This is a genomic window from Luteibacter sp. NPDC031894 (assembly GCF_050273135.1).
Taxonomy (GTDB): Bacteria; Pseudomonadota; Gammaproteobacteria; order Xanthomonadales; family Rhodanobacteraceae; genus Luteibacter.
This window is the reverse complement of record NZ_JBNNMV010000008.1, coordinates 57672-110333: the sequence shown is the minus strand read 5'-3', so window position 1 is coordinate 110333 and position 52662 is coordinate 57672. Positions and strand designations below refer to the sequence as shown.

General features: G+C 66.2%; 45 protein-coding genes, 1 tRNA gene, 1 pseudogene and 1 riboswitch (1 of these 48 cut by a window edge). Of the genes and pseudogenes, 30 read left to right on the top strand and 17 right to left on the bottom strand.

Annotated features, from left to right (window positions below; genetic code table 11):
* Positions 1 to 83: 83 nt before the first annotated feature.
* Positions 84 to 1007 (top strand): annotated as a pseudogene (locus ACQKIE_RS17615) (glutamate--cysteine ligase); the annotation flags it as partial.
* An 87-nt stretch (positions 1008 to 1094) separates the two neighbouring features.
* Here the strand turns inward: ACQKIE_RS17615 and ACQKIE_RS17610 are convergent.
* Positions 1095 to 2522, bottom strand: a complete 1428-nt coding sequence (locus ACQKIE_RS17610) for an OmpP1/FadL family transporter (RefSeq protein WP_427461538.1) — start codon at positions 2520 to 2522, stop codon at positions 1095 to 1097.
* Between the two features lie 238 nt (positions 2523 to 2760).
* Between ACQKIE_RS17610 and ACQKIE_RS17605 the strand changes: the two genes are divergently transcribed.
* Together ACQKIE_RS17605 and ACQKIE_RS17600 are read left to right on the top strand one after the other, a co-directional pair.
* The gene (locus tag ACQKIE_RS17605; RefSeq protein ID WP_427461536.1) at positions 2761 to 3063 is read left to right on the top strand and encodes a YcgL domain-containing protein; all 303 of its coding nucleotides are present in this window, start codon (positions 2761 to 2763) and stop codon (positions 3061 to 3063) included.
* Between the two features lie 99 nt (positions 3064 to 3162).
* A complete protein-coding gene (locus ACQKIE_RS17600; protein ID WP_427461534.1) occupies positions 3163 to 6591 on the top strand; it encodes an ankyrin repeat domain-containing protein in 3429 nt (1142 codons plus the stop codon).
* A gap of 19 nt (positions 6592 to 6610) precedes the next feature.
* On the opposite strand, the gene ACQKIE_RS17595 is transcribed toward ACQKIE_RS17600, so the two are convergent.
* Positions 6611 to 7198, bottom strand: a complete 588-nt coding sequence (locus tag ACQKIE_RS17595; protein ID WP_427461532.1) for an ACP phosphodiesterase — start codon at positions 7196 to 7198, stop codon at positions 6611 to 6613.
* A gap of 48 nt (positions 7199 to 7246) precedes the next feature.
* Here ACQKIE_RS17595 and ACQKIE_RS17590 point away from each other — a divergent pair, with 48 nt between their 5' ends.
* From ACQKIE_RS17590 to ACQKIE_RS17575, 4 genes are all read left to right on the top strand, one after another.
* On the top strand, positions 7247 to 7945 hold the full coding sequence (locus tag ACQKIE_RS17590; protein WP_427461530.1) for an alpha/beta hydrolase: 699 nt from the start codon (positions 7247 to 7249) through the stop codon (positions 7943 to 7945).
* Positions 7942 to 9054 carry a cell division protein ZapE gene (zapE, locus tag ACQKIE_RS17585; RefSeq protein WP_427461528.1) on the top strand — a complete coding sequence of 371 codons (1113 nt, stop codon included), beginning with the start codon at positions 7942 to 7944 and terminating at the stop codon, positions 9052 to 9054. Before ACQKIE_RS17590 ends, zapE begins: the two co-directional genes overlap by 4 nt.
* A 90-nt stretch (positions 9055 to 9144) precedes the next feature.
* Entirely contained in the window at positions 9145 to 9594 is a 450-nt protein-coding gene (locus ACQKIE_RS17580) for a hypothetical protein (RefSeq protein ID WP_427461526.1), read from the top strand.
* Between the two features lie 8 nt (positions 9595 to 9602).
* Positions 9603 to 10370 (top strand): N-acetylmuramoyl-L-alanine amidase, encoded by a 768-nt coding sequence (locus ACQKIE_RS17575; protein ID WP_427461524.1) that lies wholly within the window; start codon positions 9603 to 9605, stop codon positions 10368 to 10370.
* Here the strand turns inward: ACQKIE_RS17575 and ltaE are convergent.
* A complete protein-coding gene (gene ltaE / locus ACQKIE_RS17570) occupies positions 10364 to 11377 on the bottom strand; it encodes a low-specificity L-threonine aldolase (protein WP_427461522.1) in 1014 nt (337 codons plus the stop codon). The two genes, ACQKIE_RS17575 and ltaE, sit on opposite strands and share 7 nt — an antisense overlap.
* Positions 11378 to 11456: 79 nt before the next feature.
* Between ltaE and ACQKIE_RS17565 the strand changes: the two genes are divergently transcribed.
* Positions 11457 to 11978: a gluconokinase gene (locus tag ACQKIE_RS17565; protein WP_427461520.1), complete on the top strand. Its 522-nt coding sequence runs from the start codon at positions 11457 to 11459 to the stop codon at positions 11976 to 11978.
* 112 nt (positions 11979 to 12090) lie between these two features.
* Positions 12091 to 13299, top strand: coding sequence for an MFS transporter (locus ACQKIE_RS17560; protein ID WP_427461518.1), 1209 nt, complete (start codon positions 12091 to 12093; stop codon positions 13297 to 13299).
* Positions 13300 to 13318: 19 nt separating this feature from the next.
* Here the strand turns inward: ACQKIE_RS17560 and ACQKIE_RS17555 are convergent, their stop codons facing one another.
* From ACQKIE_RS17555 to ACQKIE_RS17545, 3 genes are all read right to left on the bottom strand, one after another.
* Positions 13319 to 15772 carry a glucose/quinate/shikimate family membrane-bound PQQ-dependent dehydrogenase gene (locus ACQKIE_RS17555; RefSeq protein WP_427461516.1) on the bottom strand — a complete coding sequence of 818 codons (2454 nt, stop codon included), beginning with the start codon at positions 15770 to 15772 and terminating at the stop codon, positions 13319 to 13321.
* A gap of 106 nt (positions 15773 to 15878) precedes the next feature.
* Entirely contained in the window at positions 15879 to 17561 is a 1683-nt protein-coding gene (locus tag ACQKIE_RS17550) for a methyl-accepting chemotaxis protein (RefSeq protein ID WP_427461513.1), read from the bottom strand.
* Positions 17562 to 17646: 85 nt separating this feature from the next.
* Positions 17647 to 20196 (bottom strand): family 78 glycoside hydrolase catalytic domain, encoded by a 2550-nt coding sequence (locus tag ACQKIE_RS17545; protein WP_427461511.1) that lies wholly within the window; start codon positions 20194 to 20196, stop codon positions 17647 to 17649.
* A gap of 115 nt (positions 20197 to 20311) precedes the next feature.
* Here ACQKIE_RS17545 and ACQKIE_RS17540 point away from each other — a divergent pair, with 115 nt between their 5' ends.
* A complete protein-coding gene (locus ACQKIE_RS17540; protein ID WP_427461509.1) occupies positions 20312 to 20740 on the top strand; it encodes a DUF2501 domain-containing protein in 429 nt (142 codons plus the stop codon).
* A gap of 78 nt (positions 20741 to 20818) precedes the next feature.
* Complete coding sequence (locus tag ACQKIE_RS17535; RefSeq protein ID WP_427461507.1) at positions 20819 to 21733, top strand: SDR family oxidoreductase; 915 nt, start codon at positions 20819 to 20821, stop codon at positions 21731 to 21733.
* Positions 21734 to 21736: 3 nt separating this feature from the next.
* Here the strand turns inward: ACQKIE_RS17535 and ACQKIE_RS17530 are convergent, their stop codons facing one another.
* Positions 21737 to 23362, bottom strand: coding sequence for a response regulator (locus tag ACQKIE_RS17530; protein WP_427461505.1), 1626 nt, complete (start codon positions 23360 to 23362; stop codon positions 21737 to 21739).
* Positions 23363 to 23519: 157 nt separating this feature from the next.
* A riboswitch (cobalamin riboswitch) is annotated at positions 23520 to 23729 on the top strand.
* Positions 23730 to 23886: 157 nt separating this feature from the next.
* Between ACQKIE_RS17530 and ACQKIE_RS17525 the strand changes: the two genes are divergently transcribed.
* The 7 genes from ACQKIE_RS17525 (at position 23887) to ACQKIE_RS17495 (ending at position 30973) form a co-directional block, all read left to right on the top strand.
* Complete coding sequence (locus ACQKIE_RS17525; protein WP_427461503.1) at positions 23887 to 26382, top strand: ribonucleoside-diphosphate reductase subunit alpha; 2496 nt, start codon at positions 23887 to 23889, stop codon at positions 26380 to 26382.
* Between the two features lie 40 nt (positions 26383 to 26422).
* Positions 26423 to 27451 (top strand): ribonucleotide-diphosphate reductase subunit beta, encoded by a 1029-nt coding sequence (locus ACQKIE_RS17520; protein ID WP_427461501.1) that lies wholly within the window; start codon positions 26423 to 26425, stop codon positions 27449 to 27451.
* Positions 27452 to 27474: 23 nt separating this feature from the next.
* Positions 27475 to 27885 (top strand): acyl-CoA thioesterase, encoded by a 411-nt coding sequence (locus ACQKIE_RS17515; RefSeq protein ID WP_427461499.1) that lies wholly within the window; start codon positions 27475 to 27477, stop codon positions 27883 to 27885.
* Positions 27886 to 27932: 47 nt separating this feature from the next.
* The gene (locus ACQKIE_RS17510) at positions 27933 to 28376 is read left to right on the top strand and encodes a MerR family transcriptional regulator (RefSeq protein ID WP_427461496.1); all 444 of its coding nucleotides are present in this window, start codon (positions 27933 to 27935) and stop codon (positions 28374 to 28376) included.
* Positions 28373 to 29365 (top strand): aldo/keto reductase, encoded by a 993-nt coding sequence (locus ACQKIE_RS17505; RefSeq protein ID WP_427461494.1) that lies wholly within the window; start codon positions 28373 to 28375, stop codon positions 29363 to 29365. Before ACQKIE_RS17510 ends, ACQKIE_RS17505 begins: the two co-directional genes overlap by 4 nt.
* A 55-nt stretch (positions 29366 to 29420) precedes the next feature.
* A complete protein-coding gene (gene queF / locus ACQKIE_RS17500) occupies positions 29421 to 30248 on the top strand; it encodes an NADPH-dependent 7-cyano-7-deazaguanine reductase QueF (RefSeq protein WP_427461492.1) in 828 nt (275 codons plus the stop codon).
* A 128-nt stretch (positions 30249 to 30376) separates the two neighbouring features.
* Entirely contained in the window at positions 30377 to 30973 is a 597-nt protein-coding gene (locus ACQKIE_RS17495; RefSeq protein ID WP_427461490.1) for a hypothetical protein, read from the top strand.
* 71 nt (positions 30974 to 31044) lie between these two features.
* Here ACQKIE_RS17495 and ACQKIE_RS17490 read toward each other — a convergent pair whose 3' ends face one another.
* The gene (locus ACQKIE_RS17490) at positions 31045 to 31821 is read right to left on the bottom strand and encodes an isocitrate lyase/PEP mutase family protein (protein WP_427461488.1); all 777 of its coding nucleotides are present in this window, start codon (positions 31819 to 31821) and stop codon (positions 31045 to 31047) included.
* A 238-nt stretch (positions 31822 to 32059) separates the two neighbouring features.
* Between ACQKIE_RS17490 and ACQKIE_RS17485 the strand changes: the two genes are divergently transcribed.
* The 7 genes from ACQKIE_RS17485 to ACQKIE_RS17455 all read left to right on the top strand — a co-directional run bounded on the left by ACQKIE_RS17485 (position 32060) and on the right by ACQKIE_RS17455 (position 36900).
* Positions 32060 to 32278 (top strand): CsbD family protein, encoded by a 219-nt coding sequence (locus ACQKIE_RS17485; RefSeq protein WP_427461486.1) that lies wholly within the window; start codon positions 32060 to 32062, stop codon positions 32276 to 32278.
* Positions 32279 to 32312: 34 nt separating this feature from the next.
* Positions 32313 to 32486 carry a DUF1328 domain-containing protein gene (locus ACQKIE_RS17480; RefSeq protein ID WP_167028689.1) on the top strand — a complete coding sequence of 58 codons (174 nt, stop codon included), beginning with the start codon at positions 32313 to 32315 and terminating at the stop codon, positions 32484 to 32486.
* A 125-nt stretch (positions 32487 to 32611) separates the two neighbouring features.
* The gene (locus ACQKIE_RS17475) at positions 32612 to 33649 is read left to right on the top strand and encodes a D-cysteine desulfhydrase family protein (RefSeq protein WP_427461484.1); all 1038 of its coding nucleotides are present in this window, start codon (positions 32612 to 32614) and stop codon (positions 33647 to 33649) included.
* 135 nt (positions 33650 to 33784) lie between these two features.
* Positions 33785 to 34888 (top strand): sensor histidine kinase, encoded by a 1104-nt coding sequence (locus tag ACQKIE_RS17470; RefSeq protein WP_427461482.1) that lies wholly within the window; start codon positions 33785 to 33787, stop codon positions 34886 to 34888.
* The gene (locus ACQKIE_RS17465; RefSeq protein ID WP_427461480.1) at positions 34885 to 35631 is read left to right on the top strand and encodes a LytR/AlgR family response regulator transcription factor; all 747 of its coding nucleotides are present in this window, start codon (positions 34885 to 34887) and stop codon (positions 35629 to 35631) included. Before ACQKIE_RS17470 ends, ACQKIE_RS17465 begins: the two co-directional genes overlap by 4 nt.
* Positions 35632 to 35728: 97 nt before the next feature.
* Complete coding sequence (locus tag ACQKIE_RS17460; protein ID WP_427461478.1) at positions 35729 to 36715, top strand: hypothetical protein; 987 nt, start codon at positions 35729 to 35731, stop codon at positions 36713 to 36715.
* Positions 36712 to 36900: a hypothetical protein gene (locus tag ACQKIE_RS17455; RefSeq protein WP_427461476.1), complete on the top strand. Its 189-nt coding sequence runs from the start codon at positions 36712 to 36714 to the stop codon at positions 36898 to 36900. Before ACQKIE_RS17460 ends, ACQKIE_RS17455 begins: the two co-directional genes overlap by 4 nt.
* A 39-nt stretch (positions 36901 to 36939) precedes the next feature.
* On the opposite strand, the gene ACQKIE_RS17450 is transcribed toward ACQKIE_RS17455, so the two are convergent.
* The 4 genes from ACQKIE_RS17450 to ACQKIE_RS17435 all read right to left on the bottom strand — a co-directional run bounded on the left by ACQKIE_RS17450 (position 36940) and on the right by ACQKIE_RS17435 (position 40801).
* Positions 36940 to 37722 carry a hypothetical protein gene (locus tag ACQKIE_RS17450; RefSeq protein ID WP_427461474.1) on the bottom strand — a complete coding sequence of 261 codons (783 nt, stop codon included), beginning with the start codon at positions 37720 to 37722 and terminating at the stop codon, positions 36940 to 36942.
* Between the two features lie 29 nt (positions 37723 to 37751).
* A tRNA-Arg gene (locus tag ACQKIE_RS17445) sits at positions 37752 to 37828 on the bottom strand.
* A gap of 55 nt (positions 37829 to 37883) precedes the next feature.
* A complete protein-coding gene (locus tag ACQKIE_RS17440; RefSeq protein WP_427461472.1) occupies positions 37884 to 38789 on the bottom strand; it encodes a LytTR family DNA-binding domain-containing protein in 906 nt (301 codons plus the stop codon).
* Between the two features lie 107 nt (positions 38790 to 38896).
* Positions 38897 to 40801 (bottom strand): M61 family metallopeptidase, encoded by a 1905-nt coding sequence (locus ACQKIE_RS17435; RefSeq protein ID WP_427461470.1) that lies wholly within the window; start codon positions 40799 to 40801, stop codon positions 38897 to 38899.
* Positions 40802 to 41112: 311 nt separating this feature from the next.
* On the opposite strand from ACQKIE_RS17435, the gene ACQKIE_RS17430 reads away from it, so the two are divergent.
* The gene (locus ACQKIE_RS17430; protein WP_427461468.1) at positions 41113 to 41784 is read left to right on the top strand and encodes an outer membrane protein; all 672 of its coding nucleotides are present in this window, start codon (positions 41113 to 41115) and stop codon (positions 41782 to 41784) included.
* Positions 41785 to 41830: 46 nt separating this feature from the next.
* Here the strand turns inward: ACQKIE_RS17430 and ACQKIE_RS17425 are convergent, their stop codons facing one another.
* Positions 41831 to 42535, bottom strand: a complete 705-nt coding sequence (locus ACQKIE_RS17425) for a glutathione binding-like protein (RefSeq protein ID WP_427461466.1) — start codon at positions 42533 to 42535, stop codon at positions 41831 to 41833.
* A gap of 111 nt (positions 42536 to 42646) precedes the next feature.
* On the bottom strand, positions 42647 to 43153 hold the full coding sequence (locus ACQKIE_RS17420; RefSeq protein ID WP_427461464.1) for a hypothetical protein: 507 nt from the start codon (positions 43151 to 43153) through the stop codon (positions 42647 to 42649).
* Between the two features lie 211 nt (positions 43154 to 43364).
* Between ACQKIE_RS17420 and ACQKIE_RS17415 the strand changes: the two genes are divergently transcribed.
* Both ACQKIE_RS17415 and ACQKIE_RS17410 read left to right on the top strand, forming a co-directional pair.
* A complete protein-coding gene (locus ACQKIE_RS17415; RefSeq protein WP_427461462.1) occupies positions 43365 to 43997 on the top strand; it encodes an outer membrane protein in 633 nt (210 codons plus the stop codon).
* Between the two features lie 239 nt (positions 43998 to 44236).
* The gene (locus ACQKIE_RS17410) at positions 44237 to 44881 is read left to right on the top strand and encodes an outer membrane protein (protein WP_427461460.1); all 645 of its coding nucleotides are present in this window, start codon (positions 44237 to 44239) and stop codon (positions 44879 to 44881) included.
* Between the two features lie 84 nt (positions 44882 to 44965).
* On the opposite strand, the gene ACQKIE_RS17405 is transcribed toward ACQKIE_RS17410, so the two are convergent.
* From ACQKIE_RS17405 to ACQKIE_RS17395, 3 genes are all read right to left on the bottom strand, one after another.
* Positions 44966 to 46732, bottom strand: coding sequence for a hypothetical protein (locus ACQKIE_RS17405; RefSeq protein ID WP_427461459.1), 1767 nt, complete (start codon positions 46730 to 46732; stop codon positions 44966 to 44968).
* A 682-nt stretch (positions 46733 to 47414) separates the two neighbouring features.
* A complete protein-coding gene (locus ACQKIE_RS17400; protein ID WP_427461457.1) occupies positions 47415 to 48935 on the bottom strand; it encodes an amino acid permease in 1521 nt (506 codons plus the stop codon).
* 93 nt (positions 48936 to 49028) lie between these two features.
* Entirely contained in the window at positions 49029 to 50066 is a 1038-nt protein-coding gene (locus tag ACQKIE_RS17395) for a glycerophosphodiester phosphodiesterase (protein WP_427461455.1), read from the bottom strand.
* A 180-nt stretch (positions 50067 to 50246) separates the two neighbouring features.
* Here ACQKIE_RS17395 and ACQKIE_RS17390 point away from each other — a divergent pair, with 180 nt between their 5' ends.
* A complete protein-coding gene (locus ACQKIE_RS17390) occupies positions 50247 to 52238 on the top strand; it encodes a bifunctional 2',3'-cyclic-nucleotide 2'-phosphodiesterase/3'-nucleotidase (protein ID WP_427461453.1) in 1992 nt (663 codons plus the stop codon).
* A 335-nt stretch (positions 52239 to 52573) separates the two neighbouring features.
* Positions 52574 to 52662, top strand: the start of a protein-coding gene (locus ACQKIE_RS17385) for a homoserine dehydrogenase (protein ID WP_427461451.1). 1060 nt of this gene lie beyond the right edge of the window; the window shows 89 of its 1149 coding nt (coding positions 1-89); the start codon lies at positions 52574 to 52576; the stop codon falls past the right edge of the window.

The following is a 52662-nucleotide window of genomic DNA, read 5'->3' as shown; positions in this document are numbered from 1 at the left end:
CTGTACACTTTGGCGTTTTTAGCCGCCGCTAAGCCTGTCATGAACACTGCACCCCGTCCCGGAAACCGTATAGGTATAGTATCCCTAGGCTGCCCAAGGGCCGCTACAAGATCATGCGCGACTACATGCCCAAGGTCGGCTCGCTGGGCCTGGACATGATGAAGCGCACGTGCACCGTCCAGGTAAACCTCGATTACTCGAGCGAAGCCGACATGGTGAAGAAGTTCCGGGTCGGCCTCGCGCTACAGCCGATCGCCACCGCCCTGTTCGCCAACTCGCCGTTCACCGAAGGCCAGCCGAACGGCTACAAATCCTACCGTTCGCATGTGTGGACGGATACCGATCCGAACCGCACCGGCATGCTCGACTTCGTGTTCGAAGACGATTTTGGCTACGAGCGCTACGTCGACTACATCCTCGACGTGCCGATGTACTTCAGCTACCGCGACGGCAAGTACGTCGATCTCGCGGGGCAGGACTTCAAGAAGTTCATGCGCGGCGAGCTCGACGCGTTGCCCGGCGTCAGCGCCACCATGACGGACTGGGCGGACCACCTCACGACCGCCTTTCCCGAAGTGCGCCTGAAGCAGTACCTCGAAATGCGCGGGGCCGATACCAGCACCTGGAATTCGCTGTGCGCGCTGCCGGCGTTCTGGGTCGGCCTGCTTTATGACGACATCGCCCTGGACGCGGCATGGGACCTCGTCAAGGACTTCAGCAGGGCCGAGCGCCACGCCTTGCGCGATGGCGTGCCCAAGGAAGCACTGGACCTTCGCTTCCGCGGCCACTCGGTGCGCGAGCTGTCGCTGGAAGCATTGAAGATCGCCGACGCGGGCCTGAAGCGCCGCAACCGCCAAGGCAACCGTGGCGCGGACGAGTCGATCTACCTCGAGCCGCTGATGGAAATCGCGATCTCGGGAAAGACGCAGGCGGATGTGAAACTGGAGCTGTTCCATGGGAAGTGGAACGGCAGCGTGGATCCGGTGTTCCGCGAATACGCGTACTGACAAGGTCCCATCGAAAAGCGCGACAGGAAAAAAAAACCTCCCCGTTGCCGGGGAGGTTTTTTTCTTATCGGCCGATCGAGGGAACGATCAGAACTGGTACTTGGCCGACACGCTCAGCAGGTTGCCCTTGTCGTCGTTCGAACCGACGAGGCGGTCGCCCGTGCCGCTGGTGACGCCTGCGATGTGCGCGTTGTTCACGAAGATGTGCGCATAGCCGGCATTGATCTCGAAGCGATCGGTGGCCTTGTAGCCGACACCGAAAGCGACCCACTTGCGGGTGGAGTCCGGCACGCGCGGCGAGCGCGTGTCGTCGTACGTCGGCGTGGTGTCGATGGCGACACCGCCACGCAGGGTGAACTTGTCGCTGACGTAGTACTCGCCGCCCACCGAGGCGAACCAGGTGTTGCGCCAGCTGTAGTCTTCGCTGGTCGGCGGCTGGTTCGGGTTCGAGTAGTTGACGGTGAGATCCTGGAAGGAGTCCCACTTGGTCCACGACAGGTCGAAACCGAGGCCGAACTTCTCGTCCTGGTGCCAGAAGCTGGCGGTGGCGACGGACGGCGTGGTGAAACCGGCGCGGCCGTTGGTGTGGGTGAACGGCGGCTGGCCGCTACCCAGCAGCGCACCGACCGTCGGGTTCGACAGGACCGCCGTCACGTTGGTCGGCATGGTGAAGTTGCCGGTGCCTTCCAGCGTGTGCTTGATCTTGCTGCGATAGCTGAGGGCGATGCGGTCGTTCGGGGTCAACTTCCACAGACCACCGACCTGCCAGCCGTAGGCCCAGTCGTCGCCTTTGATCTTGGCGGTGCCGTCACTGCCCGGGGGCACTACGGCGCTGTACTGGGCGGCGAGCGCGGCAGCCGTGGCGGGCGGCAGCTGGCCGGCGGCCGCGGCGCGCTGGATCAGGCCCAGGCCAACCGTGTTGTAGTTGATCGCGCTGGTCAGTTCCGCGCTGGTCTTCTGCGCGATGGCGCTGACGCCGACGGCGAAATCATCGGTCACGTCGAACGAGGCGGACAGGGTCGCGTCGAACGACTTGAAGTCCGACTTGATGCCGTTGTAGCGGCCCTTCCAGTCGGAGTCGTATTCGGTCTTGAAGCCGAACGGCGCGGTCAGGCCGAGGCCGACGTGCCAGCGGTCGCCGACCTTCGAGGCGAAGTACAGCGCCGGGACCGGCATCGTGGTGCCTGCATCGCCGCCGTTGCCGCCGCTGATGGGGCGACCCTGGGCGTCGGTGGCCGTGCCGTGGAACTTGGTGGCGAAGTTGATGCCGGTGACGTCGGCCTGGAACACGTTGCCCTGGAGCATCGTCATCGCGGCCGGGTTGTTCACGATCACCGAGGCATCGTCGCCCGCCGCGGTGGAGCCCGCGAACGCACGGCCGAGGGCCTTGGCGCTGTTTTCCTTCAGCTGGAAGGCGCTTGCCTGGGCAGCCTGGGGAGCCACCAGTGCGCCGGCGATGGCCAACGAAAGGGCGGCGATGGCAAGCGGGCGGGTGTGGAGGTTCAGCTTCTGCATGCGGGGTCGGCTCCTGCTTTTTGTTCTGCTCGGGGGCGATGGAAACACGCGCTGAAAAGCGGAAACTTACCCGATTTCATACGCGCGTTTAACATTCTGGACGTGCACTCTGGACGAGTTGACGGCCGTTTTGCAAGTCCCGCTGCAACAAAGGTGAAACGGGTCACAGGCACGTGGCCCCGTTGCGGCCACGCATTTGCTACCGTGTATGACCCCGCCGCCCGCGAGACCTGCCGTCATGCACTGCTTCGTCTACGCCAGTCAGCGCCGGCCGGACACCTACGTCTGGCTTACCCGTCGAGAGGGCTTCGACCTGCTTCCCGAGCCGCTCGTGCTCCTGCTCGGCGAACTGAACTTCGTGCTGGAAGTGGAACTCACGCCACAGCGCAGGCTGCCGCACGACGACACCGAACGCGTGCTGGCCAACCTCACTGCGCAGGGCTGGCACATGCAGACGCCGCCCAACGAAACGCTGAGCGTGTGCAACCAGCCGAACCACAATCGCGAAATCGATCCGGACCAGACCCTGGTTCGCGCCTGATCGCGGTCGATCCGCCGAATCCGCGCATGCGCGTCCTGTGCAAGCCGGGTTAACGCCACGTTACCGCGCGGTCGTGGACCGCTCCGTATACTCGCGCGCATGGCCCATTCCAAACGTCGTCGACCGCCGCTGATCAAGGCGCTGCCCTGGTTCCTCCCCGCTCTCGCAGCCGTCGCCTGCGCAGGCCTGACCGCCTCGCCGCTGGCCCTCATCCCGTTGCTGCTGGCGAACGCGCTGGCGATGGGTGCGGTCTGCCATGCCATTGGTTTCGACCCCGAGCCGAGTTACCTGCGCACGGTGCTTCGCCGCGGTGCCGCGCACGTCGTGATGTTCACCGCCTATACCTTCGTCGTCTTCGTCCTGGTGGCCTGGCCGCTGCTCAAGTTGACCCAGGCACCCAGCCTCGGCGCGGCGTTGTTGCTCGCCGCGACGCTGGTGGTGGCCCTGGCCGCGCTGTGGCGCGTATGGCCGGCCTTCGGTCTGGTCTTCGTATGGGACGACGCGTATCCCGAGCAGAGCGGCGACGGGTCGTGGATCTTCACGGCGATGGCGCGGTCGATTTCCTTCGGCCGTCACCTCTCCGCCGAGGAGCGCTTCTTCTCGCACTTCCTCCCCGCCTCGCTCGGATTGCTCGTCCTCGCGTTCTCCGCCGTGGCGCTCTCCGGGCTGTACGGCGTCCTGCCCGCGGAGACGCGTATCGCCGCCCTCGGCGTCTATGCACTCGTGCTGCTGCCGCTGGGCTGCATGGTCATCGCCAACCGCACCCTGCGCGCCCTGCTCTGCGACCGCCGTGGACACATCCGCACCGCGCGCGCCGAGCCGCGGCGCGAAACGTCGACGATCGCGGATGAGCCCGTCCGCGCACCGATTCCCGTGCTCGACAGCGCGGAAAGCCAGCCGGGCGTGCGCGAGCGTGCCCTACTGGCCGCGGCGCGCGAAGGAGACATCGCCCGGGCCGTCGCCCTGGTCGAGGCTGGCGCGCATCCCGACACGACGGCCGATCCGGGCGAGCGCGACCAGCGGCCGGTGCTGACCCTCGCCGCGCTTTCGCCCGACACGCGCCTGCTGCGCGCGCTGATCGGCAAGGGGGCCCAGGTGAATCGCGCCCATAACGGCATCACCGCCCTGCTCGCGGCCAGCCGCGACAGTTGGCACGGCCGCCCCGAAGCCGTCCTCACCCTGCTCACCAACGGCGCGAATGCCGCCGGCGCGGATGGCGAGGGGAACACGCCGCTGCACGGTGCCGTGCTCAGCGCCGAGCCCACCGTGGCCGCCATGCTGCTGGACGCCGGCGCGCCGGTGGATGCCGTGAACCATGCCGGCGAAACGCCCCTGGTGATCGCCTGCCGCGCGGCCAACTGGACCCTCGCCCGCTTCCTCCTCGACCACGGCGCGAAGCCCGCGCCGGTGGGCAGCGAACCCGCGCTCGTGGCGGCCGCCGGCATCCCCGACGACGACTGCGAAGGCGTGAAAGTGTTGCTGCGCTACAAGGCTCCGGTGAATGCGACGGACGCCAACGGTCGCACGGCGTTGCTCGCCGCCGCGGCCGAGGGCCACGAGCAGATCGCCCGCGTCCTGTTGCAGGCGCATGCCAATCCGAACCTCGCCGACCGGAACGGCACGACCGCGCTGATGGAAGCCGCGCGCGCCGGCGCGCACGGCATCGTGCAGCTGCTGGCCGAGGCCAACGCGGATGCATCGCCGCGCGATGGCCACGGGCGCGACGCACTTACCCTCGCCTGCCAATCGCCGCGCGCGCAGGCAGCGACGGTGCGCGCTTTGCTCACGCTCGGCGCCCAGCCCAAAGAACCCGCCGCGGATGGCCGCAGCGCGCTCGACCATGCCGCCGCCACCGGTCGCTGGGACTTCGTGGCCCTGCTCGATCCGGAGACACCGCTGCCGACGTCGCTCAGCGAATCGGTGGTTCCAGAGGCGGGTGCGGATTCGCCGATGCACCTCTACGACGCGCTGCGCTTCGGCCATTGGGCCGTCGCGTCGACCTTCGCGGGCAAGGTCCAGGAATGGCCGGCGCACGAACTGGCGGCGTTGTACGTCGACCTGGCTGGCGCCGGGTTCGATGCCGCGCGTGCGTGGCTGCTCGACCACGGCCTTGCGGCGGACGCACGGCTCGCGCCTCCCGCCGGCGATGACGGCGCGCTCGGCAAGCGCCTGTTCGACGCGCTGCTCCCGCAGTTGCCGCAGTCCGCCGATGCCTTGCTCCAACTCATGCGCGCCGGCGCGAGCCCTGCCGGCGCGGGCTTGCTCGGTCATGCCATCTGCCGTCTCGAAGACACGGACGAACGGCTCACCCTCGCCATGCTCGAGGCGGGTGCGGATCCCTTCGGCGCCGACGCGCGCGGCCGCACACCGGTGCATATGGCCGCCGCCACGGGCCGGGTGGCGCTGCTCGCCGCCTTGCTCGCACGCGGGATGGACCCGAACGTACGCGATGCCGGTGGCCGCACCCCCCTGCATGCCGCCCTGGAACAGGGTGGCGACAGCCTGCCGCTGGTCCGCCTCCTGGTCGCGCACGGCGCGGATCCGGAAGCCGCGGACGTCAACGGTGAAACGCCGTTCGGCCTCGGCATCGGTCATGGCGACGTGGAGCGCTGGCTGAGCTGGTCGACGTGGCCGCTGCCTCGGCGCGCTCTGCGGCCGGACGATCTTCCCGCCGCCGCCGCGTCGGGCGACCTGCACGCCGTCGAGCGTCTCCTCGAACTCGGTTTCGCCGTGGATGCGCGCGACCACCAGGGTGCGACCGGGCTATTGCGCGCGGCCGGAGCCGGTCGCCGCGACGTCGCGGAGCGCCTGCTGGCGGCAGGGGCCGACCCGACGACCACGGCCGCGTCCGGCGTCACGCCGCTGGCCGCTGCGGTGACCGCGCGCCGCGACACCGTGGTGGCCTTGCTCATCGAGCACGGCGTCGCCATCGACCAGCGCCTTCCGGGTGACGCGACCGCCCTCATGATCGCGGCGACCCTCGGGTATCCCGACGTCGTCGACATGCTGCTCGCCGCCGGTGCCGATGCCGCCGCGGAAGACGCGCATGGCCACACGGCGCTGCATGCCGCCGCGCAATTCTGCTTCGGTGGCAACGACAGCCTGCGCGCCCGGCGCCTGCTCGACGCCCTGATCGGCAAGGGCGTCGACGTCAACAAGGCGGACAAGGACGGCGTGACGCCATTGCTCATCCTGCTCGGCGCGCACATGCGTCCCGGCGCCGATGCCGATGCGACACATCTCGGTGCGCTCGTGCCGGTGCTCCTGGATGCGGGGGCGAAACTCGAGCACGCCGATCACCGTGGCGTAAGCGCGCTACACGCGTGCGCGATGCATGCCCTGCTTCCGCCTGCGCGCGTCCTGTTGCAGCGTGGTGCAAGTCGCAACGCGGCCGATGCCTTCGGGCGCACGGCGGGAGACGTGGCCCGACACCTCGGCTACGTGGATATCGCGCATGAGCTCGGCGTACGCGTGGGAGCGATTCCCAGCGTGCGACAGACCCTGCGGCAGCCGGCGCAGCCGGACTGACGTCCGGCCTCGCGCGCGATCAATCGCGGCGAGGACGCCAGGCCGACGCGAACGCGCGCAGCTCGGGAAAGAACGCCGCGAAGGTGTCCTCGAGCTCCGCCGACTGCGCAAGCAGCACGGGAACGCCGTCCGCTATGGGATTGGTCCGTGACAAGCGTTGTGACAGGCCGGCGAAAGCGCCGGCCACGCGATCGATCTTCGCGTATCCCGCGGGCAGTTCGTGACGGTCCATGTAGGAGAGGAAGCGCTTGAGTCCCTCGGGCAGGATCGCCTCGGCCGCGTGCAGCTCGGCCCGGTAGCGGTCCGAAAAGTCCGCGAGCGGGTCATCGCTCCAGCTGCCGAAATCCCTGGCTAGCAGGTGATCGAACCAGACATCGAGCAGGATGCCGGCGTAACGCCGGAAGTGTGCGGGCATGCGCTCGCGGGCGGCGCGAACTTCGGGATGGCTGTCCGTGAACGTGTCGATCGCACGGTGCAGGTAGATGCCGTCGCGGACCCGCTGCGGAAGCGCCGGATCGGGGCTGCCATGGACGAAATCGCCCATCGCGCCACCGAGGCGCAGTCCCGCGTCGTCACCCGCGAGCAGGGCGTGCGCAAGCACGTTCATCGCCTGGCCTTCCCGCGAGGGAGACGGCCAACGGGTATCATGGCGGACATGAGCGACCTTCTACCTGCAGCGCCGGACCACTTTCCGGCCGAGAACATGAGCTTCGCGCTCGCCGGCCCCGCGGGCAAGCTCGAATGCGAAGCCAAGCCTGCTTCCCCCGAGATCGCGCGCGACGGCGTCGCCGTTGTCTGCCATCCCCTTTCGACGGATGGGGGCAGCATGCATAACAAGGTGGTGACGATGGTCGAGCGCTCCCTGCGCGAATCCGGCATGGACACCGTCATCTTCAATTTTCGCAGCGTGGGCCGCTCGGAAGGCGACTTCGACAGCGGCACCGGCGAGAGCGATGACCTCGCGACCGTCGTGGACTGGGTGCGCAGGACGCGACCGGGTGCGCGCCTGTGGCTTGCCGGCTTCTCCTTCGGCAGTTACGTGACACTGCGCAACGCCGTGCGCCTCGGCGCCGATGCGTTGATCAGCATCGCGCCGCCCGCCGCCGGACGTGGCTGGGATTTTTCCGAGGTCGATCTGCCCGCGTGCCCATGGCTCGTGGTGATGGGCGACGCGGACGAGATCGTGGACCCCCAGGCTGTCTATGACTGGGTGGACAGCCTTCCCGAGGGTAGCCGTCCGCACCTGGTGAAGATGGAAGAGACCAGCCATTTCTTCCACCGGCGCCTCATGGACCTGCGCGGCGTCATCAAGAATGCCGTGAAGGAATGGCTGCCCGGGCCACGACACGCATGACCTGCACGGAAGCGACGCCCGGCGAGCGCTACCGGGACGGCATCGCGGGCCACCGCTGGGAATCCGATCCGGCCCAGCTGCCGGTCATCGCTGAATTCGACCGGCTGCACGCCGCGCTATGCACGGCGGAGCCCTCCAGCGGCGGCCTCTTCGGCCGCTTGCGCACCATGCTCGGGAATGAGCCGCGCAAGAGCGTGCCGGGCCTCTACCTCTGGGGTAGCGTCGGCCGCGGCAAGACCTTCCTCATGGACCTCTTCGTGTCGAGCCTGTCGCCGGGTCTCGCCCTGCGCCGGCATTTCCACCGCTTCATGCTGGAAGTGCATGCGACGCTGCGCGAACTGGGCGATCGGCAGAATCCGCTCGACGAAGTCGCCGAACGCTTGGCCGCGAAGTGTCGCGTGCTGTGCCTGGACGAGTTCCTGGTCAACGACATCGGCGACGCGATGATCCTCGCCAATCTCCTCGAAGGGCTCTTCGCGCGCGGCGTCAGCCTCGTCACCACCTCGAACACCGCGCCCTCGGGCCTGTACAAGGACGGCTTGCAGCGAGCGCGTTTCCTGCCCGCGATCGCCGCCATCGAGCGGCATTGCGTGGTCCACGAGATGGTCTCGCCTCGCGACTGGCGCCTTCGCGCGCTGAGCCAGGCGCCCGTCTACCTCGTCCCTCCCGGGCCGGAGGCCGAGCGCTCGCTCGCCCGCATCTTCACGGGGCAGGCCCAGGGCGCGATCGTCGAGGACGGCACGATCCACCTGCAGGGCCGCGACGTGCCGGTGCGCAAGCGCGCGGACAACATCGTCTGGTTCGACTTCGCGGCGTTGTGCGAAGGCCCTCGGGCCGTCGCCGATTACATCGAACTGGCCAATACCTACCCGATGGTGGTCATGTCCAACGTGCCCCAGTTCACCGTCTATACCGAAAACGAGGCCAAGCGTTTCGTCCTGCTGGTGGACGAGTTCTACGACAGGCACGTGAAACTCGTGGTGTCGGCCGCGGCACCGATCACTGAGTTGTACGACGGCACGAAGGTCCGCGCTGAATTCGGTCGCACCGAATCGCGCCTCATCGAAATGCAGAGCGAAGACTACCTTGGCCGTGACCATAAACCCTGAGCCCGTGTGGACGGAACCGGCTGTTCCGTCGCATCCTTCAACCTTCATGCTTCATGGGCGGTTCTCCCGCGCCAATTGACGAGGTACGCCATGGAACAATGCGAGCTGGTCCCCGGTCGAGGCATTCGTCGCAATCGCGACAACACCGACATTTTTTTCGGCATGCCTCGCATGAAATTGCGTGAGGCGCTCGACTACGAGAAGCCGACCGGCGACACCATGTGGGACGACGAAGACGAATACAGCAACGGCGACGGCGACGAATGGCTGCGCCTGCGCTTCCTCGACGAAAAGCTCTGCGACATCGAAGTCCTGGGCGGCCACCTCGCCCACGAAGGGATCGAGCTCCTCGCCACCGACATGCCGACGCTGCGCGCCGCGCTCAAGCAAGGGGGCATGGCGCTGGAAAAAACCGAGTGGCTTTCCGAAGGGCACGACTGCATCGACCTGCAGATCGTCGTGGCATCCCGCGAGGACGCCGGCGATGTCGGCGAAGAGATCGCCTGGGTGATCACCAGCAGCGATTTCCGGGTCGAATGACGCGGCCGATGGCCATCGTGCGCCGGCTGGGCGTCGTGGCCACCGTGGTGGCGCTCGCGGCGCTCGCCGGCTGCGCCACCACGACGCGCGTGCCGCCGCAACGCAGCCCCCTCGCGCACTGGACACCTTCGCCGAACTACAACGCGCGCAAGGCCCAGCTCATCGTGCTGCACCACACCTCCATCGGCAACGCGCAGGAATCGCTGCGCGTACTGAGCACGCGCAACAGCGAAGGCCAGGTCAGCGCCCACTACCTCGTGGAAGCCAACGGCCGCATCGACCAGCTCGTGGACGATGGCGATCGCGCATGGCATGCCGGCGCCGCCAGCTGGGCCGGCATGACCGACCTCAATTCCTCGTCGATCGGCATCGAAATCGACAACGACGGCGAGTCCCCCTTTACCCAGCCGCAGATCCAGGCCCTGGTCAACCTGCTGGCGGACCTCACGTCGCGCCTCGGCATCCCGCGCCAGGCCGTCGTCGGCCACGGCGATATCGCGCCGGGGCGCAAGAACGACCCCAGCGCGCTGTTTCCGTGGGCCACGCTGGCCAGCTATGGGTTTGGGTTATGGCCGGACGCGGTTCTCATTCCCGCGCCACCGGGTTTCGACAGCCTCGCCGCCCTGCGCCTCGTCGGTTACGACCTGTCCAATCCTCGCGCGGCCATCGCCGCGTTCCACCGGCATTACCGAGGCATGGAAGGCGACACGCTCGACACGAGCGATGCCGCCATCCTCTACTCGCTGCAACGCAAGCTCATGGCACCGCGTCAGTAGGCGAACGAGGCGAAGGCGGCGATCGTCCGTTCGATCGCCACGTCGTCCACGTCCAGGTGCGTCACCATGCGAATGGACGGCAGGTAACCGATGCTCAGGCGTACGCCATGCGCCGTCATGTGCGTGGCGAGGTCCTTGAGCCGGGCCGCCGGCACGTCGACGAAGACCATGTTCGTGTGGTGCGCCTTGACCTCGAGACCCTGAACCTTGCGCAGGCCCTCTGCGAGTCGTGCCGCCCGGGCATGGTCGTCCGCGAGGCGCGCCACGTGATGATCCAGCGCGTGCATCGCCGCCGCGGCGAGCATGCCGGCCTGGCGCCAGCCGCCGCCCGCCACCTTGCGCCAGCGCCGCGCACGCTCGACGAGCGCGGCGTCGCCCAGCAACACGGAGCCCACGGGGGCGCCCAATCCCTTCGAGAGGCACACCGACACGCTGTCGAACGGTGCCGCCACGTCGCGGGCCGGACGTCCATACGCGACGGCGGCGTTGTACAGTCGGGCGCCATCGAGGTGGAAGCCAAGCGTGCGGCGCGTCGCCAGCTTGCGCGCCTCGTCCAGGTAGTCGAACGGGAGCGGACGACCGTGCCAGGTATTTTCCAGTGCAAGCAGGCGCGTGCGCGCGAAATGCGGGTCGACCGGCTTGATCGCCGCCTCGACCTTGTCCAGGGGAAGCGTGCCATCGTCGTCCTGCGTGATCGGCTGCGGCTGGATCGAGCCCAGCACGGCGGCGCCGCCGCCTTCGAAACGATAGGTGTGCGCATCCGCGCCGACGATGTACTCGTCGCCGCGTTCGCAATGACTCATCAGCGCCAGCAGGTTGCTCTGCGTTCCCGTCGGCACGAACAGCGCCGCGGCGAAACCCAGATCGGCGGCAAGACGCTCCTGCAGCGCGTTGACGGTCGGATCCTCGCCATACACGTCGTCCCCGACGGGCGCGCGCAGCATCGCCTCGCGCATGGCATCGGTGGGTTGGGTCACGGTATCGCTGCGAAGGTCGATGGTTTCCATGGGGTCGTCGCGTCCTGGGTGGGGAATATCCGCCGATGGTAAACGATGCCGTTCACGGTCCCGTGGCCCGAGACACGGCATGATTCCCCGCATGATCACCATCGTCATGGGCGTGTCCGGTAGCGGGAAGAGCACGATAGGGCAGGACCTCGCCACCCGGCTCGGACAGCCATTCGTGGACGGCGACGACCTTCATCCGCAGGCCAACCGCGACAAGATGGCCCGAGGCATGCCGCTCGACGACAGCGACCGGCAGCCATGGCTGGATGCCATCGTGGGCGCGATGGACGCGCATCGCGCCGTCGGTCAGTCGCTCGTCGTCGCCTGCTCCGCGCTGAAGAAGCACTATCGCGATTTCCTGCGATCGGGACATGACGACGTGCGTTTCGTATACCTCCGGGCCCCACGCGCACTGCTCGCCGAGCGACTCGGCCACCGGGCAGGCCATTTCTTCGACCCGGCGCTGCTCGACAGCCAGCTCGCGACGCTCGAGGAGCCCGGAGAGGACGAGGCATTGCGGGTGGACGTTGGTCCGCCGCCGGCCGACGTGGTGGAGTGCATCATCCGTGCGGAGTGCAAGGATTCGCCCGCAACGCCGTAATGCCCGCGAAGTAGCTGCCTGGTGGGAGCAAACGCAGGCTCAGGGGACGGCAGTGGCCGTCACTCCCGCCCCGTGTTCTCATATACCTTCCCCGAGCCCCAGGAACACCCCCATGCAAGCCCCTGTCGACGCGGCGCTGGACAGCCGTCGCGCGGACACGACCGTTTTCGGCGTGATCTTCGCGATCAGCTTCTGCCATCTCCTCAACGACATGATGCAGTCGCTGCTACCAGCCATCTACCCGGGCCTCAAGGCGGACTTCCAGCTCGACTTCGGCCAGATCGGCCTCATCACGCTGACCTACCAGATCACCGCGTCGATCCTGCAGCCGCTCGTGGGGCTCTACGCCGACCGGCGGCCCACGCCGCTGGCCCTGCCCGCCGGCACGCTGTTCTCGCTGGCCGGCCTGCTCGTGCTCTCGAAGGCGCATGCCTATCCGGTGTTGTTGCTCGGCGCGGCCCTGCTCGGCATGGGCTCGTCCGTGTTCCATCCCGAGTCATCGCGCGTGGCTCGTATGGCATCGGGCGGACGGCACGGCCTGGCGCAGTCGCTGTTCCAGGTGGGCGGCAACGCGGGGCAGGCACTCGGGCCGCTTGCCGCCGCTCTGGTGGTGGTTCGCTGGGGCCAGTCGAGCCTGGCCTTCTTCGCGCTCCTCGCCCTGCTCTCGTGCGCCGTGCTCTGGAACGTCAGCCAGTGGTATCGCCACCATGGTCTGCCGCGCCTGAAGACCGGCAACTCGGCGCAGCATGACGCCGCGCCCGCCAGCGGCGAAGCGCGGCGTGGCATCGCCGTACTGCTCGCGCTGATCTTCTCGAAGTACGTCTACCTCGCCAGCCTGACGAGCTACTTCACCTTCTACCTGATCCATCGCTTCGATGTGTCGGTGGAAAGCGCGCAGTACTACCTGTTCGCCTTCCTCGGCGCCGTCGCGGTCGGCACGATCCTCGGCGGGCCGTTGGGCGACCGATTCGGCCGCAAGCACGTCATCTGGTTCTCGATCCTCGGCGCCCTGCCCTTCACGCTGCTGCTGCCGCACGCGAACCTGTTCTGGACGGCGCCGCTGGTCATCGTCATCGGCCTGGTCCTTGCGTCCGCGTTCCCTGCGATCGTGGTCTTCGCGCAGGAGCTGGTGCCCGGGAAGGTGGGCATGATCTCCGGGCTCTTCTTCGGTTTCTCGTTCGGCATGGGTGGCCTCGGCGCCGCGGTGCTCGGTGAGCTGGCCGATCACATCGGCATCGAGGCGGTGTATCGCATCTGCGCGTTCCTGCCGGCGATCGGCTTGCTGGCGGCGCTGTTGCCCGACGCGAAGAAGCGTCGCTGACGAGGCCGCCGGAAAGGCCTTATTTGGGCAGGGCGTACGCGATGACCCAGTCGCCCATCGTCGTCCCCAGCGAGCCGTGGCCGCCGGCGGTCACGAGCACGTACTGCCTGCCGGTCTTGTCCGCATACGTCATCGGCGTCGCCTGTCCGCCCGCGGGAAGGCGCGCTTCCCATAGCTTGCGTCCTGTCCGCACGTCATAGCCACGGATGTAGTCGTCGAGCGTGCCGGAAAGGAAGGTGACGCCACCGGCGGTGGTGACCATGCCGCCGAGGCTCGGCACGCCGAGCGGCATCGGGATCGGCAACGGCGCGCTGTCCACGATCGTGCCGTTCTTATGCCGCCACATCATCTTGCCGCTGCGCAGGTCGACGCCCGCCACGTAACCCCACGGCGGTGCCTGGCACGGGATGCCGAGCGGCGAGAGGAAGGCCTTCAGTTCGATGCCGTAGGGGATTCCCTTGGCTCGCTTCACGCCCTCCGTTTCGCTCTTCGCCGGCCCCAATCCCATCGTCGCGAGCTTCTCCTTCGGAATGAGTCGCGACTGGAAGGCCATATAGCTCGGGTTGATCAGCATGAGCTGGCGCGCGGGATCGACGGACACGCCGCCCCAGTCGAAGACGCCGAAGTTGCCGGGGAACACGAGCGAACCCTGCTCGGACGGCGGCGTGAACATGCCGTCGTAGCGCAACGCGCGGAAGCGGACGCGACACCACAGCTGGTCGAGTGGCGTCGTGCCCCACATGTCCTTCTCGCGCAGATCGGCGGGTGCGAAATTGAGATCGGACAGCGGCTGCGTCGGCGCGGTGTGGTCGCCTGGCACCGCACCCTGCGGGCGTGGCACCTCCCGAATGGGAATGATCGGCGTGCCGTCGCGCCGGTCGAGCACGTAGACGCTGCCCTGCTTGGTCGAAGCGAGCAGTGCCGGCTTCATGCCGTCCGCCGTTTGCAGGTCCATCAGTGTCGGCTGGCCGCCGATGTCCATGTCCCACAAATCATGATGGGTGAACTGGTAGTTCCACTTGACCTTGCCTGTCGCAACGTCGAGGGCGACGATGCCGGCGCCGTATTTCTCGGAGGTCGGCGTGCGGCCCGCGGCGTACTGGTCGGGCGTCTGGTTGCCCATGGGCAGGTACACCATGCCGAGATTCTCGTCGACGCTGAAGAGCGACCAGACATTCGGCGAATTCCGCGTATAGGTGGCACCGGGCGCGATCGGTTCCGTGGCATCGGGATTGCCCGGATCCCAGTTCCAGACGAGGTGGCCGTCGTGGACGTCGAACGCGCGCACGACGCCGGAGGGTTCGTTCGTGGATTCGTTGTCGGTGACATGGCCGCTGATGATGACCAGGTCCTTCGTGACCGCCGGCGGCGACGTCGAGTAGTAGCCGCCGGGCGTGAACGGGCCGATGTTGGCGCGCAGGTCGACCGTGCCCTGCTGGCCGAAGTCGGCGCAGGGGCGCCCCGTGTCGGCGTCGAGGGCAATCAGGCGTGCGTCGGCGGTGGGCAGGAAGAGACGGCGCGGGCACGTCGCCGATGCGGACGCCATCGGCAAGGGCGCGGTGGATGCCGGCGCGGGTAGCCCCGTCGTGGTGGCCGGCGCGGGAATCACCGCCGCCGCGTACTTCGCATCGTCGTGATACGACACGCCGCGACAGGTCATGTGCTCCCAGTGCTTGAAACCCACCGGGCTCTGGATCTTCGGATCGAACGTCCAGCGGGTCTGTCCCGTCGCCGCGTCCACGGCGAGTACCCGGCTGTGCGGCGTGCACAGGTAGATCGTGTCGCCGATCTTCAGCGGCGTGTTCTCGTTGGTCGTCTCGGTGGGATCGTCGGGACCCGGCAAGTCGCCGGTCTGGATCTTCCAGGCCACTTGCAGTTGGTGGACGTTATCGGGCGTGATCTGCTTCAGCGGCGAGTAGCGTTGCCCGTAGGACGAGCCGCCGTAGTCGGTCCAGTCGGCGTCCGCGCGCCACGCGCGATCGCCTTGCGGTCCGGCCACATCCGCCATGGGAAGTTCGCCCCGGAGATCGGGCTCGGGATGCAGCGCGCCGGCGATGCCAACCACGGCGACGACCAGCAGCGACACGAACAGGAAGCCACCGCCGGTACGACGCGAGGTTTCGTAGGTGCTATCGCGGTTGAGTCCGCGTCGCGGCCACGGCAGCAACAGCCAGAGCCCGAGCGCGAACCACAGGTCGAGGCGCGGCAGGAGTTGCCACCAGTCGAGGCGCACTTCCCAGAGCGACCAGGCGGCACTGCCGATCAGCAGCAGGCCGAAGAGAGGCACCGCCACGCGCATGCGGAAAAACAGCAACGCGGCCACGATGAGCGTGACCGCGCCGGCGACGAGGTAGTAGACGGAGCCGCCGAGGTTGACGAGCCGGATGCCGCCGAAGAGCGTCGCGGCACCGACGAGGGCGAAGACGAACGCCGTGACCAACGTCGCCGGGTGATGTCTCCTTGCGCGTTCCACGATGCCCTCACCGGTGAGCCACGGGTGTCCCCGTACTCACCTAGGGTGGCCGCGCTATCGTGAAGTCGCGGTGGACGTAGCCACGTCGCTGCCCAACGAAGGTGGCTTACGCAAATTCGGCCCAAGCCTTGGCGTCGGCGCCTTCGCCGGCGCGCTGGCCGAACTTCAGGTCGTGGGCGCCACGATCCGCCTGCGGGGGCCGCTCGCGCGCCTCGACATCGTCGTCCACGGTGAAGAACGCCACCTGCTCGCGCAGCGACTTCGCCTGGTCCTGCATCGATTTGGCGGCCGCGGCGGCCTCCTCCACGAGGGCCGCGTTCTCCTGGGTGACCTGGTCGATCTGTGCGATCGCGAGGTTGACCTGGTCCACGCCGGAAGACTGCTCGGCGCTCGCCGCGGCGATCTCCGCCACGATGTCCGTCACCTTCTTCACGCTGTCGACGATGTCGCGCAGCGCGAGCGACGACTGTTCCACCAGGGCGGTGCCCGCTTCGACGCGTTCGCCGCTCTCGCCGATGAGGCTCTTGATCTCGCGCGACGCCGCGCCGCTCGATTGTGCGAGGCGCCGCACTTCCGCGGCCACCACCGCGAAGCCGCGGCCCTGTTCGCCGGCACGCGCCGCCTCCACCGCCGCGTTGAGCGCCAGCAGGTTGGTCTGGAACGCGATGTCGTCGATCAGACCGACGATATCGCCGATGCGACGGCTGGAGTCGCCGATCTGGCGCATGGCGTCCATCGCGTCGGCAACCACCTTGCCACCCTTCTCCGCTTCGCCGCGCGCATGGCGCGACAGGCGATCCGCGGCGAGGGCGTTGTCGGCGTTCTGCCGGACCGTCGCCGTCATCTCCTCCATCGACGCCGCGGTCTCTTCCAGGCTGGAGGCCTGTTCCTGCGTGCGCTGGGAGAGATCGTCGTTACCACGGGCGATCTCCCCCGACGTCGTGGACACCACATGCGCGCCTTCCTGCACCTCGGTGACGATCGAGGCGAGCGTGCCGCGCATGCGCTCGAGCGCACCCAGCAGGCTCTCCGGCGCGTACGAGGCCGAGGCATCGACGCGGAGGTCGCCACCGGCGATGCGCCCGGCAATCTCCACGGCATCGCGCGGCTCGCCGCCGACGGTCGCGCGGATGCTGCTCATCGAGAACCACACGATGAAGAGCGCGAGCAACGCGATGAGGCCCGACTTCAAGAGGTTGCTCTTGAGCTGCGCCTCGAAGTTGGCGTCGATGTCCTCGAAGTACGCGCCGGAAACGAAATGCAGGTCCCACGGCTTGTACCAGGTGGAGTAGCTGATCTTGTCCCTCAGCTCCTTCGTCTTGGGCATGATCTGCGTGTAGCGGGTCATGCCGTGCCCGTCCTTGCTGTCTGCGGCCAACATGGCTTCGTAATGATGGAAGCCCTTGCCGTCGGCGTCGTTGCGAATGTCCTTGCCGATCTCGGCATGGCGCAGTGGATGCATGCGCATCGTCAGCGACGAATCGAACGCGAACACGTAGCCCGAGCCATCGGCCCAGCGCATCGCCTCGATGTCCTGGAGCGCCTCGGCCTTGGCCTTGGCCTCGCTCATCTCGCCCTTTTCCGCACGCACGCGGAAGGATTCGGCGATCGCCGCCGCTCCCGTCACGTGCTGCGCGAGCGTGTCTTCCAGACGGTGCATCTGCACGCTCCGGCTTTCCATGCCCGCCATCACCGTCTGCGCCAGCAGGCCCAGCACGACCACCGTCATCACCATCCACACGCGCGTGTTGAGTCGCGTGCGTCCGAACCAGTTCATTACCGCCGACATTGCCATCACCCTCGGTGTTACCCCGTGTGGCTGTAGCGGCAGGAAGGAGCAAGACTTTACGAGCGGCGCAATAACTAAGTGAATGCTAAGGAAAGGAGAGGCGATGCCTGCCGGAACCCAGGGTGCGGGCGGGCGAGCCGTGAACGACCAGCACCGCCTCGGCGCCTACCGGCACCTGGACCTCGACGTCGAGTCCACCCGCCACCTTTCGCCACGCCACCGAGGCTTCGCCGTAAGGGGTCGCCACGGCGGCCGAGGCATGATCGAGGAAAGCGGTAAGGCCCGGACGCACCTCGAAGCGACGCCAGCCCGGCTCGATCGGCCGCAGGCCGGCGACATCGCCGTAGAGCCAATCGTCCACGGTGCCCAGGAAGTAATGACCGCGGGAGCGCGAGGCCAGCTTCCAGTGTTCCCAAAGGCTGGTGGCGCCGTTGGCGCGCCAGAAGCCCCAGCTGGGGAAGGTGTCCTGGGTAGCGATGGCCCAGGCTTCATCCGCGTGGCCCGTGGCGGTGAGCACCGGCAGGATGACCTTCGTGGCCAGCGCTCCCGTGTCCAGGTGATCGCCCCGGGCCTTCGCGTCGGCAGCCACGCCGGCGGCCACGGTCGTGACCAGGTCGTCCGGTACCAGTCCGAACGCGAGCGCCAGCAGGTTGTGCGCCTGCCGGTAGCCCTTGTCGCCCTCCCCGCGGTAGCGGGCGGCCGCGCGGTCGAGGAAGCGGGCGTTGAAGGCGTCCTTCACCCGGGATGCCTGCGCGTCGAACCAGGCCGCTCGCGCGTTGCTGCCCACGAGCCGCAGCATGTCGGCGGTCCTGCGCTGCATGCCGTAGAGGTACGCGGTCGCGGCGACACGCTTGTCCTCGGGCGCGTTCTCGCCGGCGGGATCGGTCTCGGGGCTGACCCAGTCACCCAGTTCGGTCTCCGCGATCCCACCGGGGGAACGCGCGTCTTCCATCGCCACATAACGGTCGATGCCTGCGATGTGCTCCGCGATGGGCTGGCTGTCGCCGGTGGCCATCCATAGCGACCAGGGAATGAAGACGTACGCCGCATGCCACGTGGGCGCGCGGACTTTGCCCCAGCCCGGATTGGGCGCGATCAGCAAAGGCGCGCCCTCGGCCGTGCGCGTGTCGGCAATGTCACGCAACCACTTGGTGAACAGGCGGCCCGCGTCGAAGTTGCGCAGGAACATGTCCGCACCGAGCATGCCGTCGCCCGTCCAGCCGTTTTTCTCGTACATCGGCGTGTCGGTGGGAATGCCATGGAGGTTGTTGAGCATGGTGTCCACGGCGGCGCGGTGAATCCAGTTGAGCAACGCGTTGGCGCTGTCGAAGCGCCCAGTGACGGCCACGTCGGTATGGACCACCTGGGCGGTGATTGCGTCCAGCGATGGCTTGCCTCCCGGCCAGCCGTCCACCTGCACGTAACGAAACCCCTTGTACGAGAAGCGCGGATGCCAGCGCAGGCGCTCCCCGGCAAGGATCAGCCGGTCGGTCTGGAAACCGTCCTTGAAGTAGTGGTGTTCGTCGCGCGCGTCGACGGTGCCGTCCGGCAGCAGCTTCTCGCCGTAACGGGCGTCGATCGCGGTTCCCGCGGGACCGCTCACCGCGAACGCCGCCCACCCGGCGATCACGCGAGGAAACGCGAAGACGTAGATGCCGGGCTTTGGCTCGGTCACGGCCGAGGCCGCGAGTGTTTCCACCACGCGTATCGGCTGCTCGGTCTGCGCCACGAGCTTGCCACGCGGCGCGGGGAGCTCGGTCGCCGCCTTCCAGTCGCGGGGTCGGGAGAGGCGAGCGTCGTATGTCTCGCCGCCATACAGGTCGTCGCGTCGCGTGGGACCGTCCGCCACCTGCCAACTCGCGTCGCTGGCGATGTCCTGCGTGCGTCCGTTGGCATAGCGAATGCGAAGCAGCGAACGCATGCGCGGTCTTCCGTGCCACGGCGCGCTTTCCCAATGCCATACGTTCCGATTGGTCAGCCCATAGAAGCCTCGTCCCAGTTCGACGGACAGCACATGCTCGCCGGGGGCGAGCGTCACCTCGGTCGCCACAACCTCCACGCGCTTGTCGTAGTCGGTGAACCCCGGCGACAACACCGCGTCGCTCACCGGCCTGCCGTCCAGCGAGACGTCGGCATAGCCGCCGGCCGCGACGTAGAGCATGGCGCGGTCCACATCGCCGTCGACGCGGAACGACTTGCGCAGCAGTGGCGCGGGAAGGCTGTCGTCGCCCTTGCCGATCCAGCGCGCGGCGTGCCATCCGGCGTCATCGAGTGCGGTATCGAATGTCGACGACGCGCTGGTCGCGCCGTCGGACGTCGTAACGTCCACGTGCCAGTCGTATCGTTCGCCTGGCACCAATGGAGGGCCGCCGTACGCGATGTCGAAGGAGCGCGCACTGGCCATCGTTCCGCTGTCCCACACCGTACGCCCCTGTCGCGAGACGTGGATCCGATAGCCCGTCTGCACGGTGCCATTCGCATCGCTGTGCACGATCCACGCGAAGCGCGGCCTGGCCACGTCGACATAGGTGGGCGTGTCGGCATGTTCGACGCGGAGGGAATCGAGGGTGATCGCCGCGCTGGCGATCGGCGCGACGCACAGCAGTGCGCAGGCGAAGATGAGACGCAGGAACAAGGGAGCGGCCTTTGCTTCGGACGAGACGAATCCGAGGATAGCGCGGGCCGCTTCTTACATCGCCCTAACACCCGAGGGTTTATGTCTTCCCCACCTCGATACCCGGAGCCTTGTCATGAAGACCTTCCTCGCCGGCCTCGCGCTGGCCGCCGCCGTGACCGCCACGCCGGCTTCCGCCGTGCAGTTCGACAGCCTCAAGGGCCTCATGGGCGGCGGCGGTAGTTCGCTGACGTCCGGAACGGCGGGCAACGCGGCCGGCATCCTGCAGTACTGCATGAGTAACAACTACCTCGGAGGCGACGCCGCCGGAGTGAAGGACGGCCTGCTCGGTAGCCTGGGTGCCAAGTCGCGTAGCGCGGGTACCCAGGATCCCGGCTATCAGGACGGCGCGAAGGGCCTCCTGACATCCAGCAGCGGAAAGACCCTGGACATCTCCGGCGCCGGTGCGGCGGGCGGTAACGGCGACATCAAGGCCCAGCTCACGCGGAAAGTGTGCGACGCCGTGCTGAAGCAGGGCAAGAAGATGATCGGCATGGGCCCATGACGTGACATGGCGTGGACGGGACATGGACGTCCCGCTCCGTAAACAGGAAGGCCTCTCCCCCACGCGAGAACCTTCCCCATGGCCAACGCCACCGCAAGCAGCAAAGACCCCTACGCCATGCGCGATCCGCGCACCCAGTACCCGCAGCCTGAGTTCGCCAAGCAGCCGCAGCCCGCGCCGGGCCTGGCGAAGGACATGGTGCCGAAGCCGGATCACGGCGAGACAAGCTATCGCGGCAACGCCCGCCTCCAGGGTCGGAAAGCGCTCGTGACGGGTGGCGATTCCGGCATCGGCCGTGCCGCCGCCATCGCCTTCGCCCGCGAGGGTGCGGACGTGGTCATCAATTACCTTCCCTCGGAACAGAAGGATGCCGACGAGGTCATCGCCTTGCTGACGGACGAGGGCTGCAAGATCACGGGCATCCCCGGCGACCTGAAGGACGAGTCGTTCTGCAAGGAGCTCGTCGCGAAGGCGGTGGAGGAACTGGGCGGACTCGACATCCTGGCCAACATCGCGGGGCGCCAGCAGTTCGCGAAGTCGATCGAGGAACTGGACAGCGAATCGTTCGAAGCCACCTTCCGCACGAACGTCTTCGCGCTGTTCTGGCTGACGAAGGAAGCAATGCCGCACATGCCTCCGGGCGCGGCCATCATCAACACGGCGTCGATCCAGGCCTACGAGCCGTCCAACATCCTGCTCGACTACGCGCCGACCAAGGCGGCGACCGTGGCCTTCACCAAGGCGCTGGCGAAGCAGGCGGCCGAAAAAGGCATCCGCGTGAACGCGGTGGCGCCGGGTCCGGTCTGGACGCCGCTGCAACCGAGCGGCGGCCAGCCGCAGGAGAAGGTGGTCGAATTCGGCAAGAACGTCCCGCTGGGCCGGCCGGGCCAGCCCGTGGAGTGCGCGCCCGTCTACGTGCTGCTGGCGAGCCAGGAGGCGAGCTTCATCACCGGCGAAACGTACGGCGTCACCGGCGGGCACATGCTGCCCTGATCCTCAGCGCCGGGCCAGTCGCGCGATCGCCTCCATGAGGTCCGCCACGCCATACGGCTTGACGAGGATCGCCGTGCGCTCGTCGCGCCGCACCCCGTTCGCCGTATGGTCGCCGGTGGCGTAGAGCACCGGCAGGTTCGGCTGCGTTTCGCGCAGCTTCGCCGCGACCTCCACGCCGTTCATGCCGGGCAGGCCAACATCCGCCAAGAGCACGTCGACTGGCTGCGAGGCGTGTATCCGCAGCGCCTCGTTGCCGTCGCCGGCCTCCAGCGCCACATGCCCACGGCTTTCCAGCATCTCCGCGATGGACATGCGGATCAGCGCATCGTCTTCCACGACGAGCACGCGAAGCGGCGGGCGAGCCGGAGTCGCGGCCGCCGACGTGGCGGGTGTGGCCGACGTGGCAGCCTTCCGCGCCTTGTCGGCGAGCACGAAGCGCACGCGGCGGGCGAGCTGGTCCCGGGTGTATGGCTTGCTCAGCAGTTCCACGCCCTCGTCCAGGCGGCCGCCGTGGACGATGGCGTTCTCGGTATAGCCAGAGGTGAACAACACCGCGATGCCGGGCTGCCGCTCGCTGGCCTTCCGCGCGAGTTCCGGGCTGCGCAGGGGCCCCGGCATGACCACGTCGGTAAACAACAGGTCGATGGCGATGCCGCTTTCGATGATGGACAGCGCGCTTTCCGCATCGCGCGCCTTCAGCACGCGGTAACCGAGGTCACCGAGCATGGCGACCACGGTATCGCGCACGGCGTCGTCGTCCTCCACTACAAGGACGGTCTCGTCGCCACCACGCAGGTCTTCTTCCTCGATGTCCACCACACGGTCCTCGCCCTGGGTCGAACGCGGCAGGTAAATCTTAACCGTGGTGCCGTGTCCCTGTTCGCTGTAAATCTTAACGTGGCCGCCCGACTGCTTTACGAAGCCATAGACCATCGACAGGCCAAGGCCGGTGCCCTGCCCTTCGGGCTTGGTGGTGAAGAACGGCTCGAAGACCTGGTCGATGATGTCCGGCGCGATCCCGCTGCCCGTGTCCGTAACCGCGATCATCACATACTGGCCCGCGCGAAGGTCGCCGTGCGCGGAAGCGTACGTGGTATCCAGCAGCGCGTTGCCCGCTTCGATGGTGAGCCGGCCGCGCCCCTCCATGGCGTCACGCGCATTGATCGCGAGGTTCAGCAGCGCGTTCTCGACGTTGCCGGGATCGACCAGCGTATTCCAAAGGCCACCGGCGATCACCGTCTCCACCTCGATCTCCTCGCCCAGCGCGCGGCGCAGGAGGTCGTCCATGTCGCGGACGAAGCGGCCGATGTTCACCACCTTGGGCGCCAGGGGCTGGCGGCGGCCGAAAGCCAGCAGTTGCGCGGCCAGTTTGGAGCCACGGGCCACGCCGGCCATCGCGTTGGCGAGGCGGCGTTCCGCCCGGGGGTTGCCGGCGACGTCGGAGGCCAGCAGCTGGAGGTTTCCGCTGATGACCTGCAGGAGGTTGTTGAAGTCGTGTGCGACGCCGCCGGTAAGCTTCCCGATGGCGTCCATCTTCTGCGCCTGGCGCAGCTGTTCCTGGGTAAGGCCGGCGGCTAGTTCGCCGCTTTCGTCGCCGTTCTCGGCAGGGTGCACGGTGGAGGGTGGCATCGGCCTCTGGGTGGTATTTGTCCGGTGGGCGCAGATTCTATCGTTGGAGCCTCGTTGTCTTTGTGTAGATGATCTTCACACGATTGCTACAAGCCGCGCGCTGTCGAGATTCGCCCGGCGATCACTAGATGTGGTGTTGACCTGCCTGCCTGAGGCCTATATCGTGTGTCTCGCTGGTGTCCGGAGAGGCGCGACTGCCCGTCGGACTTAATAGGGAATCCGGTGCGAATCCGGAACTGCCCCGCAGCGGTAAGTGGAAACGATCCCGTTCAATGCACTGGTCCTCCGCGACTGGGAAGCGACGGGTAGGCAAGGCCTCACGGCCCCGTCCACGAGTCCGAAGACCTGCCAGCAATCGGTGCCTGATCGGTGCCGATTGCAGTGACGGCTTCCGCGGGGAAGCGCGTCGCGGATCGGTGCCGCCCTTGGCGAGCTCCGTCCCGGCCCTTTCCGTGCAGGCGTCGCCACTTCGAGCCCCGTCCGAGGGAACGGGAGTTTGGACCTGGCCCTGGGGCACGCCACACATGACCACGATGGATACCGCCGCGCGCGAGCGCACCGAGACGGCCGAAGCCGCCGCCATTCCTGTTTCCGCCGGCTATCGCCAGGACGCCCCGCCGCCCGCCTTTGCCCTGACGCCACCACACAATCCCGGGCAGATGCGCGTGACCAAGCGCAATGGCGGACAGGAAGCCGTCGATGTGAACAAGATCGTGCGCGCGGTGACGCGCAGCGCCGACGGCCTCCATGCCGTCGACCCGATGCGCGTGGCGCTGAAGACGATCGGCGGGCTCTACGACGGCGCCACCACGCAGGAACTCGACCAGCTCTCGATCCGCACGGCCGCGGCCCTCACCGCCGAGGAGCCGGAGTACGGTCAGCTTGCCGCGCGCCTGCTTTCCGCCTTCATCGACAAGGAAGTGGCCGGCCAGGAAATCCAGTCGTTCTCGCAGTCGGTGGCCACGGGCTTCGAGCTGGGGATCCTCAACGAGCGCTTGCGTGACTTCGTGCAGGTCAATGCGCGCAAGCTCAACGACGCGATCGACCTGGGCGCGTCACGCCGCTTCGAATACTTCGGTCTGCGCACGGTCTACGACCGGTACCTCCTGCGCCACCCGACGAAGCGTTTCGTCATCGAGACACCCCAGTACTTCTTCATGCGTATCGCCTGCGCCCTCGGCGGCAACGATGTGGCCGAGACGCTGGAGCTCTACCGCATGCTGTCGTCGCTCGAGTACCTCGCCAGCTCGCCGACGCTGTTCAACGCCGGCACGGCGCATGAGCAGCTTTCCTCCTGCTTCCTGCTCGACTCGCCGCAGGACGCCCTGGAATCCATCTACGCCAAGTATGGCGACGTGGCGCAGCTGTCGAAGTTCGCGGGCGGCATCGGCCTCGCCTATTCGCGCATCCGTTCGCGCGGGTCGCTCATCAAGGGCACCAATGGCCATTCCAATGGTCTGGTGCCGTGGTTGAAGACGCTCGACGCCTCGGTCGCCGCCGTCAACCAGGGCGGCAAGCGCAAGGGCGCCGCCTGTGTGTACCTCGAGTCGTGGCACGCCGACATCGAGGAGTTCCTCGAACTGCGCGAGAACACCGGCGACGATGCGCGCCGCACGCACAACCTCAACCTCGCCAATTGGGTGCCGGACCTCTTCATGCGGCGCGTGGAGGCCGATGGTGACTGGTCGCTGTTCGACCCGAAGATCGTGCCGCACTTCGTCGACACGTGGGGCGCCGCGTTCGACGCCGCCTACGAGACGGCCGAGGCGGCCGGGCTCGCGGCGAAGACGATCAAGGCCCGCGAACTCTATGCACGCATGCTGCGTTCGCTGGCGCAGACGGGCAATGGCTGGATGACGTTCAAGGACCGCTCCAACGCCACGAGCAACCAGACCGCGTTGCCGCAGAACGTCATCCACCTGTCGAACCTCTGCACCGAGATCCTCGAGGTGACCAACGAGAACGAGACCGCGGTGTGCAACCTCGGCTCGATCAACCTCGCCCGCCATGTCGTGGACGGACGTTTCGACTACGACAAACTCGCCACGACGGTCCGCACCGCCGTGCGCCAGCTCAACCGCGTCATCGACCTGAACTTCTATCCCATCGCCACGGCGAAGACGGCGAACATGAAATGGCGCCCCGTCGGGCTTGGCGTGATGGGCTTGCAGGACGTTTTCTTCAAGCTTCGCCTGCCGTTCGATTCGGATGAGGCAAGGAATCTCTCCACGCGCATCGCCGAAGAGATCTACTTCCACGCGCTGTCGATGTCCAACGAGATTGCCGGACGCGATGGCGCCCATCCGGGCTTCGACGAGAGTCGCGCGGCGAACGGCGAGCTCCAGTTCGATTACTGGCCCGCCGCCACCCCCACGGGCAGGGAGGCTCGCTGGGCCGAACTACGCGAAAAGATCAAGGCAAAGGGCCTGCGCAATTCACTGCTGATCGCCATCGCGCCCACGGCCACCATCGCGTCCATCGCCGGCTGCTACGAATGCATCGAGCCGCAGGTGTCGAACCTCTTCAAGCGCGAGACGCTCTCCGGCGACTTCCTCGTCGTCAACCGGTACCTGGTGGAAGAGCTGAAGACGCTCGGGCTCTGGACCGCGGAGGTTCGCGACCAGATCAAGCTGGCGGAGGGTTCGGTCCAGGGCATAGGCGCGATTCCCGAGCAGCTGCGCGCCGTATACAGGACGACCTGGGAACTGCCGCAGAAGGCACTCATCGACCTGGCCGCCGCCCGTGGCGCGTACATCGACCAGAGCCAGTCGCTCAACCTGTTCATGGAAAATCCGAATATCGGGCAACTTTCCTCCATGTACATGTACGCGTGGAAGTCCGGCATCAAGACGACGTACTACCTGCGCTCGCGCCCCGCCACGCGGATCGCGAAGACGACGGTCGCGTCCTCTGCCGCCGCACCGACACCGGTCACGCCGATCGCCGATGCGCAAGAACAGGCCGAAGCCGCGGTGTTCTGCTCGCTGGAAAACCCCGAGTACTGCGAAGCCTGCCAGTAAGGCGAATCCCACGCGATCACCGTATTCCAGAGGTACTCCGATGTCTGTTTCTCCCATCACCCGCGACACGCACATCCTCGACCCAGGCTTCGAGCTCACCTTGCGGCCGATGAAGTACCCGCAGTTCTACGAGATGTACCGCGCCGCCATCCGCAACACGTGGACCGTGGAGGAAGTGGATTTCTCGCTGGACGTCACCGACCTGAAGTCGAAGATGTCGGACGCGGATCGTCACCTGATCCACCGGCTCGTGGCGTTCTTCGCCACGGGCGACACGATCGTGTCGAACAATCTCGTGCTGAACCTCTACAAGCACGTGAACTCGCCCGAGGCCCGCATGTTCCTCTCGCGCCAGCTTTACGAGGAAGCGCTGCACGTGCAGTTCTATCTGACCCTGCTGGACACTTATATTCCCGAGCCCGCGGAACGCAACAAGGCTTTCGCCGCCATCGAGAGCATTCCCTCGATCCGCCAGAAGGCCGAGTTCTGCTTCAAGTGGATCGACTCGATCCAGAAGCTCGACCGCCTGGAAACACGCGAGCACCGCCGCCAGTTCCTGCTCAACCTGATCTGCTTCGCCGCGTGCATCGAGGGGCTGTTCTTCTTCGCCGCGTTCGCCTACGTCTATTACCTGCGCTCGCGTGGCCTGCTGCATGGCCTGGCCTCGGGCACCAACTGGGTGTTCCGCGACGAGTCCGGGCACATGGCGTTCGCCTTCGATGTCGTGCGCACGGTGCGCGAGCAGGAACCCGACCTCTTCGACGACGCCATGCGTGAACAGGTGGAAGCGATGCTCGAGGAAGCCATCGCCTGCGAGACGCAGTTCGCGCAGGACGTGCTCTCCGGCGGTGTCGCGGGGCTCTCCGTGGCCGACATGCGCCAGTACCTCGAATACTGCGCCGACCAGCGCCTGGTGCAACTGGACATGCCGAAGAAGTACGGCGCGAGGAACCCGTTCGACTTCATGGACCTGCAGGACGTGCAGGAACTCACCAACTTCTTCGAACGTCGCGTCTCCTCGTACCAGGTGGGCGTGCAGGGCGAGGTGGCTTTCGACCAGTCGTTCTGAAGGCGCGTAGAATGAGAACCATCATGACCGACGACGCCGCCATGCTCCCCATCGCCCGCCCCACCGAGGCCCGTGTCCTCGAGATCGTCTTTCCCGACCATACCAATCACCTTGGCACGCTGTTCGGTGGACAGGCGCTGGCCTGGATGGACAAGGCGGCTTTTCTCGCCGCCTCGCGCTACTCGCGCAAGGTGGTCGTCACGGCGCGTTCGGAGCAGGTGGATTTCCACGTCCCGGTCCGCAAGGGCCAGATGGTGGAACTGGTCGCCACGGTGGTTTCAGTGGGCCGAACGTCGATGAAGGTCGACGTGGCGATGTTCACCGAAGAACTCCTGACCGGTGCGCGCGAGCTCTGCACGCGCGGCACCTTCACGATGATCGCCCTGGACAACGACCTGAAGCCGACGCCGGTCGATTCATCCCTGCCATCCTGAGTCCGCCGGGTTGACTTAGAGCGCACTCGAAGGCGTACGCTTTCCGTATGCCTGACGCCCTGACCATTGCCGAGGCCGCCCTCGCGACCGGCCTCACCACCCATACGCTGCGTTACTACGAGCAGATCGGCCTGATCGATCCTGTGCCGAGGCGCAGCGGCCAGCGCATCTACGGCGAGGCCGAGATGCGCCTCATCCAGTTCGTGCTGAAACTCCGCTGCACCGGCATGTCCATGCGCGACATCCAGGAATACGTCCGCCTGAGACGGCTGGGCGAGACGCCGGAAAGCATCCGCCAGCGCGGCGACCTGCTCGCCCGCCATGCGGAAAAGCTGCGTACGCAACTCGTCGACCTCACCGAGACGATCGCGCGCCTGGACGAAAAGATCGCGCTCTACCGGTCGATCTACCCCGACGAAGACATCCCCACGGTGACGCCGGCCACGCCGACGACACCGGAACTCCCCTCGAAACGAAGGAGACACGCATGATCACCCGCAAACTCGGCAAGCACGGCCCCGAGGTTTCCATCCTCGGCCTCGGTTGCATGGGCATGAGCGAGTTCTACGGCGCCGGCGACGAGAAGGAATCGATCGCCACGCTGGAGCGAGCCCTGGAACTGGGCATCACTTTCTGGGACACCTCCGATGCCTACGGTCCGCATACCAACGAGGCATTGCTCGGCCGCACGCTGGCCGGCCGCCGCGACAAGGTGTTCCTGGCGACCAAGTTCGGCATCGTCCGCGACCCCGCCGAGCCGCTCAAGCGCGGCATAAGCGGCCGCCCGGAATACGTGCGCGCGTCGGTCGAGGGCAGCCTGCGTCGCCTGAAGACCGATTACATCGATCTCTATTACCAGCACCGCGTGGATCGCACGGTGCCGATCGAGGAGACCGTGGGCGCGATGGCGCGGCTGGTCGAGGAGGGCAAGGTGCGCCACCTCGGCCTCTCCGAGGCATCGGCCGAGTCGATCCGCAAGGCCGCCAGCGTCCACCCGATCACCGCCCTGCAGAGCGAGTACTCCTTGTGGACACGCGATCCCGAGACCACCGGCTCGCTGGCCGCGTGTCGCGATCACGGTATCGCGCTGGTCGCTTACAGCCCCCTGGGCCGCGGCTTCCTCACCGGCGCCATCACCAGGCCGGAAGACTTTGCCGAGGACGATTACCGTCGCATCAACCCGCGCTTCGCCGGCGAGAATTTCGCGAAGAACCTCGCCATCGTGGACAAGGTGAAGGCGTTTGCCGCCGACAAGGGTTGCACCGCCGGACAGCTGGCGCTCGCCTGGGTGCTCGCGAAGGGTGACGACATCGTGCCGATCCCCGGCACCAAGCGCGTGAAATACCTCGAGGAGAACGCCGGCGCGGTGGACGTGAAACTCAGTGCCGCGGAAGTGGCCGAGATCGACGCCGTCTTCCCGCCGGATTCGGCGGCGGGCGATCGCTACGCGTCCAACATGATGGGCTCCATCAACGCGTAAGTCCTTGTCCGCGTAAGGGCTTATAATGGCGGTTTGTTCGCAGCAGCAAACCGCCATGTCGTCCCCCGAACACTCGCCGCTGGGCAAGTCCACCGTCTATGCCGACCGCTACGACGCGGGCCTGCTCTTCCCCATTCCGCGCCAGGGAAAGCGCGACGAGATCGGCGTCTCCGGCGCCGACCTGCCCTTCCACGGCGTGGACATCTGGAACGGCTACGAGCTTTCCTGGCTCGATACCCGTGGCAAGCCCGTCGTGGCCGTGGCGGAATTCCGCTTTCCAGCCACAACCCCAAACATCGTCGAGTCGAAGTCCTTCAAGCTCTACCTGAACAGCTTTGCGCAAGAGCGGATGGTGGACGCCTCGCACGTGCACGACACGCTGTCCCGCGATCTCTCCGCCGCCGCTGGTGGCCCGGTGAGCGTGACGCTGCGGACGCCGGGCGAACTCGCCGGCACGCCACTGGCGGAGCCGGAGGGCGTGCTCCTCGACACGCAGGAGCTCGATTTCGATAACTACGGCCCGCCCGAGGGGGGCTTCCTCGCTTCGCACGACGGCCATGTGCGCGAGGTACTGGTCTCCCACCTGCTGCGCTCGAATTGCCCCGTAACGGGACAGCCCGATTGGGGCAGCGTGCAGATCGCCTACACGGGCGCGCCGATCGACCGTGCGGGCCTCCTGCGCTACCTGGTCTCCTTCCGTAACCACACGGAATTCCACGAGCAGTGTGTCGAGCGGATCTTCATGGACCTGAGCAGTCGTTGCGCGCCGGACGAGCTGGCGGTGTACGCGCGGTACACGCGCCGGGGCGGGCTCGACATCAATCCGTTCCGCAGTAGCGATCCTCTCGCCGTGCCCGGCAATCCGCGCGGTGCGCGGCAATGATGAATGGCGCATTCATGCATTCTTCATAGCTCTTGCCTTTAGTTGTGTAGCCTGTACGCTGCGGCGGCCGAGGGATTTGCCCTCAAACGCCTCGTTAGAACCCGACAAGCCATTCCGGAATCCACACCATGAAGCTTTCCTTCCGCTCGTCCGCTCTCTGCACGGCCACTGTCGCCGGCTTGCTGGTCCTCACCGCCTGCGGCAAGAAGGAAGAGCAGCAGAACACCGCCCCGGCGGCGGCGTCCACGGCCCCGGCCGCACCCGCCCAGGCGCCGGCTCCGTCGGCTCCGGCACCGGCCGTCGCGACCACCGCCGCCAGCGCACCGGCACCCGCCGCGCAGCCCGCCGCCGCCCCGGCCGCTCCCGTCGCCGCGGCCGACACGCTGAAGGTGGGCTCGGTCACGCTCGGCAGCGCCGTGGGCGCTGACAAGAAGGTGTCGAAGGAGAAGACCACCTTCGCGCCGACCGACAAGACCATCTACGCGTCGGTCGCCACCGAAGGCACCACCGCCGGCGCCACGTTGAACGCCAAGTGGACCTATCAGGACGGCGACACCACCACGACCGTGAGCGACATCAGCCAGTCGGTGAGCACCGATGGCCCGGCCGTCACGACGTTCAAGATCCAGAACCCGAACGAATGGCCGGAAGGCAAGTACAAGCTCACCGTGTCCCTTAACGGCCAGGCCGTGGGTAACGAAGCGTTCGAGGTGAAGAAGAAGTAAGTCGCTTCGGCCTGCTTCCGTAAACGAAGGGCGCGATTCACATCGCGCCCTTTTTGTTTTCGCGGCGGTCGTCAGCGATCGAGCAGCGTGTTGAGCGTGCCGTATCCAACCTCTGGTGCCTCGCGCTCCAGCAGTTCCGCCGCCATGCGCCCCACCGTCGCATACGCCTCCAGCGACAACGCGATGCCGGCGCTGAGCCGACGTGCGCCGGCCTCGAACAGCGCCTCCCGCGACGGAAGGCCGGGCACCAGCATCACGTTCAACGGCATGGGGGCGGCACCCGCCGCCACGCGCCGCACCTCGTCGATCACCTTGATGTCCGGGACGAACAGTCCATCCGCGCCCGCATCCCGGTACACCGCGGCACGGCGCAACACTTCTTCCACGCCGGCATCGCCCGAGGCCATGCCGCGCAGATAGACGTCGGTCCGCGCATTGATGTACAGGTCACGTGGACCCAGGGCGGCTCGCACCGCGCGCAGCTTCGCGGCGAGCACATCGGGTGGCTTGGTGCCGTCCTCGATATTGATGCCCGCCACACCGGCATCCACCAGCGCGGCAACGAAGGTCGCGACGTCGGCGGGGTCGTCGGAGCATCCCTCTTCGACGTCCACCGTCAGCGGCACGTCGATGGCCCTGGCGATCCGGCGGACCGCCGCGAGCATCTCCGCGGCGGGAAGGCGATCGCCATCCGGCCAACCGCATGACCAGGCCACGCCTGCGCTCGTCGTCGCGACGGCGGAAGCGCCAGCATGGCGCACCACCGCCGCGCTGGCCGCGTCCCATGCGTTGGGCAGCACGAAAAGGGCCGGGCCGGTGTGGAGGTCACGGAAGCGTTGCGCGTTCATGCGGTCAGTTCCTTGGGAGCGGAGGCGCCACGATCCACCATGGCAGGGCCGCCCGCAACTGCTTTTCGGGTGGCCATTCCCGAGCGCGCGTCGGACCGGCCCGTGTACGGAACGCCAAGACCCGGTGAGCCGATACCTCACTCGTCACAGACACGGCGTTCAACCCGCCGATGCTCGAATGGCCCCCGACCTGGCACGGCGATCTGTCGTGCGGGCATCCACCGATCGAGGAACCGCCATGAACGAAGACACCCTCAAGGGCCAATGGAAGCAATTGAGCGGCCGAGTGAAGGAACAGTGGGGCAAGCTCACCGACGACGACCTGAAGGTCGCCGAAGGCAGCAGCGAATACCTCGCGGGCAAGGTCCAGGAGCGCTATGGCGTGGCGAGGGACGAAGCGGAAAGGCAGGTGAAGGATTTCCGCGACCGCATCGATCAACACGATCGGAACTACTGAAACCACCCCGTACTCGCCAGAGGAGAACATCATCATGCTTCATTGGGCCGTTATCTTTTTCGTGATCGCGCTTATCGCCGCGGTCTTCGGCTTTACCGGCATCGCCGCTGGAGCCGCCAGCATCGCGAAGATCCTGTTCGTGGTCTTCCTGATCCTCTTCATTCTTTCGCTGCTGTTCGGCGGCTTGCGTCGCGGGCCCAGGGTATAGGCAGCGGTACCTGGTCAGCGCACGAAAGCCCCGGCCCCAGACCGGGGCTTTTTTTCGTCCGCCGCCCAAAGGCGTCGGAGCATGTTCTCCCGGGCCTATCATCGCCATTCGCCCGGAGCCCGCCGATGCCTGCCAGCCTGCACGTGTTCGATAGCCTTCCCCGCCTCGACCTGCTCGACGGGCCGACGCCGATCCAGCGCCTGACGCGCATCGAAGAGGAACTGGGCCTCGCGACGCGGAGGATCGCGCTCTTCGTGAAGCGGGACGATGTCATGTCGCTCGGTGGTGGTGGGAACAAGCTACGCAAGCTCGAATACCACCTGGGACATGCCCGTGCGGCAGGCATCGACACCATCGTCAGCGTGGGTGGCCTGCAGTCGAACCATGCCCGCCTTACCGCCGCGGCCGCGGCGAAACATGGATTCGCCTGCGAACTGATCCTTTCGCGCCTCGTTGCCAGGGACGACGCCGACTATGAGAGGAACGGCAACGTGCTTCTCGACGACTTGTTCGGTGCCCGAACGGTCGTGCTACCGCGCGGTGCGGATGGACGGGCGCACGCCGAGGCGCGCGCGGACGAACTGCGCGCCGTGGGTCGCAAGGTGCTCGTGCTGCCGACAGGTGGATCGACGCCGCTGGGTGCGCTCGGTTACGCGCGCTGCGCACGCGAGATCGCGATGCAGGAAGACACGCTGGGGCTGCGCTTCGATCGCATCGTCGTCCCGAACGGCAGCAGTGGTACGCACGCGGGGCTGGTTGCGGGCCTCGCGGCCATGGATCGCTCACCGGCTACCGTCGCGGCATATACGGTGCTCGCTACGGCGGACAGCGCGCAACGCGCCACCCTGGCCATGGCGCGGGATGCGCTCGACCTTCTCGGTGCCAAGGCGGCGCTCGACGTCGACGCCATCCGCGTCGATGGCGCCCACCTCGGCGATGGATACGGTGTGCCGACGACGGGCATGAAGGACGCCGTGCGCCTGGCGGCCAGCCGCGAAGGCCTGCTGCTCGATCCGGTGTATTCCGGCAAGGCTTTCGCTGGCTTGCTGCACGATCTTCGCCACGGCATCGTGCGCGATGGCGAGCAGGTGCTGTTCATCGCCACGGGCGGCGTACCGGGCTTGTACGCCTACCGGGCAGACTTTGCCGGCGCAGCCGGTTGAGTCGACGGACGTCCCTGCTGCCACGCGCAGGCGCCGCTCGTCCCCTCCGGCGGACCGTTCGTCCTCACCGTACTTCCCCGCGCCACCGGCAGGCCGCACACTGCCCGCCTGGCATCCGTGGGAGACGACAACCCGGTGGACACGATCCGAGAGGATTCCTCCCTCGCGCGCACCGTTTTCGCGCGGCAAGCGCTGGCGTTCGCTTTCTGGACGCTGCTGGCCCTGTCGTACGCGCTCAGCGCGGGCCTGTCGTCGATCAGCGAGGGCAGGACGCCCGATTGGTCGCGGGGGCTGATCTGGAACCTGTCCAATTTCTGGCTGTGGATGGCGCTCGTGCCGTTGGTCGCCTGGCTAGGGCGGATCACCACGGGCGTCGGCTGGCGGCGTTTCTGTGCCGTGCACGTACCGGCCGGGCTGCTGGTGGCACTGGCGCAGATGGTGGCCCAACTGTCGATCTTCTGGGCGCTCTGCGGACCGGGGCACATGCCCGTCCGCACCTTGCCTGCCTTCGTGGGCATGCAGTTCGCCTACAACATCCACCTCTCCCTGCTCACTTACTGGCTCATTCTGGTCGTGCTGCGCGGGCTCGAGTCGCGGCGGCGCCTGCGCGACGAGCGGCTGCGCAGTTCACAGCTGGAGACGCAGCTCGTGCAATCGCAATTGCAGGCTTTGCGCATGCAGCTGCAGCCGCACTTCCTGTTCAATACCCTCAACGCCATCTCCGCGCTGGCACTGGCCGAGCCCCTGCAGGCGCGCCTGATGATCGCGCGCTTGAGCGACTTCCTGCGCATGACGCTCGAGCAACGCCACGCGCAGCAGGTGCCGCTGTCGCGCGAGATGGAGTTCCTGCGCTGCTACCTGGACATCCAGCAGGTGCGATTCCAGGACCGGCTGTCGACGCGGCTGGACATGGCCGACGACACGTTGCACGCGGCCGTGCCTAGCATGATCCTGCAGCCGCTCGTGGAGAACGCCCTGCGCCATGGCCTCCTCGCCAAGGCCGAGCCGGGGAGCCTGAGCATCGCCAGTCATCGTGAAGGGAACCTTCTCCACCTGCGCGTGGACGACGACGGGCTGGGTCTCCCTCCCGATGGTCCGACCGAAGGACTCGGCCTCGGCAATACGCGTGCGCGACTCGACGTGCTTTTCGGATCGGCTGCCAGCATGGAACTCAGCCGCAACAATGCGGGTGGCACGCGCGTGGAGCTGCGCTTTCCCTACCGCGAGCACGTGGCATGAAGACGATACGCACGCTGCTCGTGGATGACGAGGTGCTCGCGCGCCTGGCATTGCGCCAAGCGTTGGCCGCGCACCCCGACGTGGAGGTCGTGGGCGAGTGCGGCAACGCCGCCGAAGCCTTGCAAGCTTATGGCGCACTGACGCCGGACCTGCTGTTCCTGGACATCCGCATGCCCGGCCTCGACGGCTTCAAGCTGCTGCGCGAACTCAAGCCCGAGACGCTGCCCATGGTCGTCTTCGCCACGGCGTATGGTCAGCATGCGTTGCGCGCGTTCGACGCCAACGCATTGGATTACGTGTTGAAGCCGATCGACCAGGCGCGCTTCGACCAGGCCATGACGCGCGTGCGCAAGCACTGGCAGGGCCTGCAGGCAGGCAAGGCGTCCCCGCCGTCGACGGCATCGGCGGAGCCGTTGCAGCGGATCAGCGTACGCGTGGGGGAGCACATCCGCGTGATCGCCACCGAGGCGATCGACTGGATCGAGGCGGACGGCAACTACGTGCAGATCCACGTCGGCAAGCAGTCGTACCTGCACCGCGACACCCTCAGCGGCTTGCTCGCCACGCTCGACCCGCAGCGCTTCCTTCGCATCCACCGCGGCACGCTGGTCAACGTCGACCGCATCCGCGAGGTCCATCCCTTGTTCCAAGGGAATGCCGACGTCGTGCTGCACGACGGTACCCGGCTCAACCTGAGCCGGCGTTTTCGCGCACATGCAAGGCGTGCACTGGGCATCGCCTGAGACCGCTCGGCCCCGAAGTACTACCGCTCGTCACAAAGCTGCGGCGGTAACCGCAAGGGCGTACCAAGCTGTCGACTCCCGCCGACGGAAGAGACGCATGAGATCGCACCGACTTGCCTGGGTCCTGGTCGTGGCCCTGACCTGTACCGCCGCCGACGCCGGTGACCTCGTGGGGCCCGGCGTCATATCCACCGGTCAGCAGGAAACGACCGTCGCCCTCTCGCCCGATGGCGCGACACTCGTTTTCATGCGTTCCGATCTCGCCGAACAGGACGACACGATCCTGGTATCGCGCCGGCAGGGAGCGAACTGGTCGACCCCTGAGGTCGCTCCCTTCTCTGGCCGGTGGCATGACTCCGAGCCGACGTTCTCGCCCGACGGCAAGCGCGTGTACTTCGTATCGAACAGACCCCCGCACGCAGGCGATGCGCCGATTACGGCGGAGATGAACGGTCACTCCTATCCCGGCACCCATCTCTGGTACGTGGAACGCGACGCCAAGGGTCGCTGGGGTGAACCCGTCCATGTCGACGGCGCCCTCAACGAGGGATCCATGATCTATAACCCATCGCTCGCGGCCAACGGCGATGTGTACTTCTCAGCTCACCGGCCGGACTCGGGCAAGTTCTACCAAGTGTATGTCGCTCGCCGCACGGCGCAGGGCCTGGCGGCGCCGGAACGGGTGGACCTTGGCGACGTCACACACAACCGGATGGACCCGGCGATCGATCCACAGGAGCGCTTCATCCTGTTTGCCGGGGACGAAGGCGACTCGCTTGGGCGGGCGGACATCTACATCGCGTTTCGCCAGCCCGACGGGCGCTGGGGGACACCGGAACACCTGGCCGGCGACGTGAACAGCAGCGACCTCGAGAACGCTCCGTCGCTCGGCCCGCACTTCGGCGAACTGTACATCGCGAGCAATCGCCAACCTGCAACGCGCTTCCCGAAGACGCGCGACGATGTGGACTCGCTGCAACGTCGCCTGTCCGGACCACTCAACGGGTCGCGCAATCTCTGGCGATTCGATATCTCGGACGTATTGCGCCAGCACGGACTGACAGCGGAGGAAACGAGCCGATGAGCAAGGGGCACATGCTCTGCGCGCTGCTTCCACTGCTGGTCGCCATGCCCGATGCGCCGATCTCGGACAACCAGCTAGCAGGTATGTGCAGGACGCTGGTGAACCGCGTCGATGAAGAGATCCGTTCCGGCCTTCTGCTGGTCGACTGGCTTGATGCCGTCCTCATCATCGATGGCGGCGAATGATCCAGCGCGCCGCGTCGAACAAAAGCACACAGAAAAAGCTCAGCGTCCCTGGGCACGCGCACCGTTGATGTATTCGATCTCGGCAAGCGACTTAGGCTCACCGGGAATCACCGCGACACATGCCTTATAGGCGGCCTCGGCTTCGTCCAATCGCTTGAGCTCGACCAGATTGTAGCCCTGGCCCCGGAGGGACTTGCAGTGAAATTCTTTCTTCTCCGCGTCGCCCCATCCCTCCATGGTATCGAGCATTTCCGGCACGGACTTGAAAAGCTCCAGCGAGTCGGCGAAACGTCCTTCCATCTGGTACACGTAAGCGAGTTCGGTCGCGTATTGCGCGTCCCGCGGTGACAGGGCCAGCGCCTTTTTCAGTTCCGCCTCGGCGTCCCGAAATCGATTCATTTCGCTATAGCCATATCCTCGCGCCCAATACGCCATCGACCATGCAGGTCCGACATCTGTGGCGTTTCCGGTTGCGTTGGGCAGACGCTTGGCCGCGGCTTCCGACATGTACATGAGCCCTAGCGCAGGTCCGCGCGCCGAGAAGACGTTTTCGCGATTGCCGTACCGCTTTTCGTAACGGTTCACCACATCGGTCAGCGGTCCGTCGATCGCCTGTTGGATTTTTCCCGCGCGAATCTGCAGGACGGCAGCAACGACTTGTTCCTGGTCGGCTTGCTCCTCTGCGGAATTGCCGAGCAGCGTGATGGTCTGCGTGATCTTGGCCTGATCGTCCGCGTCAGCGGGTGGCGCGACGAATGTCCCTAATGCGCCTAGCAGGCAGGCGGTTACCGCACGTAGCCATGACTTCGCCGATGCTTCCATGGACATCCCCTGGCGGAAGCTTAAAAGAATGGCGCGCCCGGAGGGATTCGAACCCCCGACCAATGGCTTCGGAAGCCACTACTCTATCCGGCTGAGCTACGGGCGCGTAAACAGCGGACGGGCATTGTAGCGGGAATGCCCACGGCGGCCTAGCCTCGGTGTCAGGCCTTAGCCGGGGACGGTTCGGCCCCTGCCGCCACGGCGCGCAGGCTCTCCCTGTAGCGTCGGCTGCATGGCAGGACGGTGCCATCGGCCATGTGCAAGCGCGCGTCCCCCGCGTCCAGGGGTTCGATGGCGCTGACCTGCGCCAGGTGGACCAGGTAGCTGCGATGGGCGCGAACGAAGACGGCGGGGTCGAGCCGCGCCTCCAGCGCCGCCAGCGTACTGCGCAGGGGATAGTCGCGGGCGCGCACACGCAGGTTCACGTAGTTGCCCGATGCCTGCGCCCATTCGATATCCGCTGTCGCGACGAGGAAGTCGCGCCCGAGTTTGCGCACGAGGAAGCGCTCGGGTCGGTCGACCGGTTCCACCGGCGGACCTTCGTCCGGAGCGTCGAGGAGGCGCGCCTCGCCCTTCACGTGGCGGCCGAACCACTCGACCATGTGCCAGACCGCCACGACGATGAAAAAGGTACGCACGTCCTTCAGGTATTCGTAGAGCGCCTGCAGGGAAAGCGAGCCCGGATCGAAACGCGCGCCCATGAGGGTGAACACGGCAAGGCGCAGCAGGTCCATGCCCGCGATGTGCAATGCGCACCAGGCAACGCTGCCGAGGACATACAGAGGCAGGCGCCGTCGCCAGGTATCCGTGTGCAGCGGCCAACGATCGCAGGCGCGGAGCAGGAACGGCAGCATCAGCAGGGACACCGCCAGGCTGGTGACTTCGTTGGTGACGATCTGCCACGTCTCCGTGGGGAGCCCGAAGCGCTCCGCATCGATGCGGAGCGTGAGGATGTTGCTGACCGTGGCGCTGCCGAAGGCGAGGAGCCAGAAAACGATCATGAAGAGGCGTCGACGGCGATGGGCGCGGTCGAGTTCGAGGCCGGGGGGCGGAGGTTGCCGGGTCATGGCTACATGGTAGAGCGTCGGAGCCTGGCGGGTGGAGCCGAAGCCGGTCTATCGCGACGCATGCCGGTCGCGCGAAGAGGGCGCCTCGCGGCGCCCTCTTCTCTTGCTTACTTAGCCTTGTACAGCTCGCCCAGCCAGTCGGGCTTGCTCTTGTCCCGCTCGAGATGCGGGTACTTCAGGCCTTCGTGGTAGTCGATCTTGATCGTGCGGTACTGGTCGAAGTTCTTCACCAGCAGCTCGATCGGACCCTTGTCCGTCTTCGCGGCGGTCACGGCGTCCTTCAGCGTGTCGCCGTCGAACTCCTTGTTGTTCACCGCGACGATCGTCATGCCCGGCGACAGGCCCGCGTTGAAGGCGGGGCCGTCCCAGCGAACGTCGGAGATGTCGCCCTTCGACGAAACGGCAAAGCCTGCCGAATACGTGAGGTCGGTGTAGTGGCGACGGCCTTCGACGGCCTTGATCGCATCGGACGGCTTGTCGTTGTACACGAGCTTCCAGCCGCCACGCTCGATGCCTTCCAGGTCGCCCTTGTGGCCGTCGATGCGCTCGCGCAGGTACGTGGACCAGTCGAACGGCGTGATGCCGTTGAGCGTCGAAACCACTTCCTCGAACGTGTACGGATTGACCTTCCAGTCGCCGTCCTTCATGCCGAAGAACGCCTTGGCGAAATCGTCCAGCGAACGCTTGTTCTTGGTCAGCTCACGCAGCTTCGTGTCGACGTCGAGCCACACCATCTGACCGCCCGAATAGTAGTCCTCGCTCATCTGGTAGTTGCGGTACGAGAGCGGACGACGCTGGGCGATGGTCGGGTCGTTGGTCGTGTCCTGGATGTTGCGCCAGGAGAGGCCCGGACGGCCCTTGTCGTATGTGGCGGCAACGAAGGCGAGCACGTCGCGCGCCTGGTCCTGCGACACGAGGCCCGAACGGGCAGCGACGACGTTACCCCAGAACTGCGTCTGGCCTTCGTACACCCACAGCAGGCTGTCGCCCATCGGCACGTTGAAGTTCGGCGTGGCGAGGTCGGCGCCACGGCGATACTTGCCGTCCCACGAGTGGTTGTACTCGTGCGCCAGCAGGTCACGGCCTAGCCAGCTCTTGTCCCACTCGGTGAAGTAGTTCGGCTCGGCGCTGTTCTCGGACGAACGGTGGTGCTCCAGGCCGATGCCGCCCAGCTTGTCGGTCAGGGCAAGCAGGAAGTCGTAGTGGTTGTAGTGGCGCGCGCCGTAGAGCTTGTCCATCTGCTTCACGAGGTTGCGATGGATCTGCAGCGCCTCCGGCTTGATTTCCAGCGACTTCGCGCTGTCGGCCACGATGTTCAGGTGCACCGGCGAGCGACCGTTCGGGTCGAGGTCGACGCGCTTGAAATAACGACCGGCGAACACCGGCGAATCGACGAGGTTGTCGTAATCGATCGTCTTGAAGGTGACGGTGTCGCCATCCTTGCTGGCCTGTTCGAGCGCGCTACCGTACTGGAAGCCGGCCGGCAGCTTCACCGACGCATCGATCTGCACGCGATCGGCGCGGTAGCCCGCCGGATACAGCGACACCTGGTTCCACTGCACGTTGACGATGTCCGGCGTCATGACGACGCGGCCCTGGCGGGTGTCCTGCGGCGTCAGCGTCTGGAATTCCACGTCCACGGACGTCGCGCCAGCCGGCACCTCGACGCGGAAGGCGTAGACGTTGTACTTGTCGCGCGTCCACTCGAGGCGCTTACCGCCCGCGTGCACCACGAGACCGGCGAACTGGTCGATGGGGCCGGTGGGCGAATGGTGGCCGGGGATCCACTCGGGGAAGAGCAGGGTCAGCGGGCCCGGCTGCGCGGGGATGGTTTCCTTGACGCGGAAGATGCGGTGGTCGAGGTCGGTGGCGTCGACGGTGAGCTTGAGCGTGCCGTTATAGGCCGTATCCTGCGGGGCGGGAACGGTCGAGGCATCGTCCGCGTGGACGACCGAAGCGCCGACGCCGGCCAGGGCGGCCAGCAGCGCGGAGGCAAGAAGGGTGGATTTCACAGATAAATCTCCGAGAAGCGGGTAAGTCGCCCGTTCATCCGTGCGAGCGGATCGGCACGGTCCCCTGTGGTCCGCGCAAGCTCTCGATGCTAAACGCCACCGTCCGGGGCGCCCTATGCCAGAGGTCACGGGTGGGAGGCGGTGGCCCCGAGGGCTACCAGCAAGTTCTTGCGACCCCGATTCGTATTTCAGGATACCCCTCGTCGAACGTCTTCCGTTATGGCGACCGGCGCAGCGGGCATTCCTATAATGCCGTGCCAGCGCTATGCGCTGCGCGTCATCCAGGACAACAGGGACTAAAGGACATAACCATGCATGCATCCGTACTCAAGGCAGCCTTCGTCACCGCGCTGCTCTCGTCTTCGTTCGCCGCGATGGCGGATTCCGCTTCCGTCACGCAGACGGGCGCTTTCGTGTCCGTGACGGGCGGCAAGTCGCTTTTCGATGTGGACCGCGACCCCTCCGGGCGATACCAGCATGAGGACGACAACGGCACCGCCTTCGGCGTGCTTGGCGGCTACCGCTGGGTCGTTGCCCGGCCTTTTGCCATCGGCGTCGAGGCGGGCTATGTCGACCTCGGAGACACGACTTGGCGAGCCCACTACGGCGGCCTGTCTATACAGCACGACGTGCAAGACAAGTCAAAGGCCAATGCATTCCTCGTCGGGATCAACGGAAAATGGGATCTGCCGTACGACTTCACTGTTACCGCCCATGCCGGACTGGCGCACATGCGCGCAAAGGGTCATTACACCGAATCGGGTGGTCTCATCTTTCAGCCGAGCGTGACGACGCGATCCCGATACTCATGGAGCGGAAACCGTATATATGGTGGCGTTGGCATCGGCTACGACTTCAACGAAAACGTTGGCTTGTCACTGAGCTACGACCGCTATAGCTATAAAGCAGCCGGTCCACGCGACCCGGGCAAAACCGCCCATATTGGTCTGCTCGGCCTCACTGTGGAGTACCGCTTCTGGTGAAGGCTCGGGAGCCGCGGCGGCGGCTCCCGTATTCAATCCGATCGCCTCAGGTCCGTGACGGAATCTTCAACCCACGCTCGACACCCGGCCGCGACATGCCTCGCTCGAGCCAGGCGATGACGTTCGGGAAATCGTCGAAACCCACGAGTTCGCGAGCGCCATAGAAAGTCACGAGATTGTTGACCCAGCCCAGCGTTGCGATGTCGGCGATGGTGTAGTCGTCGCCGACGATCCAGGTGCGGCCGTCGAGTTGACGGTCCAACACGCCAAGGAGACGCTTCGTCTCGCTGACGTAGCGCTCCAGCGGACGCTTGTCCTCCCACTCGCGGCCGGCGAACTTGTTGAAGAAACCGACCTGGCCGAACATCGGGCCGATGCCGGCCATCTGGAAGAACACCCACTGGATGGTTTCCCATCGCTTTGCCGCGTCCTTGGGCAGGAAGCGACCGGTCTTCTCGGCGAGGTACAGCAGGATAGCGCCCGATTCGAAAAGCCCCAGCGGTTTGCCCTCCGGACCGACGGGATCGATCATCGCCGGTATCTTGCCGTTCGGGTTCAGCGATTCGAACTCGGGTAGCTTGCTTTCGTTCTTGCCGATGTCGACGAGGTGCACCTCGTACGGAATCCCCAGCTCCTCGAGCATGATCGAGGCCTTCACGCCATTCGGCGTCGGGAGCGAATAGAGCTGGATGCGGTCGGGGTGCGCAGCGGGCCAGCGCTTCGTGATCGGGAAAGCGGAAAGATCGGACATGGCGGGCGTTTCTCGAGCCGGAAAGCTTCGAAAGTAAGGGGCGCCGTGCCGCTATTCAATGTGCCGCAGGGACCGGCGGCCAGGAAGGCACGCCGGTCCGCTTGGAACGAGTTACTCGAGGTCGCCGAGTTTCGCATCCATCTTCGGCGCGGAGAGCCACTGCCCCACGTCTTCGCCGATGGCCTTTGCCGTGCGAACGAGCACGGCGCAGTTGCCCTTGAAACCGCCGAAGGCACCGCCCATGGAGGTGCGGCGGTCCTTGAAGCTGGCGACGACGGCGCCGTCCTGGTAAAGCTTGCCCTTCACGGTCATCGCCTTGCGGTGTCCGATGAAGGCATTGCCATCCGCTATGACGTCACTGATTTCCATGCGCAGCGCCTTGCCGGCCTGGCTCTCGGAGACCTTGTCGGCGAACGTGATGGCGATACCGGACTCCTTCGCCTTCGTCGCAACGGCGTCAGGCAACTCGTTCTCGAGCTTGCACTCGTCGAGAACCGCTTTCGGTACATCGGCATCTTCATCGAAGCTAACGGGCTTCTGCACGGTCACGCTGTCAGCGGCGAACGCCGCCGGTGCAGCGGCGAGCATGAACAGCGCGGTATAGGTCCACTTCCCCACTATCGTCTCCCTTGACGTGTTCCCGCCGACCACGCGTCGGCGGCGCATTATGGCGTAGCGCGGACATGAACATAAGGCGCCTTCCTCTACAACGCGTAAGGGGATGTCGCCCCGTCGCAGGGCAGACTGTTATGGCTCTCGTGCCTACGTAGACTTCGGGCCGGCCCGCGTTCATCCAATCGGCGGCCGCCCTACGACACAAGGACATGTCATGCAAAAACTATTGTTCGCGACCGCGGTCGCGCTCTCCTCTTCCCTCGCCTCGTTCGCAGCGCCTGCCGCCGATGCCAGCAGTGGGGCATTCGTGCACGCAGGCATGGGCAAGACGCGCTATGTCACTGGGGTCAAGCCGTTCAACGGAAAGCAAGGCGCTAGTTTTGACCTCCTGGGTGGCTATCGTTGGGGCCTGGGCCGTGACTTCGCGTTGGGTGGCGAGGCTGGCTTCGCTCAGCTCGGCTCCGTCGACCACCGGTTTCCGGCGGTCGGCAAGAAGCTGTGGGCCACACAGAACCTCATGCAGGCAAGCGCCTGGTTGGCCGGTGTCAACGCCAAGTGGAGCCTGACCGAGCAACTTTCCCTGGTCGGCCGAGTCGGCATCGCCCATGTCAAAACCCGCTTCTCGCATCGCCCCGCCGGAAGCAAGAGGGCGACGCAACGGGAATCCATCCAGAGCCGCACGCCGTACTTCGGCATTGGCATCGGCTACGCCGTGACGGAGCACTTCGATCTGACGCTTCAGGCCACTCGCTACAGTAGCCAATCCATCAGGACGAAGCGCTCAAGCAAGATCGGACTCGGGTGGAGTGCAACCACGTACAACGCCGGCATGGAATATCGCTTCTGATGCGCTCCGGATTGCCGGGGCGCTCATTCCGGTCCGACGACTTTCCCGACAGTGTATCCACCGCGGGCATTGCCCGATTCCACCGTGGGCAGACGGAGCGATAAACCGTTTGCCGTCACTTCGTGTAGGGGAATGTCGCGCTGTGTGGCTAGCGCATGCCATTGGCTTTTCACGCACATAGACTCTTGCCTCCCGCACCCCTTCCGTTGCGGGCAACACTTTCGACACAAGGACATGTCATGCAGAAGCTACTACTCGCTGCCGCCGTCGCAGCCGCAACCTCTCTCACGTCTTTCGCCGCAGCCGCCTCCGACGCGGCCCCGAACGGAACGTCGCCGAGTGGCGCCTTCATTCATTTCGGTATGGGCAAGGTTCGCCAAAGTGGCGACATCCGAAAATACGACAACAGGAAAGCACGCAATATCGATCTCCTGGCAGGCTATCGCTGGGGGCTTTCCAACAACGTCGCACTGGGCGTCGAGGGCGGCTTGACGGGGCTCGGCCGGGGCGAACAAAAAAGAGCGTCGTCCGCCAACGGCAAGCCGGGTGCGCAGACCCGTTTCGGCAATGCGCTATGGCTCCTCGGCGCAAACGGCAAATGGAACGTGACTGAAGAGTTCTCCCTGATCGGACGGGCCGGCATCGCGTACTCGGTGGCGGTGTTCGAAACCCGCGAGGCCGGTAGCAAGAAGTGGCGTAACAGGGAGACCGCCACGCGAGGTACCCAGTACATCGGCGTCGGCGTCGGCTACGCCCTGACCAATCACCTGGACCTGACCCTGCAAGGCACGCGCTACGCCACGACGACGTTCAAGGCGAAGAACGGAAAGAAGGTGAGCTCCGGCGGCAGCACGATCAACGCCGGCGTCGAGTACCGCTTCTGACGACGGGCCGGAGGCGGCGCGCCGCCTCCTATCAACCCAGGCGCATCCTAGGAAGGGGCGAGAGCGAGGCTCCCGCCCCTTCCATCATTCCTCGCGACATACCACGGCGGTTCTCCCGTCATTCCGCACGCCCGCCGGGCCGACGGGAATCTGCCTGTTACTAGTGAAACCGCCACTGCTGTTACCCGATGCGATGAACGCCATGCTCTCATCGACATCCGGATCGACGCTCGGAGCGAACTGCAACGATGTTCCCGCGCATAGATTGCCGGGCGGAACGGTCACGGCGCGCGAGTCCGTGCCCAGTCTCACGTTGACGGTGACAGGGTATGACTGGCGTCCGGATAGCGTAGCGGTCACCCGCACGTCCTGACGCTCGGACGGCCCCCGCGAATCCATTGGAGGCTGACTTTCGACCGCGATGCCGGGCCAGTGAGACGCGTGCTGGGCCATGCCGACCGAAGAACGCGTGAATGCCACGTCAGTCAGGAAAAGCGTACCCGGCTCCTCGCGGTCGATATCCAACCGCCGCAGGTGCCTCAGATCGATTCCCCGGAACCTGGCCAGCGGCACCTGCACGGCCTGAAGCAATGACGTCCCTATCCCATTGACTTCGGGGAGCGCGCCGAGCGTTGCGTGTGCTTGGGCATCGAGTTGAACGCTCGCCCGCCGCCCCCAGCGATCATGCAGCGTCAGACGCATGCCGCCCGGAGCGCTCAGCCCCGTCATGACACGCATGCTGAGCCTTTCCATCCGGCCGGTACGGCGCGATTGCCGGGGCAACATGACGCTCAACGTTCCCGCGCCAGCCCAGTCGACCCGGAGCATCGTTCCGCTCTCGCCCAAGCCGCTCGACCAATGCGGCTGGCGGACATCGATGGCCTCTTCTTCCCTGCGAGGGCAATCGTCAATGTCCACCGCCGCCTCCGCGCACCAGCGGGCCTGGACACCGCCCCCGGCACGCCAGTCACCCAGACGCAGGGCAGCCGTCAAGACATCGAGGCGATCTTCGCTCGGCAGCACGGGAACGGATCGCACGTCGGCACGCGGGAGCCCGCGTAAGCTCGCGGACGTGCCGTCGAACAGGGGAAGGAAGCGGCCTTCCCGCCCCAAGGTCAGGCGGAACCACGCCGCCATGTACCCAGCCCCGAGATGCTCCTGTTCAGCCTGGGTGAGTCGCGTGGAGCGACCGACACCGCAGGTCGCGTCGTCGGCAAAATCGCTTGCGAGCTCCACGTCGTCACCACCATGCCCCTCTTCCGACCAGACGCTGTTGTAGAAGTTATGGTTGGCACCCATCATCAAGACGGTGGTGCGGAGCGCGGAATCTCCGAATGCGTGCGCGCCATCATCGACGAAGGCCTGACCCTCCAGGGTGGAGACATCGCCGTCGCAGTAGGGAAGCACCGACGCCATTGGCACCCCCGGAATACTGCTTCGCTCGTTCACGGACGCCAGGGGCATTAGCGACCGAATACCAAACGGCGAGCCACGCTCGGCGTTGAGCAAAGCGGCACGCACAACGCCTTCGCCGCCACGTGAATGCCCCATGAGTCCGATCCTTTGCATATCGAGCCGTCCATGCAATGCGCGTAGCGATTCCACTCGGCCCGCATTGGCCTTGCGCAGCAAGTCCAGGTGCTGGAGGACCAGTTCCCCGCGCGCGATGTACTGATCGCCGCCGACCTCTTCCACGTCCAGGGCATTGATGCCGTTGGCGGAGATCGAAACCACGACGTATCCATGGCTGGCAAGGAGCTCGCCTGCGCCCGCATAGCCTTGGTAGCTCGAAACCGGCATGGACGGGGCAGGACACGGCCAAACGGTCCCTTGCACATCGATATCGTCCACGGGCCAACACGTGGGGTGTTGCCCATGCAACAAAACGACGACAGGATGTCGCCTGCTGCTACCGCGAGGCATGTAGACCGCGGCGCGCAACTCGCCCTTCGCGGCGAGCGGCGCGATGGGCACTACCTCGTCCCCAAAATCGTAGTCCGCCCGGCGTACTTTCCACGGACCCAGCCTATTGGGATCCAACCGGATATCTTTTCGAGGGGCTGGCGACGGGGGCGGACGTACCGGTACGTCTCGCCGGATGCGCCGGCCATCCTTGCGCTCAGTAAGCAGCGAGTGGCCGGCCCAACTCGCGTGGACCTGGGAGAACGTTCCGGACATGTCGTCGGCTACCGCGGCCACCAATCGCCGACGTCCCGCGGATACCCTCGCCGGCAACTCAACGCCGTCCGCTACCACGACTTCCCTGGCACTACGCTTGGGCATGGGTCGCGATAGAGACACGACCAGTTGCCGCCGCCCATCAGTGGATTCTTCGACGACCCATGTGGCGTTCCCCTCGGCAGCCGATGCGCTACCCGCCATGCACAGCAGCGCCGCGGCAATGACCCTCTTGTGACTCAGCACGATGCATCTCCTTATGCGTCCCTGATTGTCAGGACAATCCGCACAAGGGTAGGCACGGGCCTCGACACACGCCCTAGGTCAAGTCCGGTTTACGTGTAGGTCGTTTCTTTCATTCTGCCGATGAACCTTCTCGGTTCAGCTTGCTGTGCCGCACGCCATACGTGAAGTAGACGATCAGCCCGAGCGCCATCCAGATGGCGAAGCGCTCGAAGGTGATCCACGGCAGGCCCCAGATGAGCGCCAGCGAGAACAGGATGCCCAGCGGCGCCACGAACCAGACAGCCGGCGTGCGGAAGTTGCGCTTCAGGTCCGGCTTGCGCACGCGCAGCACCAGCACCGATGCGCAGATGAGGATGAAGGCGCTGAGCGTGCCGATGTTCACCAGCTCGGCCACTTCGCCGATCGGAAGCAGCCCGGCGACGATGGCGGTGAAGATGCCGAGGATCATCGTCGGACGCGCGGGTGTACCGAAGCGCGGATGCACCCGCGCGAACCACGCCGGCAGCAGGCCGTCACGTGAAAGCGCGAACCAGATGCGCGCTGCGCCGAGCATGAAGGCGAACAGCACGCTGATGACGCCGATCACCGCGGCAACGGCGATCACATTGCTGATCCACGGCAGGCCGATCGCATTGAATGCGTCGGACACCGACGCTTCGCCGCTCAGCGTGGCATAGGGCACGATGCCGGTGAGCACCAGCGACACGGCGATATAGAGCACCATCGCCACGGCGAGCGACAGCAGCACGGCGCGCGGCAGGTCGCGTTGCGGATTGCGCGCCTCTTCAGCGGCGGTGGTCAACGTGTCGTAGCCGAACACGGCAAAGAAAACCACGCTCGCGCCGGTAAGCACGCCGTGCCAGCCGAAGTGGCCCACGCCCTTGTCGTCGAAGATGCGCTCGGGGATGAAGGGGTGCCAGTTCGCGGTATTGATGAAGAACGCGCCGACGCCGATCACGAGCGCGACGCCCAGGACCTTGATGCCGACGATCACCGTATTGAGCCGCGCGCCCCATTCGGTCTTTACCGAGAGGAGGATGGCGACGAGTAGCGAAATACCGGCGGCGATGACGTTGAAGCGGTGTGCGTCCGTGGGCGCGGCCACCGGGCTGGCAGAGTGGACACCGATCGAGCCGAGGGCCTGCTGCCAGAAATACTTCATGGTGTCGGCGCTCATGCTTTTCTGCGCCCACTCCGGCAGGTGCACGCCGGCCGTGGCGAGCAGCACCTGCACATAGCCCGACCACCCGATGGCCACCACGGCGACGACGAGGGCATATTCGAGCAGCAGGTCCCAGCCGATGATCCAGGCCGCCCCTTCGCCCAACACCGCGTAACCGTACGTGTACGCGCTGCCCGTCACGGGGATCAGGCCGGCGAACTCGGCATAGCAAAGCGCCGCACAGGCGCTGCCGAAGCCGGCGATGATGAAGCTGAGCGCCACCGCCGGGCCGGCATTGAGCGCCGCCTGCTGGCCCGCCAGCACGAAGATGCCCACGCCGATGATCCCGCCGATGCCGATCGCGGTGAGCTGCCACAGGCCCAGCACCCGCCGGAAGTCCTTGCGCTGGCCGACCTCGGCCTGGAGCTGTTCGACGGACTTATGACGGATGAATTTCGCTAACGACATCGGGAGACCCTTGGGGCTGGCTGACGGGCGATCATAGCGGGGCGGCCCTGGAGTGTCGTCAGACCCCGATCGCCGATGTTCCCGCTCGTGGCCTCACCGCCCGTCGACAGCCTTGCGCCCCAATGCCGGATCGTCGGTGAAAAAGGCGTCGATGCCGGCGGCGAGGTAGGCGCGTATCTCCGCCACCGACCCCGCCTCGTTACGGCTGTCGTCGGCACCGTTACGGAAATTCTTGGCGAGGAAGCGGTTTTCGGGACGAAAGGTATAAGGATGGACTTCGAGTCCCGCCGCATGGGCGTCGCGCACCAGGGAGGTCGGCAGGGCGAGGCGACCGTCGGCGCCGAGGGGGATGATGCTGCGGATGGACGGACCGATGGCATCGGCGTAGCTAGCGATCGCCTTAAGACCGGCTGGCGTCATCATTTGCCCATACGTCGTCGCCGGCGCGTCGGCAGGATGTTCGCCGGAGGCGTCAAGCAACTGGAGCAGGCGCACGTTCGGGTGGTCCTTCCCGAGCTTGCCGCGGAGGTACGTGAGATTGCCCACTTCGAAGGACTGGATCTCGACCGGCGCCGTGCGCGTATAGGCGTGGGCCGCGAGCGTCGCCAGGACCTTGTCTTCCATGGGCAGGCCGATCCCGCGGAAATACGTGGAGTGCTTGATCTCCGGAATGATGCCGATGACGCGCCCGCTCGCGGACGCCTCCGCGGCGACGAACTCGATCATCTCGTCGAAGGTGGGCACGTCGAACTGCCCGTCGTACGCCGCGCTCGCCTTGCGCACGGCGCCGAGTCGTTCGCGGGCCCGCAGCGTCTTCAGTTCCGCCAGGGTGAAGTCCTCGGTGAACCAGCCGCTGACCCCGGCGCCATCGACCGTCTTCGTGGTGCGCCGGGCGGCGAATTCCGGATGCGCGGCGACATCCGTCGTGCCGCCGATCTCGTTCTCATGGCGGACCACGAGTACCCCGTCCTTGGTCGATACCAGGTCGGGCTCGATGACATCGGCGCCGTCATGGATCGCGACCGCATAGGAAGCGAGCGTGTGCTCCGGTCGCAGGGCGCTCGCACCCCGGTGGCCGATGACGAGAACCTTCGCGGCGATGGGCGCCACCGGTGCGGCGGGCGTGGGCATCGGGAACGCTCCAAGGATGAAGACCAAGGCGCACGAGGATAGGGCAAACGGCTTCATCGTAAGTTTTCTCGCCGGTATGGACTTAGGTGGCGTGTAGGTGGACCGCCTGGGTCGCGGTAGGTAACGTCATGCGTTTCTGCTAGTTTCGCGCCCCTGATCACGTTCCCACCGGACACCACGATGCTCAAGCCCTTCGCCCTCGCCGCGCTTTCGGCCGCCCTGCTCGCCGCGTGTGCTGGCGCTCCCGCCGGAAAGTCCGCCCCGGCCGGCGCCGTGCGTGACGGCGCGACGCTCGACCTGGCCATCCTGGAAACCACCGACGTCCATTCGAACATCCTGTCCTACGACTATTACAAGCAGAAGGACGATCCGACGCTCGGCTACGAGCGGGTCGCCACGCTGATCCGCCAGGCGCGTGCCGAGTTTCCGAACACGGTGTTGTTCGATAGCGGCGACACGATCCAGGGCACGGTTCTGGCCGATTACCAGGCGCTGGTCAAGCCGCTGGGATGTGACTCGGAACTGGCGATCTATAAGGCCATGGACGCGGTGGGCTACGACGGCGGCACCGCCGGAAACCACGAGTTCAACTACGGCCTCCCCTTCCTCGCGCAGGTCACCAACACCGCGATGAACGTGGACGGTGTCGAAGCGCGCCAGTGTGCCGGTCCAAAGTTCCCCCTCGTGCTGTCCAACGTGTACAGCGCCCGCGACGGCAAGCCGATCTTCAAGCCGTGGACCATCGTGAGCAAGACGGTCACCGCGGTGGGGAGCGACGGCAAGCCCGCGTCCGCCACGCTGAAGATCGGCATCATCGGCTTCACCCCGCCGCCGATCCTCGACTGGGACAAGCGCAACCTGGCCGGCAAGGTCACCGTCGCCGGCGTCGTCGAAGCGGCGAATCGCTATATGCCGGACGTGCTCGCGCAAAAGCCGGATCTCGTCGTCGCGATCCTGCATGGTGGCCTCAACACGGCACCGTACACGCCGCAGATGGAGAACGGCGGCTGGTACCTCGCCGGCGTGCCCGGCATCGACGCGCTGCTGCTCGGACATTCGCATACCGAGTTTCCCGGGCCGCGCTACGCGGACATGAAAGACGTGGACGCGAAACGCGGCATCGTTCGCGGCGTGCCGGCCGTGATGGGCGGCTTCTTCGGGAAGGACCTCGGCGTGATCAACATGACGCTGCGCCGCGAGAACGGGCGCTGGGTCGTGGAGAAGGACAAGAGCCACAGCCAGGTGCGTCCGATCTGTCCGAAGAAGAACGAATGCGTGGCGCCAGACCCCGCGATCGCTCCGATCGTGCGCGACGCGCACGAGGCCGCGATCGCTTACGTGAATACGCCCATCGGCGCCACGGATCATGCGTTGACCAGCTATTTCGCCGACGAGGGCAACATGTCCGCGCTGGCGGTCGTGAATGCCGCGCAGATCGACTACGCACGCGAGGAACTCGCTCGGAGCCGTCCCGAATTGAAGGACGTACCGATCCTGTCGTCCGCTTCCGCCTTCCGCACCGGCTTCGGCGGACCGGAAGATTTCACCGACGTGCCAGTAGGCCCGATGACGATCCGGAACGCCGCGGACCTCTATTTCTACCCGAACACGCTCGCCGCGGTGAAGACGAACGGCGCGGGCGTGAAGGCGTGGCTAGAGAAAGCGGCCACGCGTTTCAATCGCATCGATCCGGCGAAGGACGGCGAGCAGGACCTCATCGGCAAGCTGCCGGGCTACAACTTCGACCAGATGCAAGGTGGCATCACCTACACCATCGATGTGTCGAAGCCCGAGGGCCAGCGCATCGGCAACCTGCGCTACAAGGGCAAGCCGGTGAAGGCCGCGCAGTCGTTCATCGTGGTGACCAACAACTATCGCGCGAGTGGTGGCGGCGAATTCCCCGGCATGAGCGGCGACAACATCGTGCTGAGCGCGCCCGATGGCAATCGCGAGGTGGTTATCAAGTGGGTCGAGGGCAAGAAAAGCCTCACCCGCAAGGACGTGGAGAAGCGTTCCTGGCGATTCGCGCCGGTGAACGTCAAGGGTCCCGTCATCTTCACGTCGGCCGCGGGCAAGGAAGACCTCGCGACATCGCTGGGCCTCCCGATCCGTCAGCTGCGCGACAACGGCGACGGCACCGCGGTGTACGCCGTGGACTTGTCGAAGCGCTGATTTCCTACTCGTGGGAAACGCGCTCCTATAGGCCGAATGGCCGGGCCATGGGCGCTTGACACGTCCCTCGGCCTGGCCCTAACGTCGGGCCATGTATTCGAACACGCCAGCGCTGCGCTCCATCACGGCCCTTCCGGCCGGCACGCCCGCGTTCCTGTCCACCACCGCGACGACGACTACCACGACCACTACCCTGGTCGGAGGATCGGAGTTCGCGCGCGCCTAGTTCCTTGTCGCTGCCGGCCCCGACCTCCCGCAGGACGGGACCGGCGCCGAAGCTCAAAGCCGACTCCACCTGACGCGATGTGAAGGGCCTCTTACCGGAGGCTTTTGCCATGTCCATCGCCATCGCACCACCCTGTTCGCCCTTGCGTGCCGCGCCCGTGCGCGCGGTCGCGCCGCCGTTCGTCGTGCACGTCGGCAT

Excerpts from the sequence above, each read along its gene's own strand:
- ACQKIE_RS17480 (WP_167028689.1), top strand. The coding sequence starts at position 32,313 with ATGCTTCATTGGGCCGTTATCTTTTTCGTGATCGCGCTTATCGCCGCG.
- ACQKIE_RS17495 (WP_427461490.1), top strand. The coding sequence starts at position 30,377 with ATGAAGCTTTCCTTCCGCTCGTCCGCTCTCTGCACGGCCACTGTCGCC.
- ACQKIE_RS17535 (WP_427461507.1), top strand. The coding sequence starts at position 20,819 with ATGGCCAACGCCACCGCAAGCAGCAAAGACCCCTACGCCATGCGCGAT.
- ACQKIE_RS17490 (WP_427461488.1), bottom strand. The coding sequence starts at position 31,821 with ATGAACGCGCAACGCTTCCGTGACCTCCACACCGGCCCGGCCCTTTTC.
- ACQKIE_RS17515 (WP_427461499.1), top strand. The coding sequence starts at position 27,475 with ATGACCGACGACGCCGCCATGCTCCCCATCGCCCGCCCCACCGAGGCC.
- ACQKIE_RS17425 (WP_427461466.1), bottom strand. The coding sequence starts at position 42,535 with ATGTCCGATCTTTCCGCTTTCCCGATCACGAAGCGCTGGCCCGCTGCG.
- ACQKIE_RS17530 (WP_427461505.1), bottom strand. The coding sequence starts at position 23,362 with ATGCCACCCTCCACCGTGCACCCTGCCGAGAACGGCGACGAAAGCGGC.
- ACQKIE_RS17575 (WP_427461524.1), top strand. The coding sequence starts at position 9,603 with ATGGCCATCGTGCGCCGGCTGGGCGTCGTGGCCACCGTGGTGGCGCTC.
- ACQKIE_RS17455 (WP_427461476.1), top strand. The coding sequence starts at position 36,712 with ATGAGCAAGGGGCACATGCTCTGCGCGCTGCTTCCACTGCTGGTCGCC.
- ACQKIE_RS17505 (WP_427461494.1), top strand. The coding sequence starts at position 28,373 with ATGATCACCCGCAAACTCGGCAAGCACGGCCCCGAGGTTTCCATCCTC.
- ACQKIE_RS17580 (WP_427461526.1), top strand. The coding sequence starts at position 9,145 with ATGGAACAATGCGAGCTGGTCCCCGGTCGAGGCATTCGTCGCAATCGC.
- ACQKIE_RS17465 (WP_427461480.1), top strand. The coding sequence starts at position 34,885 with ATGAAGACGATACGCACGCTGCTCGTGGATGACGAGGTGCTCGCGCGC.
- ACQKIE_RS17450 (WP_427461474.1), bottom strand. The coding sequence starts at position 37,722 with ATGGAAGCATCGGCGAAGTCATGGCTACGTGCGGTAACCGCCTGCCTG.
- ACQKIE_RS17565 (WP_427461520.1), top strand. The coding sequence starts at position 11,457 with ATGATTCCCCGCATGATCACCATCGTCATGGGCGTGTCCGGTAGCGGG.
- ACQKIE_RS17485 (WP_427461486.1), top strand. The coding sequence starts at position 32,060 with ATGAACGAAGACACCCTCAAGGGCCAATGGAAGCAATTGAGCGGCCGA.
- ACQKIE_RS17590 (WP_427461530.1), top strand. The coding sequence starts at position 7,247 with ATGAGCGACCTTCTACCTGCAGCGCCGGACCACTTTCCGGCCGAGAAC.
- ACQKIE_RS17410 (WP_427461460.1), top strand. The coding sequence starts at position 44,237 with ATGCAGAAGCTACTACTCGCTGCCGCCGTCGCAGCCGCAACCTCTCTC.
- ACQKIE_RS17390 (WP_427461453.1), top strand. The coding sequence starts at position 50,247 with ATGCTCAAGCCCTTCGCCCTCGCCGCGCTTTCGGCCGCCCTGCTCGCC.
- ACQKIE_RS17600 (WP_427461534.1), top strand. The coding sequence starts at position 3,163 with ATGGCCCATTCCAAACGTCGTCGACCGCCGCTGATCAAGGCGCTGCCC.
- ACQKIE_RS17460 (WP_427461478.1), top strand. The coding sequence starts at position 35,729 with ATGAGATCGCACCGACTTGCCTGGGTCCTGGTCGTGGCCCTGACCTGT.
- ACQKIE_RS17395 (WP_427461455.1), bottom strand. The coding sequence starts at position 50,066 with ATGCCCACGCCCGCCGCACCGGTGGCGCCCATCGCCGCGAAGGTTCTC.
- queF (WP_427461492.1), top strand. The coding sequence starts at position 29,421 with ATGTCGTCCCCCGAACACTCGCCGCTGGGCAAGTCCACCGTCTATGCC.
- ACQKIE_RS17430 (WP_427461468.1), top strand. The coding sequence starts at position 41,113 with ATGCATGCATCCGTACTCAAGGCAGCCTTCGTCACCGCGCTGCTCTCG.
- ACQKIE_RS17440 (WP_427461472.1), bottom strand. The coding sequence starts at position 38,789 with ATGACCCGGCAACCTCCGCCCCCCGGCCTCGAACTCGACCGCGCCCAT.
- ACQKIE_RS17610 (WP_427461538.1), bottom strand. The coding sequence starts at position 2,522 with ATGCAGAAGCTGAACCTCCACACCCGCCCGCTTGCCATCGCCGCCCTT.
- ACQKIE_RS17550 (WP_427461513.1), bottom strand. The coding sequence starts at position 17,561 with ATGTCGGCGGTAATGAACTGGTTCGGACGCACGCGACTCAACACGCGC.
- ACQKIE_RS17400 (WP_427461457.1), bottom strand. The coding sequence starts at position 48,935 with ATGTCGTTAGCGAAATTCATCCGTCATAAGTCCGTCGAACAGCTCCAG.
- ACQKIE_RS17560 (WP_427461518.1), top strand. The coding sequence starts at position 12,091 with ATGCAAGCCCCTGTCGACGCGGCGCTGGACAGCCGTCGCGCGGACACG.
- ACQKIE_RS17605 (WP_427461536.1), top strand. The coding sequence starts at position 2,761 with ATGCACTGCTTCGTCTACGCCAGTCAGCGCCGGCCGGACACCTACGTC.
- ACQKIE_RS17520 (WP_427461501.1), top strand. The coding sequence starts at position 26,423 with ATGTCTGTTTCTCCCATCACCCGCGACACGCACATCCTCGACCCAGGC.
- ACQKIE_RS17475 (WP_427461484.1), top strand. The coding sequence starts at position 32,612 with ATGCCTGCCAGCCTGCACGTGTTCGATAGCCTTCCCCGCCTCGACCTG.
- ACQKIE_RS17525 (WP_427461503.1), top strand. The coding sequence starts at position 23,887 with ATGACCACGATGGATACCGCCGCGCGCGAGCGCACCGAGACGGCCGAA.
- ACQKIE_RS17415 (WP_427461462.1), top strand. The coding sequence starts at position 43,365 with ATGCAAAAACTATTGTTCGCGACCGCGGTCGCGCTCTCCTCTTCCCTC.
- ACQKIE_RS17540 (WP_427461509.1), top strand. The coding sequence starts at position 20,312 with ATGAAGACCTTCCTCGCCGGCCTCGCGCTGGCCGCCGCCGTGACCGCC.
- zapE (WP_427461528.1), top strand. The coding sequence starts at position 7,942 with ATGACCTGCACGGAAGCGACGCCCGGCGAGCGCTACCGGGACGGCATC.
- ACQKIE_RS17510 (WP_427461496.1), top strand. The coding sequence starts at position 27,933 with ATGCCTGACGCCCTGACCATTGCCGAGGCCGCCCTCGCGACCGGCCTC.
- ACQKIE_RS17595 (WP_427461532.1), bottom strand. The coding sequence starts at position 7,198 with ATGAACGTGCTTGCGCACGCCCTGCTCGCGGGTGACGACGCGGGACTG.
- ltaE (WP_427461522.1), bottom strand. The coding sequence starts at position 11,377 with ATGGAAACCATCGACCTTCGCAGCGATACCGTGACCCAACCCACCGAT.